This is a genomic window from Micromonospora tarapacensis (assembly GCF_019697375.1).
Classification (GTDB): Bacteria; Actinomycetota; Actinomycetes; order Mycobacteriales; family Micromonosporaceae; genus Micromonospora; species Micromonospora tarapacensis.
In genome coordinates, this window is sequence record NZ_JAHCDI010000003.1 from 912,395 (window position 1) to 967,969 (window position 55,575).

Here is a 55,575-nt window from a genome sequence, read left to right on the forward strand (position 1 = left end):
GTCCCGGCGGGCAGCCGGGGCGCGCGTCGGCGACGGCGCTGCCCGGCCGTGCCGGAGCCCTTCCAGCCACCCTTCCGGGCGAGGTCCGATTGAACACCCGCGACTGGCCGATCCGCTCGAAGCTGACCGCGTTGGTCGTCGTGCCGGTGACCGCGCTACTGGCACTGTGGATATTCGCGACCACGCTCACCTTCGGGCCGGCGCTCGACCTGCTCGCCGCCCGGACCCTCCTCTACGACCTGGGCAGACCGGGCGAGACGGTGGTGGCCGAGCTGCAACGGGAGCGGCGGCTGTCGGTGGTGTTCCTCGCCTCGCCCCGCACGGAGTGCGGCCAGCCGCCGAGCAACTGCGTGCTGCCGGCGCTGGTGGACCAGCGGGCCCGTACCGACACGGCAATCGCCGAGCTGCGCCGCCGGGTGGCCGGCGACAAGCTGCGTGACGCCGCCGGCGAACTGCTCGAACTCCGGCTGGACCGGTTGATGGGCGAGTTGGACGCGCTGCCCGCGGGACGCGGCTTCATCGACCGCCGGGACCTGGACCGCCCCGGCGTGATCGGTTTCTACAGTGGAACGATCTCGGCCGCGTTCCGGACGTTCTCCGCCCTGGCGAACCTCCCGGATCACGACCTCAACCGGGAGGCGCTGGCCCTGACGGACCTCGGTCGGTCGCGGGAGTTGCTGGGGCAGACCGACGCGCTGCTGGCCGGTGCGCTGACCGCCGGCGGGTTCGCCGACGGCGAGCACACCCTGCTCGTACAGGGCATCGGCAACCAGCGGTTCCTGGCCGAGGCCGCAGTGGCAGACCTGCCCGAGGCGGACCGGGCCGCGTACCAGCGACTGACCGAGCAGGATGCGTTCGGGCGGCTGCGGGCGATGCAGGACGATCTCGTCGCGGCCAGCGGCTCGGCCCGGCCCGGGATCGACGCGCAGGCGTGGCAGACCAGCTACGACACGGTGCAGCGGTCGCTGCGGGACTTCGAGCTGACCCAGGCCGACGCGCTGGCCGACCGGTCCGTGCCGATGGCGGTACGCACCCTGGCCCGGCTGGCCGCTGCCGGGCTGCTCGGCCTGATCGCCGTCGTGCTCTCCCTGGTGGTGGCGGTGCGGGTCGGCCGGTCCCTGGCCCAGCGGCTGACCCTGGTTCGCGGCACGTTGAAGGACGCCGAACAGCGGCTCCCGGACGTGGTGGCCCGGCTGCGCAGGGGTGAGCAGGTGGACGTGGCCCGGGAGGCGTCGGTGGCCGACCGGGGTGCCGACGAGATCGGCCAGGTCGCGCAGGCGTTCACGGAGGTGCAGAAGGTCGCGATCCGCTCGGCCATGGTCGAGGTGAGTCTGCGCCGCGGGCTCAACGACGTCTTCCTCAACATCGCGCGGCGCAGTCAGGGCCTGGTGCACCGGCAACTCGCCGTGCTCGACCGGATGGAGCGCGACGCCGAGGATCCGGACCACCTGGCCGAGCTCTTCCGCGTCGACCACCTGGCCACCCGGCTGCGCCGGCACGCGGAGGATCTGGTCATCCTCGCCGGCGCCGCGCCCGGCCGCGGCTGGCGCAACCCGGTCGCCATGGTGGACCTGATCCGCGGGGCGATCTCCGAGGTCGAGTCGTACGACCGGGTCGACATCACCACCGTGCAACCCGCCGGCACGGTGGGCCGGGTGGTCGGTGACGTCATCCACCTGCTCGCCGAGTTGATCGAGAACGCCACGACATTCTCCCCGCCCGGGTCGCGGGTGGAGATCGTGGGTGAGCACGTCGCCAACGGGTACGCCCTGTCCATCTGCGATCAGGGCCTCGGCATGACCGCGGCGGCCATCGAGGAGGCCAACCGCAAGCTGGCCCGGTCGCCGGAGTTCGACCCCGTCGAGACCGTCCGGCTCGGGCTCTTCGTGGTGGCGCGGCTCGCCGCCCGGCATGATGTGCGGGTCCGGCTGCGCCCGTCGGAAGGCGCCGGCCTCACCGCGGTGGTGCTGATCCCCACCGAGTTGATCACCGAGGAACCGTCGTCGCTGCCCGGCCCGGCAGCGCCGGCGACCGACGACCGGGCCGCCTCCCCGGAACAACGGCGATTGGCCCGGGCGACGCGACTGACCGCGATCCCCGGCCGCGCGCCCGCTCAGGGCCGCGCCCGGAACCGGCGCCGCCCGGCCGCCCACGGCTGGCGGCGTCCTCCGACGCCCCGGCATCCGACCGACGCCCGGCCGCGCCGACCGATGGCTCGACCGTCGGTCCGGCCGAGGCCGACGGTCTGCCCCGCCGGATCCGCCGGCGTGACCGGACCGGTTCGTCGGCCACGGCTGGTTCGTCCGCCGCCGGGCCGGCCGTCGACCCGGCCGGCGCGGGGGTGCCCGCTGCCGGGGTGTCGGCCGGCCCGGCTCCGGCACCGCGTGCCGCGGCGGCCGGAGCCGGCGGCGATCGCGTCGCGGTGGAGGCGCCGACGGTCCAACTGCCGGCGGTGGCAGCCCGGTCCGCGCGGACGGCGATCGACGGCCCCACGGTGCGGCAACCGGTGGTGGTGTCCGGGACGCCGGCCCGGCCGCCCCGCGATCCGGCGTCGCGCAGCCCTGAGGAGGCGCGTCGGGTCATGTCGGCCCTGCAGGCGGGTACCGCCCGGGGTCGGTCGGCCGCAGCCCGCACAGAGGCCCCCACCGGGCCCGGCTCGCCAGCCGTGGATCCGACCGGACGGGTCGGGTCCGCTCCGGTACGCCAGGACCGGAGCACCGGGCAGGCAGAGCCCTCGCCGGGTGCCGAGCCGGTGACTGTGGAACCCCCCACCGCGACTGAGAGGGATGCCTGATGCAATCCACGAGGCAGCGCGCAGATCTCGACTGGTTGCTCGACGATCTGTTGGAGCGGGTGCCGACCGCCCGGCAGGCGGTGGTGCTGTCGGCGGACGGACTCCTGCTGGGCTCCTCCGCCGGAATGGACCGGGCCGACGCCGAGCACCTCTGCGCCCTGGCCTCCGGCCTGTCCAGCCTGGCGCGGGGCGCCAGCCGGCAGCTCACCGGCGGGCCGGTCCGGCAGACCGTGGTGGAGATGGAGTCGGCGTACCTCTTCGTGACGGCGGCGGGGCAGGGCGCGTGCCTGGCGGTCGCCAGCGATGCCGACGCGGACATCGGCCTGGTGGCGTACGAGATGGCGATGTTGGTGACCCGGGTGGGTGAGAACCTCGGGGTGCCGGCCCGGGCGTCGGTGGGTGCCGCCGATGCGGAGTGACCTGCCGGGGCACCAACACGAGTGGCTCGATGACGAGGCCGGGCCGGTGGTGCGACCGTACACGCTCACCGGGGGACGGGTCCGGCACAGCGCGGACGGATTCGACCTGGTCGCGTACGTGTTCGCGAAGCCGGACCCGGATCTCGCCGCCTATCCGGAGCTGCACCCGGAGCACCGGCTGCTGGTGGAACTGGCCGGCCGGGGCACCCCGGTCGTGGAACTCGCCGCCGACCTGGATCTGGCCGTCGGGGTGGTCCGGGTGCTACTTGATGATCTGCTGTCCCGGGGACTGGTCGACATACACCAGCCGCCGCGTGCCACGTACCTGCCCGACAACGACATCCTCAAGGCGGTGGTCGATGGACTCCGTGCGTTATGACGGCGAGCGGCGGGGCCTTCGGGTGCCGATCGCGCTGAAGATCCTCGTCGCCGGCGGCTTCGGCGCCGGCAAGACGACGCTGGTGAGCGCGTTGAGTGAGGTCCGGCCGTTGCAGACCGAGGAGATCCTGACCGGGGCCGGCATCGACACCGACGACATCTCCGGGGTGGAGACCAAGTCGACGACCACGGTGGCGATGGACTTCGGTCGGATCACCATCAACGATGACCTGCAGCTCTACCTCTTCGGCACGCCGGGACAGGACCGGTTCTGGTTCCTCTGGGACGAGTTGGCCTTCGGGGCGCTCGGCGCGGTGGTGCTCGCCGACACCCGCCGGCTGGCCGACAGCTTCCCGTCGATCGACTACTTCGAGCAGCGCGGGATTCCGTTCGTGGTCGGGGTGAACTGTTTCGACGACTCCCGGCGGTTCAGTCTTCAGGCCGTGCGTCGGGCCCTGGACCTCGACCCCGACGTGCCGATGGTGCTCTGTGACGCCCGCGACCGGCAGTCCGGGAAGACCGTGCTGATCTCCCTGGTCGAGCACGTCGCCCGGCAGCGGGGCGAGCCGGTGCCGGCGGCCTGAACCGGCGGGCGACGCTGGTGCGTCGCGGATCGGAGGCCTAACCCGCCGACGTCAGGGGAAGGGTTCCGGTGGACCGACGGAGGAGTCAGCGAAGGGCGGTGTCCGGTGGCAGGTCGAGGTGAGTTCGTTCACATCGGCGGGTACACCCCGCAGAGCGGGGGACGGGCCAGCGGGATCGTCGCCGCCCGGCGTGATCCACGCACCGGCGAACTGAGTTCGCCGGGCACGGTGGCGGTCACCGCGTCTCCGTCCTTCCTCGCCCGCCATCCGATGCTGCCGGTGCTGTACGCGGTCAACGAGCTGCCCGACGGTCAGCTCAGCGCCTGGCGGGTCGGTGCCGACGGCGACCTGTCCGCGGTCGGCTCGTGGGCGACCGGCGGGGCCGAGCCGTGTCACCTGGCGGTCGCGCCGGACGGCGGGCACCTCTTCGTGGCCAACTACGGCGGCGGCAGCGTGACGGTGTTCCCGCTCGACCCACAGGGGTCGCCCGGCGAGCGCACCGACCTGGTGGAACACCAGGGGCGCGGGGCCGACCCCGAGCGTCAGGAGCGGGCGCACGCGCACATGGTCTCGCCGGGCACCGGCCGGGCGCCGTTGTTCGCGGTCGACCTGGGCACCGACTCGATCTACCGGTACGACCTGGACGCCGCCTCGGGGCGCCTGGTGCCCCGGGCTCCCCGGGTGCGGACGGCACCCGGCGTGGGGCCCCGGCATCTGGCCCGGCACCCGGACGGGCGACGTTGCTACGTCTCCGGCGAGTTGGACGGTTCGGTCCTGGCGTACCAGCTGACCGACGACGGCGCCCTGCACCAGCGGGGGCGGGTCGACGCCAGCGACCGGGCCGGGCACGTCCAGCCGTCCGAGGTCGCCGTCGGGCCGGACGGTCGGTTCCTCTACGTCTCGAACCGGGGCGTGGGTACCGTGACGGTCTTCGCTCTCGGTGCGGGCCTGCCGGAACTGGTCGAGGAGGTGGAGACCGGCGGCGAGTGGCCCCGTCACTTCGCGATCGCCGGGGAGCACCTCTACGTGGCCGACGAACGGGCGGACATGGTGCGCACCTTCCGCGTCGATCGGGAGACCGGTGTGCCGGTGGCGGTCGGCGAGCCATTGACGGTTGCGAGTCCTACTTGCGTTCTGCCCTGATCGTGGGCCTCAGGTATGGATCTATCCACATTGCGCCGCTGATTCATCACTCAAAGTAACTGAATCGTGGTGAACTGTTTCTCCTCTGTAACTTTCGTCCGAACGGCCATGGCAGTCCATCGGTCGGGTACGCAAGATGGTCTGCGTGTCATCAGGCCGCCATCGCATGCGTTCAAGTATTCACGGTGCCGCCGCCGCAGCCGCGGTCGGCGTGCTCGTCGTCACCGCTGGTGGGTGGGTGGGCTATCGCCAACTTGCCGGCCAGGACTGCTCGGGCAAGATCGAGCTGTCCGTCGCGGTGGCGACCGAGCTCGCCCCGGCGGTCGACCAGGCTGCTTCGGACTGGGAGGCCAAAGGCGCCGCCGTCGACGGCACCTGCATCGACGTGACCGTCGCGGCCTCCGACCCGGTCGAGGTGGCCGCGGTGGTGGCGGCCAAACACGGCGCCACCCTCGCCGGGGTGGGGCAGGCGAGCGGCACGGCGGTGAGTCCGGACGTCTGGATCCCGGACTCCTCGACCTGGTTGCTCCGGCTCAAGACCGGTGGCGCGGCGGCCTTCGAACCCGGTAACGGCGCGTCCGTGGCGAGCAGCCCGGTGGTGGTCGCCATGCCCGAGCCGATCGCCACCCGACTGGGTTGGCCGCAGAAGGAACTCGGCTGGACCGAGTTGCTGACCCGGGTGAACAGCGACCGGCCGCTGAAGACGGGCATCGTGGAGCCGACCCGTGACGCCGCCGGCCTGTCCGGCCTGCTGTCGCTGATGACCGCCGCAGCGTCCGCCGGCGGCGAGACCGCCGAGCAGGACCGCATCGGCGCGCTCCGCGCGCTGGCCTCGGGCTCCTCGGCGCTGCGCCAGGATCTGCTGGCCAAGTTCCCGACGGCCACGGACGCCACCACTCTGGCGAGCGCGCTCAGCGCGGCGGCGCTCTCCGAAGAGGACGTCATCGAGTACAACGCCAAGCAGCCGCCGGTGCCCCTGGCCGCGCTCTACCTGAAGCCGTCGCCGTTGCCGCTGGACTACCCCTACGCGGTGCTGCCCGGCGTCGAGCCGGCCAAGGCGTCCGCCGCGCGGGTGCTGTTCGAGGTGCTCACCACGGCATCGTTCCAGGACAAGCTGGCCGCGCAGTCGCTGCGCGGGCCGGACGGCAACTGGGGCGCCGGCTTCAACGCGCCGCAGGGTGCGCCGAGCCCGGCCGGCGGCGACGCCTCCGCCGCGCCCCCGCCGCAGGGCGGCATCGCCGCCGGCGGGCTGGCGCCCGACGCGGTGGAGCGGGCCGTGTCGAGCTGGTCCATCGCCACCCTCTCCGGCCGGATGCTGAGCATCATCGACGTCTCCGGTTCGATGAAGAACGCCGTCCCGACCGCCAACGGGGCGACCCGGCAGCAGGTCACCACGGAAGCCGCCCGACGCGGGCTGAACCTGTTCGACGACTCGTGGTCGATCGGCCTGTGGGTCTTCTCGACCAACCTGGTGGGCTCGCGCGACTACCGCGAGGTGGTTCCCATCGGTCCGCTCTCGCGCCAACGCAGCGAACTGGAGCGGGGCCTGGACCAGGTCGTCTCGTCAAGCGGCGACACCGGCCTGTACGACACCCTGCTGGCCGCCTACAAGGACGTCCAGCAGAACTGGGAGCCGGGCAAGGTCAACTCGATCGTGCTCTTCACCGACGGCAAGAACGAGGACGCCGACGGCATCTCGCAGCGGCAGCTGATCGCCGAGCTGGAGCGGATCAAGGACCCGGAGCAGCCGATCCAGGTGATCATCATCGGTATCGGCACCGAGGTCAGCAAGTCGGAGCTGGACACGATCGCGCAGAGCGCCGGCGGCGGTGCCTTCGTCGCCGCCGACCCCACCAAAATCGGTGATATTTTCCTCCGGGCCATCGCGCTGCGCAAGGCACCCGCCTGAGCAGAGACTCAGGAAAGGGGGCGGTGGCACCGGAGAAACCGGTACCACCGGCCCCTTTCCGGTCGCTCCGCCGCCGAAACTGACGGCAATACGTCCGAAGCAATCGGTCGTCGTGGTTGCCAGGGCAGGATGTCGTTCGTGCACCGGCAGATCCGGCCTCCGACCGGGCCGGGCAACCTGCGCCGTCGGCGAGCGAAGGGGAGGGCCGGGTGACCTCGGCGACGCTGTTGACCCCAGCCAGACCGTCATCGCGACCGGAGCACCTCTCGACATCAAGGCGGTCGGTACGCACCGACCAGCGGGCCTACGTGCGGGCCCTGGTCGTGCTGGACGCCGCCGTCCTGACCGTGGCAGTGCTCGCCGGATACGCTGCCCGATTCGGTGATTCCGTGCCCCGCGAGCCGGTGCCGTACGTCCTGGTCGCCCCCGGGCTCGTGCTGGCGTGGCTCGTCTCGCTGAAGGTGCTGCGCTGCTACGACGACCGGGTGATCGGCTACGGCGCGGACGAGTACCGGCGGGTGAGCATGGCCAGCCTCCGGCTGGCCGGCGCCACCGCCATCGCGGGTTACGTCGCCGACGTCGGTGTCTCCCGGGGCTTCCTGGCGATCTCCTTCGCCGTCGGCACGGTCGGTCTTGAGGTGGCCCGCTTCGCCGCTCGAAAGCGTCTGCACCGGGCCCGTTCGCAGGGAGTGGGCTGGTCGCGGCGGGTGCTGGTGGTCGGCGACACCGCCCACGTGCTGGAGCTGGTGCACACCCTGCGACGCGAGCCGTACGCCGGCTACCAGGTCGTCGGTGCCTGCATCCCGGACGCCCTGCTGGCTCCGGTCGCCCAGCGACTCGACGACGTCCCGGTGGTCGGTTCGTTCCGTGGTATTCCCGAGGCCGCCGCGGCGATCGGCGCAGACACGGTCGCCGTCACGGCCTGCGGTGAACTCACCGCCACCCGGCTGCGCCGACTCGGCTGGCAGTTGGAGGGCACCGGCATCGACCTGGTGCTGGCCCCGGCACTGACCGACGTCGCGGGCCCACGCATCCATACCCGTCCGGTTGCCGGCCTGCCACTGATCCACGTGGAGGCCCCCGAGTTCCGCGGTGCCCGCAAGCTGGTGAAGGGGCTCGTCGACCGGTCGGCGTCGCTGGTCGCGCTCGGCCTGCTGCTGCCGCTGCTGGCGGTCATCGCGCTGGCCGTCAAGCTGAACAGCCGCGGTCCCGTGCTGTTCCGGCAGACCAGGGTCGGGCAGGGCGGCCGGGAGTTCGGGGTCTTCAAGTTCCGCACCATGGTCCTCAACGCGGACGCGCTGCTGGCGGAGTTGGCCACCCGCAACGAGACCGACGGCCTGATGTTCAAGATGCGGGACGACCCGCGGGTGACCCGCGTCGGCCGGCTGTTGCGCAAGTGGTCGCTGGACGAGTTGCCGCAACTGGTCAACGTCCTGCTGGGGCAGATGAGCCTGGTCGGCCCCCGGCCACCGTTGCCCGCCGAGGTCGCCCGCTACGACGGGGACGTCGCCCGCCGGCTGCTGGTCAAGCCGGGCATGACCGGGCTCTGGCAGGTCAGCGGCCGGTCGGATCTGAGCTGGGAGGACGGCATCCGGCTCGATCTCTACTATGTGGAGAACTGGTCGCTGGCGGCCGACCTGACGATCCTGTGGAAGACCTTCGGCGCGGTGGTCAACAGCCGCGGCGCGTACTGACCCCACCGTCTCACGGCTGCGGGCCGAACCAGTCCAGGCAGACCACGACGGCGTCGTCGGTGAGGTCGCTGGCGACGAAGGCCCGCAGGTCGCCGAGGAGGGAACGGACCGCGTCCAGCGGCGTCATCGGCGTCGTCCGGCGCAACATCCGGTCGAGTGCTGTCTCGCCGTACCGTACGTTGCGTCCGGTGGCGTCGACCACCCCGTCGCTGATCATGAACAGCCGGTCGCCGCGCTGGAGCTGGATGTGCTGCTCCCGGTAGTTGGTCGCTTCGAACATGCCGAGTGGAAACTGCGCCTCCAGCGGCTGCACGCTGACCTCGCCGGCGCGCAGCAGCACGAGCTGGCGTCGACGGCGGTGAGCAGGCCGGTGCGCAGGTCGAGTTCGAGCAGCAGGGTGGCGAGTGCTGCTCGCCCCGGTGCAGGTCGTAGATCGCCTGGTCGGCCAGCGCGGCCTGGTCGGCCAGCGGGATGCCGGCCCGGCGGGCGTTGCGCAACGCGCCGGTGGCAAGGGTGGTGAGCATCGAGGCGACGACCCCCTCACCCATGCCGTTGATCGTCGCGAGCCAGACCCGCTCGCCGTCGTCGGACCAGTCGAAGCTGTCACCGCGCACCGCGTACGCCGGTTCCAGCTGGCCGGCGAGGCTGAAGGACGGGCGGAGACGGCTGCGCCCCGGCAGCAACTCCCACTGCATCTCGGCCGCCAGGGTCAGCCGCCGGCTGCGCCGGGCCACGCGGTACACGTCGGTGCCGGCGTCGACGGCGGTCAGTTCGTGCGCCAGCGCGGTGGCGATGTCGGCCAACTCGGCCAGGTGCCGCTCGTCGGCGACCGGCCCGACCCGGAGCACACCACGCTGTTCCCCGCGCATGCTCACCGGCAGGTATCCGGTGCCGTCGGCGTACCTCGGGCTCTGATGGTCGAAGCACCGCCAGGCGGGATGTCCGGGCGCCGTCACCTCGTCCCCGCCGGTGAGTGTGATCAGTGCCGCCAGCCGGTAGTCGACCTGGAGAAGCTCGGTGTCGGTGATGCCGTACTCCCGCTCCAGCAGCGCCGCGATGCGCGTGACGAGGAGATCCACGGGGGCGTCGGTGCAGGCGGCGCGGGCCAGGTCGACCGGTTCGCTCATGGTCTCTCCTTGATCACGAGCCCATTCACCCACAGAATCGGAGTACGCTCGGGCCCACCATGGCGGAACTGCATGGTCCATCGGGACCCGAGATGAGTATGGCGGCCGAGCTGGACGCCGCGGCAGGCGCCCTCCTGACCGTGTGGGACGGCGCGCGGGAGCGGACGGCCAACCGCATCTCCACCGCCCAGCTCCGTGCGGTCATGCTCGTCGAACGGCAGGACGGGATCAACCTGCGCCGGCTCGCCGCCGGTCTGGACATGCTGCTCTCTTCGGCCAGCCGGCTCTGCGACCGGCTGGTCGCCGCCGGGATGCTGGAGCGGGAGCCGGGTCGCGCCGACCGGCGGGAGATCTCGCTGCACCTGACCGCAGAGGCCCGGCGGCTGCTGGCCGAGCTGCGTGAGGATCGTCGCCAGCACCTGGCGGAGATCCTCTCCGACATGAGTCCCGAGGCTCGCGAGGCGCTGCTGCGAGGGCTGCGGGAGTTCGACGAGGCGGCCCGGGCGCGGGTCGTCCAGCCGGTGTCGCCGCTGGTGCCCGAGCCCGGGGAAGCACACGCGAAGCGGCTGCCCGAGGCCCGGGGCGGAGTCGACCCGTCGTCGCGGGGCTGGCCGGCAGGGGAGGCCGCCTCCGTGTTCCGGACGGCCTGACCTGTCGCCTGGGCAGGTGAGCCGGGGCCTCGTCCGCACTCCGCGGATCACGGGGTGGTTGCCTTCGGGTAAGGGCACCGAGGCGTCGCCGGGCGCTGCCGCCGAGCCGTCGGCGGCGGGCGCTGCCGCCGTGCCGGCCTCCGCCTCGGCTCCACCGAGGACCTCGGCCCAGGCCCGGAGCTGGCCTAGAGCCGGGCCAGCCAGCCGGCCGGACGCGCGATGATCCGACGCACCACCGAACCGGCCGCGCCGACCGCGGCGGCGGTGGCGCCGAGGAGGCCGGTCGGACGGTGACCGGTGACCAGGCCGCGGTGAGCACCCGGCGCTCGATCTCGGCGAGCACCGGTGGCCGCAGCCACGGGGTGAGCGGGGCGTAGCCACCGCCGAGCACCACGGTGTCGAGGTCCAGCAGGTTGACCACGCTGGCCACGGTGACCCCGATCGCGGTTCCCGCCTCGGCGAGGGCGTGCAGCACGGCTGGTTGCCCGGCCTCGGCGAGTTGGGCCAGCCGGGTCGGGGCCGTGTCCGCGGGCAGGTCGGCGCCGACCAGGCCGGCGGCGGACAGGATCGCCTCCTGCCCGGCGTAGAGCTCCAGGCAGCCACGGCCGCCGCAACGGCAGGGCGGTCCGTCCGGCCGGACCGGGATGTGTCCGATCTCGCCGCTCCAGCCGCGGGCACCCCGGAACAACGCACCGTCGAGGACGATTCCGGCGCCGATGCCGACCTCGCCGGAGATGTGCAGGAAACTGCCCGGGCCGCCCCCGGCGTGCAACTCGCCGAGGGCGGCGAGGTTGGCCTCGTTGTCCACCACCAGGGCCGGCACGCCGACGACCGTCTCGGTCAGCGGGGGATGGCCGGCCAGCAGTTCCGGCACCGGCACGTTCCGCCAGCCCAGGTTCGGCGCGAGGCGTACCCGGCCGGCGCTGTCGACCAGCCCCGGCACGCCGAGCGCCGCACCGGCCAGGGTCAGGCCCTGTGCCTCGGCGTCGGCGCGGGCTCGGGCGGCGAGCTGGGCGAGCCGGCCCAGCGCGTCGGCGGGCGAGACAGGGCGCAGGTCGGCCCGGCGTATCGTGTGGTGGCGAACCTCACCGGCGAGATCGACGACGCACGCGGCCAGGTAGTCGACGTTGATCTCCAGACCGAGCCCGGCCGGGCCGTCGTCGGCGAGCACGAGGCCGCGGGCCGGGCGGCCGGCGCCGGCGCGCGGGGTCGGCTCGGCCTCGGTGACCAGCCGGCCGGCGACCAGATCCTCCACCACGGCCGAGACGGTGGCCCGGGTCAGGCCGGTTTCGGCGGCCAGCGCGGCCCGTGACGGCGGGCGGCGGGCGGCGGCGATCCGGCCGAGCACGAGGGCGAGGTTCAGTTCGCGCAGGCTGCCCTGCCGCACCGCACCGACGGGCGCTGCTGGTCGGGTCACCCCTTGACACTGCCACATCGTGGTCATTTAATTCAACCACTGAACAAATAGCGGACGACACCACCGGAGGTCTGCCATGGCACCCCGTCCCACTCCTGCCGACAAGTTCTCCTTCGGGCTCTGGACGGTCGGCTGGCAGGGCCGCGATCCGTTCGGCCACGCCACCCGAGAAGCGTTGGACCCGGTGGAGTCGGTGCACCGGCTCGCCGAGCTCGGCGCGTACGGCGTCACCTTCCACGACGACGACCTCGTCCCGTTCGGCGCGGACACCGCCTCGCGGGACGCCCAGATCGCCCGGTTCCGCAAGGCGCTCGACGAGACCGGTCTGGTGGTGCCGATGGTCACCACCGACCTCTTCCAGCAGCCGGTCTTCAAGGACGGCGGATTCACCAGCAACGACCGCAGCGTCCGCCGCTACGCGCTGCGCAAGGTGCTGCGCAACATCGACCTCGCCGCCGAGCTGGGTGCCCGTACCTTCGTCATGTGGGGCGGCCGGGAGGGCGGCGAGTACGACGTGGCCAAGGACGTCCAGGCCGCGCTGGAGCGCTACCGTGAGGCCGTCGACCTGCTCTGCCAGTACGTCGTCGACCGCGGTTACGACCTGCGCTTCGCCCTGGAGCCGAAGCCCAACGAGCCGCGCGGCGACATCCTGCTGCCCACCGTCGGCCACGCCATCGCGTTCATCTCCACCCTGGCCCACCCGGACCGGGTCGGGGTCAACCCGGAGGTCGGCCACGAGCAGATGGCCGGGCTGAACTTCGTCCACGGCATCGCCCAGGCGCTCTGGCAGGGCAAGCTGTTCCACATCGACCTCAACGGCCAGCGGGGCATCAAGTTCGACCAGGACCTGGTCTTCGGCCACGGCGACCTGCTCAACGCGTTCGCCCTGGTCGACCTGCTGGAACACGGCGGTCCGGCCGGCGGTCCGGCGTACGACGGGCCGCGGCACTTCGACTACAAGCCGTCCCGCACCGAGGACATCGACGGGGTCTGGGCCTCGGCCGCGGCGAACATGAGCACCTACCTGCTGCTCAAGGAGCGGGCCGCGGCGTTCCGGGCGGACCCGGAGGTGGCCGAGGCGCTCGCCGCGAGCAAGGTCGACGAACTGGCCGTACCGACCCTGGGCGACGGCGAGGGCTACGCCGAACTGCTCGCCGACACCGCCGCCTTCGAGGAGTTCGACGTCGAGGCGACCGCCGCCCGTGGCTTCGGCTTCGTCCGGCTGAACCAACTCGCCGTCGAGCACGTGCTCGGCGCGCGCTGAGGCGGTCGACATGCCGCTCGTCGCCGGGGTGGACTCCTCCACCCAGTCCTGCAAGGTGGTCGTCCGGGACGCGACGACCGGCGCCCTGGTCCGGCAGGGCCGGGCGCCGCACCCGGACGGCACCGAGGTCGACCCGTCGGCCTGGTGGTCCGCCCTCCAGACGGCGGTCGACGCCGCGGGCGGCCTGGCCGATGTCGCCGCCGTCTCGGTGGCGGGCCAGCAGCACGGCATGGTCTGCCTGGACGAGGCGGGCCAGGTGGTCCGGCCCGCGCTGCTGTGGAACGACACCCGGTCCGCCGGGTCCGCCGCCGAGCTGGTCGAGGAGGCCGGCGGTGGGCAGGCTGGGCGCCAGTTCTGGGCCGACGCCGTGGGTAGCGTGCCGGTGGCCAGCTTCACCGTCACCAAGCTGCGCTGGCTGGCCCGGCACGAGCCGGCGAACGCCGACCGGGTGGCGGCGGTCTGCCTGCCGCACGACTGGCTGACCTGGCGGTTGGCCGGCGCACCCGGGCTGGACGCGCTGCGCACCGACCGCAGCGACGCCAGTGGCACCGGCTACTGGTCCCCGGCCACCGGCGAGTACCGCCCCGACCTGCTGGAGCGGGCGCTGGGCCGGACGGTGCGGGTGCCGACCGTGCTGGGTGCCGCCGGGACCGCCGGCGAGCTGCCGGGCGGGGCACTGCTCGGGCCCGGTGCCGGAGACAACGCCGCCGCCGGGCTCGGAGTGGGTGCCGGCCCCGGCGACGTCGTCGTGTCGATCGGCACCTCGGGCACCGTGTTCAGCGTCGCCGACGCTCCGGCGGCCGACCCGAGCGGGATCGTGGCCGGCTTCGCGGACGCCACCGGCCGCTTCCTGCCGCTGGTCTGCACGCTCAACGCCGCCCGGGTGCTCGACGCCGCGGCCGGCATGCTGCGGGTGGGGCTCGACGAACTCGCCGGGCTGGCGCTGTCCGCGCCACCCGGCGCGGACGGGCTGGTCCTCGTGCCCTACCTGGAGGGTGAACGCACCCCGAACCGGCCGCTGGCCACCGGCGCGGTGCACGGGCTGACGCTGCGCACCTCGACCCCGGCACACCTGGCCCGGGCGGCCGTGGAGGAATGCTCTGCGCGCTCGCCGACGGGCTCGACGCGCTCGCCGCGCAGGGCGCGACGGTACGACGGGTGATCCTGGTCGGCGGCGGGGCCCGCTCGGCGGCGGTACGCCGGATCGCCGCGCAGGTCTTCGGCTGCCCGGTGGTCGTCCCGCCGCCCGGCGAGTACGTCGCCGACGGCGCCGCCCGGCAGGCCGCCTGGCTGGCCCTGGGCGGGGCGGCGCCGCCGTCGTGGACGCCGTCCGGCACCGAGGAGTACGCGGCCGAGCCGGTCCCGGCCATCCGGGAGCGCTACGCGCAGGCCCGGGAGCGCCACCTGGACCGCCCGGCACAGGGTTGAGCGGGCCCGATCCCGGATCGAGTGGCCTCGCTGTCGCGGGGTACCACTCGGTCCGGGATCGAGCACGATGTCGTGCCGCGCGTCTCGCGACCACCGAAGGAAGGGCGTTGGCCGACGCGCGCGACCCCGGTCGGCACCTGACCCGGTGACCGGGCCGTTGTCCGACCCTGGTTGGCTGCCCGCATGACCTTGAGCACGGGCCGGCCCACCCGGGTGTGGGGCGGGGGCGCGGCGCACCGGCTCTACAGCGTCGTGATCTTCGTGCTGCTCGCCTCGCTGGACAACGTGGCGATCGGCCTGGTGCCGCCGCTGTACGGCTCGATCGCCGATGCGTTCGAGGTGCCACGGCGGCTGCTCGGCCTGGTCACCGCGGCCAGCTTCCTGGTCAGCGCGGTCGCGGCGGTCGGCTGGGCGTACTTCGGCGACCGCACCAACCGCAAGCCGCTGCTCATGATCGGCACGCTGCTCTGGGCGGCCGGCACGGGGGGCAGTGCGCTCGCCGGGAACTATCCCACCTTCCTCGCCGCGCAGTTGCTCGCCGCGGTCGGCCTCGGCGCGGTCGGATCGGTCGGCTATTCGGTCGTCACCGACCTGATCTCGCCGCGCCGCCGGGGTCTGGTGATGAGCCTCTGGGGGCTCTCCCAGGGCGTCGGCACGGTGGCCGGCACGCTGACCGGCGGGCTGCTCGGTGCGGTCGACTGGCGCCGGCCGTTCCTGCTGCTCACCGTCGTCGGGCTGGCCGCCACGGCGGCGTACCTGTTCACGTACGACATCCGGCGGGGACAGAGCGAGCCGGAACTGGCCGGAGCGCTCGCCACCGGCGCGGATTACGACTACCGGATCAGCCGCACCGACCTGCCGGTGATCCTGGGCCGGCGGACCAACCGGTGGCTCATCCTCCAGGGCCTCACCGCGCAGGCCGCGTTCGGCTCGCTGACCTGGCTGCCGTACCTGTTCGACGAGCGGGCTCGGGACCAGGGCTACTCGGCGGCCACCGCGATCGTGGTGGGCAGCGTCTTCGCCACCCTGTTCCAGCTCGGCGGGGTGTTCTCCATCGTCGGCGGGCTGATCGGCGACGCGCTGCAACGGCGTACGCCCTCCGGGCGGGCGCTGGTCGCGGCGGTCGGCATCCTCGCCGCGGTCCCGTTCTACCTGGTGTTGTTCTTCGTGCCGATCCGCATCGACGTGCCCGACGGCGCCGGCACCGGCGCGATCGTCGGGGCGGTGCTGGGCAGCGTGGTCACCGAGCCGACGGTCGGGCTGAGCCTGCTCGCCGCCCTGCTCGCGTTGGCGTTGACCTCGGCGAACTCGCCGAACTGGTTCGCGCTGATCGCCGACGTGAACCCGCCGGAGAACCGGGGCACCGTCTACAGCCTGGGCAACCTGGTCAACGGGGTGGGCCGGGCGGCCGGCAACGGCCTGGTCGGGGTGGCCTTCCACGGGTTGCGGGCGGCCTTCCCGCCGCCGTTGAACCTTGCCGTCGGGCTGGCCGCGTTCCAGCTCTTCTTCATCCCCACCGGCATCATGTACTGGCTGGCCGCCCGCACCTCGCCCAAGGACATCACCGACGTGAACCAGCTGCTGCACACCCGCGCCGAAAACCTGGACGAGAGGACAGGCCCCTCTTTGACGCCTGGTGGATAGCAGGGCCCCCGGTCAACGCGGCGCCTCGTCGCGCCGGAGCGACGGTTCCGGATCGAGGTTTCCGGCGGGTCAGAACGGGACCTGCTGGGTGAGGAGCCCCGTCCCGGCGTCGCGGCCGGACAGGATCCGGCAGAACTCGACGGCGTCGAGCGAGATCTCCTCGCCGCCGTCACCGGCGGTGTACCGGCCGCCAGCGGGGCCGTCCAGACGAAGCCGGAACGGCTGGCCGTGCCGGCGGGCCCATTCTGCGGTGACGTCCGCGACGATGCGTCCGTCGTGGTCGGCGGTGAGGATCAGTGGTTGCCCGCTCGCCCGGGCGATGTCCACTCGGTGCATCCAGGCGTCACGGGTGAGGATGACGTCGAAGAGGTGGCCCAGTCGCGACGGCTCGGTCGTGCCGTCGAATTCCAGCTTGATCGGCAGCCGGCGCAGGGGCGCGGGCAGGCGGCGACGGGATCGGGCACCGCGGGGTGCCATGGTGGCGAGCCGCTCGACCAGTTGCGTCGGGGTGAGATGGGCACGGTCGGATACCTGCACCTCGGTCATGCCGTCGATGACCGGCCGACCGCGGGCGGCCTTACGCGCGCCGAGTTGCACGTGCACGAACTCCCGGGCCGACGAGGTGAACTCCCACATGCCGAGCACATGCGCGGCCACGTCGCGGACCGGCCAGGTCGGGCAGTCGGTGGGCCGGTCCCAGTCGGCGGGGCCCAGCGCACGGACGCAGTCGACGAAGCGCTGGTTCTCCTCCGCGGCGAGGATTGCGGCCTCCTGGCGGCGTAGCGGCGGCACCTGGTCGATCACCACGGTCGAGGCTGCCATCACGGCTGTTTCCCTTCGGTGCGACGCGTCACATGGGCGTAGTACATCTCCGCGGCCTGATCGGTGAGCCGTGCCCAGCGGTCACCGCCGGGATCGTTGGAGATCTGCTGGTCGGTCAGACCGGTGCTGATCGCGGTGAGCAGGTCGAGGTCGGCCGGGTCGGTGACGCCGATCCGGTGCAGCCGGTCCCGCAGCTCGGCCAGGATCTGCACGGCGAGGGCGTACGACTCCGGGGTGGGCTCGAAGCCGGGGATCGTGCGTTGGAACAACAGTTCGTAGCGGGCGGGGTTCTCGGTGCAGAAGCGCATGAAGAACCGCATCCCGATCTTCAGGTCGGGCACCGGTTCGCCGGTGAGCTCCAACTTCTCGGCCCGCGCCAGGTACTCCCGGCACCCCTGGGCGAACATCGCGTCGTAGATGGCGTGCTTGGAGTCGAAGTACGAGTACAGCGACGGAGCCTGCATGCCGACGGTCCAGGCGACATCACGCAAAGTGATGTTGGAGAGTCCCTCGGCGCTGGCCACCTGCCATGCCGCCTCGATGATCTCCGTGATCATCACCGAACGGCGTTCGAGCTTCCTATCGATGTTCGCTTTCCCTAACATGGTTAGGATCGTCGGGCATGGTGAGACGGGATGTCAAGAGCTCATCGACTCGTGACACCCAGCGCCGGTCGCTCCTACCCCTGGACCCAGACCGTCACGTCGGTGGGGACCCGGCCGGACTCGTCGAGCGGAGCGCTGCTGAGCAGCAGCTCACCGGCGGGCACGTCGACGGCGGCGGCGCCGAAGTTGGTCAGGACGACCAGCTCGCCGTTGCGGAAGGCCAGCACCTCGTCGCCGGAGGAGAGCCACTCCAGCGTCCCCCGGCCCAGCCCGTACGTGCGGCGCAGCCGCAGCGCGACCCGGTACATCTCGTACGTCGAGCCGGGCACCCCGCGCTGGCGGTCGAGCGCGTACTCGGCCCAGACCGGCGGCTGCGGCAGCCAACTCGCGTCGGTCGGCCCGAAGCCGTACGACGGCGCGTCGGCCTCCCACGGGATCGGCACCCGGCAGCCGTCCCGGCCACGCTGGGTGTGCCCGCTGCGTTCCCAGGTCGGATCCTGGCGGGCCTCGTCGGGCATGGTGGTGTGCTCCGGCAGCCCGAGTTCCTCGCCCTGGTAGAGGTACGCCGAGCCGGGCAGGGCGAGCATCAGCAGGGTGGCCGCCCGGGCCCGCCGCAGGCCGGTCGCCGCGTCCGGCTGCTCGTCACCGAGGCCGATGCCGTTGGGCCGGGGAGTGCCGACCGGCAGACCGAGCCGGGAGGCGTGCCGCACCACGTCGTGGTTGGAGAGCACCCAGGTGGTGGGTGCGCCGACCGTGTCGGTGGCCGCCAGCGAGCGCGTGATCACCGCGTACTGGGCGGGGGCCGTCCAGGAGGCGAGCAGGTACTCGAAGTTGAACGCCTGGTGCATCTCGTCGGGGCGGACGTACCGGACCAGCCGTTCGGCCGGCTCCACCCACGCCTCGGCGACCAGGATCCGCTCACCGGGGTAACCGTCCAGCAGCCGCCGCCACTCCCGGTAGATCTCGTGTACGCCGTCCTGGTCCCACATGGGCGGGCGGGGCTTGTCCGCCTCCTGCCCGGACAGGATCTCCTGCGGTTCCTGCCAGTCGGCCAGGTCGGCCTGCTTGATCAGGCCATGCGCCACGTCGACCCGGAAGCCGTCCACGCCACGGTCCAGCCAGAACCGCAGCACGTCCAGGAACTCCGCGCGCACCTCGGGGTTGTCCCAGTTCAGGTCGGGCTGGGCGGAGTCGAACAGGTGCAGGTACCACTGGCCGTCGGCGACCCGGGTCCAGGCCGGGCCGCCGAAGACGCTCCGCCAGTCGTTGGGCGGTTCGGCACCGTCCGGCCCGCGGCCCTCGCGGAAGACGTAGCGCTGCCGCTCGGCACCGCCCGGTCCGGCGGACAGGGCGGCCTGGAACCAGGCGTGTGCCGAGGAGGTGTGGTTGGGCACCAGGTCGACGATCACCCGAATCCCGCGGGCGTGGGCCTGCGCGATGAGGTCGTCGGCGTCGGCGAGCCTGCCGAACAGCGGCTCGACACCCCGGTAGTCGGCCACGTCGTACCCGGCGTCGGCCTGCGGCGACGGGTAGAAGGGGGAGAGCCAGACGGCGTCGACGCCCAGCTCCGCCAGGTGGCCGAGGCGAGCGGTGATGCCGGGCAGGTCGCCGATGCCGTCACCACCGGAGTCGGCGAACGAGCGCGGGTAGATCTGGTAGATCACGGCCTCCGTCCACCAGCCGGTGGCCGGGTTGGCGGGCGGGGCCTGGTGGGTCGTGTTGTCGTTCAGGGCGTACTCCCATGGTCGAACCGTGCGGGCCGGCGGTCCCGGCGACGGTGATGCCTGCCGTTCAGTGTGCCCGCGCGGGTGCGGTCGATTCACGCACGACCAGCCGAGTGGGCAGGATCACCGCCGAATCGGGTGTGATCAGGCCGGCGGCGGCGGTCCGGCTACAGAGCGGGTCGAGCAGCATCTTCGCCGCCAACTGGCCCTGCTCCGCCGCCGGCTGGGCGATGGTGCTCAGGCCGAGCACGCCGGAAAGGGCGTGGTCGTCGATGCCGATCACGCTGACATCCTGTGGGACTCGCAGGCCGGCGTCGCGTAGCGCGGTCAGCGCCCCCATCGCCATCTCGTCGCAGGCCGCGAAGATGGCCGTCGGCGGATCGCCCCGGCGCAGCAGCTCCTCGGTGGCCCGGGTGCCGCCGGCGATGTCGAAGCGGGACTCGGCGTCGAGCTCCGGATCCGGGTGCAGCCCCGCCGCGCGCAGCGCCTCGTGGTAGCCGCGGCGGCGGTCCAGGTGCGCGGTGAAGGCGAGCTCGTCGTCGGGATCACCGGAGATGTGCGCGATCCGGCGGTGCCCGAGATCCAGGAGGTGCCGGGTCGCGGTCCGCGCCGCGGCCACGTCGTCGATGCGTACGCAGGGCCAGCCGGGCACGCTCGTGCCGGAGCTGATGGTCACCCCGGGCAGCTCCAGCGCGGCGAGGGCGGTCAGGTCGGTCCCCCGCAGCGGTGTGGCGACCAGCATGATCGCGTCCACCCGCTTGTGCAGGCTGGCGGCGGTCAGCAGGCGCTGCCGGTTGTGTTCTCGCCCGCCGAGGTTGTGCAGCAGCAGGTCGTAGCCGGCCTGGTGGAAGAAGTCCTCGACCGCCTCGACGACCACTCCGAAGAACCAGCGGGTGATCCGTGGAACCACCACCGCCACGGTGCCGGTCCGGCCGCCGGCCAGCCGCGAGGCGCTCGGCGAGACGGCGTACTGCAACTGCTCGGCCGCGGCCAGCACTCGCCGGCGGGTCGCCGCGGAAACCGTCGGCAGTCCGCGCAGTGCCCGGGAGACGGTGGCCGTGGAGACTCCGGCCAGCCGGGCGACGTCGTCGATCCTCGTCACGGTGGAAACCCCGCTCAGGTCCCGCCGTGGTGCCGCCGCGGGCGGCGGCACCACGGGCGGATCAGCCCTTGACGCTGCCGGCGAGCAGCCCTCGGACGAAGTAGCGCTGCAACGACAGGAACACGATCAGCGGTACGACGATCGAGACGAACGCTCCGGCGGTCAGCCGTTGCCACTCGTTGCCCCGGGTGCCGGCCAGTTCGGCCAGCCGGACGGTGAGTGGTGCGGTGACATCGCTGCCACCGGCGAAGATGAGTGCGACCAGCAGGTCGTTCCAGACCCAGAGGAACTGGAAGATGCCGAACGCGGCCAGGGCGGGTGCGATCAGCGGCAGGACGATGGTGCGGAAGATCTTGGGGTGGGTGGCACCGTCGACCCGGGCCGCCTCCATCAGGTCCTTGGGCAGTTGCGAAACGAAGTTGTGCAGCAGGTACACGGCGAACGGGAGGGCGAAGCAGGTGTGCGCGAACCACACCTGGGCGAAGTTCTGCGCGCCGTCGAGGTTCCAGGCGGGCATCAGGGTGACGCCGCCCAGGCTGACCCCGCGCGAGAAGAAGCTCAGCAGCGGCACCAGGGCCATCTGCAGCGGCACGATCTGCAGCGCGAAGATGCCGATGTACACCCAGTCCCGACCGCGGAAGTTGATCCATGCCAGCGCGTACGCGGCCAGGGCCGCGAACGCGAGCGGGAACAGCACCGCCGGCAGGGTGATCACCAGGGAGTTGACGAAGTAGCCGGCGAGCTGCCCGGATGACGACGACTGCCCGAACAGCACATCCTGATAGTTGTCGAGGGTGAACTGGGGATCCCGGAAGAACGTCCACCAGCCGGAGGTCTTGATCTGGTTCTCCGGCCGGAAGGAGCTGACGAGCAGACCGAAGGTCGGGATGGTCCAGACGACCGCGATGATGATGGCGATGAGGCTCGCGGCACGGGTGTTGAGCCGCTTGCGTACCCGGGACGCCCGGGTCGACTGCTCGCTGGTGGCCTGGCTGCCGGCGGCGACCGGGGGAGTGGTCGTGGTCATCTCAGGCCTCCCGTCGCTGCTGGCGGATGTTGCGGATCTGGAAGATCACGATCGGTACCACCAGGACGAAGAGGAAGACCGCCAGGGCGGAGCCCTGACCGTTCTGGCCGTACCGGAACGCCTGGTTGTACATCTCGTTGGCGATCACGCTGGTGTCGTAGTTGCCGTTCGTCGTGGTGCGGACGATGTCGAAGACCTTCAGCGTGGCGATCGAGATGGTGACCACCACCACGATCAGCGCGGGCCGGATGCTCGGCAGGGTGATCTGCCGGAACATCTGCCAGGGGCTGACCCCGTCGAGGCGGGCGGCCTCGATGATGTCGGCCGGGATGGCCTTGATCGCCGCGGAGAGCACCACCATGGCGAAGCCGGCCTGGATCCACACCATGATCACGAGCAGCAGCAGCGTGTTCAGCGGTGAGTCGAGCAGCCACTGCCGAGGCTCGCCGCCGAGGCTGACCATGATCTGGTTCAGCAGGCCGATCTGTTCCTGCTCCTGGCTGCGGAAGGCGTACACGAACTTCCAGATGATGCTGGCGCCGACGAACGAGATCGCCATCGGCATGAAGATCAGCGACTTGGCCACCGCCTCCAGCCGCACCTTGTCGACCAGCACGGCGTAGAGCAGACCCATGCAGCTCGCCGCCAGCGGCACCAGGGTGACCCAGACCAGGGTGTTGAGCAGCACCCGCACGATCGCGTCGTCGGCGAACATCCAGCGGTAGTTGTCCAGGCCCACGAAGTTCTGGCTGCTGCCGTCCATGAAGGACAGCAGGGTGGTCCGGAGCGCCGGGACGACCAGACCGATCATCAGCAACAGCACGGTCGGCAGCAGGAAGAACAGCGCGAACAGCCCTTCCCGGGGCTTGGCCCGCCGACGCGGCGGCGCCCCGCTGGCGGACGCGGCGACGAATCGCGCCTCGCGGCGCCGGGCGAAGAAGGCCGGTACCGCGTCGAGCAGCATGAGCAGACCGCCGACCACCACCGCGAAGGCGATCAGCCCCCACAGCAGCATCATGAGTTTCGGCGTCTGGTCGGCGAAGTCGAAGTTCATCAACCCTCCCAGGGGTTCTCGGCAGAGCCGGTGGGCCGGTCCGCGATCGCGGACCGGCCCACCGCTGGGCTCACTTCCAGCTGCTCTCGATGCCCTGGAGTACGGAGGCGGTGTCGCCGCCGTTGATCCACTCGACCATGCCCTTCCAGAAGGTCCCGGCGCCGACGGCGGCGGGCATCAGGTCGGAACCGTCGAACCGGAAGACCGAGCTGTCGTCCTGGAGGATCTCCACCGACAGCTTGTCGATCGGGTTGGCGACGTTGGCCAGGTCGACCTTGTTGTTCGCCGACACCCAGTCGCCGATCTTCGCCCGGCTGTTGGCGTGCTCGCCCGATGCGAGGTAGGTCTGCACCGCCTGCACCTCGGGACGGTCGTTGAAGGCCGCCACGAACTCGCCGCCGCCCAGCACCGGCTTGCCCTTGGCCGGGTCGATGGCCGGGAAGTAGAACGCGAAGACGTCGCCGTCCTCGGCCACCCGGGTGCCCTCCGGCCACTGGTTGGCGTAGAACGAGGCCTGGCGGTGCAGCGCGCAATTGCCGGCCGTGATCGGCACGCCGGCCTCCTGGAAGGAGGTGGTGGCGATGCTGCGCACGCCGCCGAAGCCGCCGTTGACGTACTTGTCGTTCTTCAGGATGGTGCCGGCGCGGTTCAGCGCCTCGGCGACCCGCGGGTCGTTGAACGGGATCTCGTGCGTGGTCCACTGGTCGTAGACCTCGGGGGTCTGCGTCCGCAGCATCACGTCCTCGATCCAGTCCGTGGCCGGCCAGCCGGTGGCCTCACCGGACTCGATGCCGGCGCACCACGGCTTGACGCCGCTGTCGGCGATCGTGTCGCTGAGCTTGATCATGTCGTCCCAGGTGGTCGGGACGGTCCAGCCCTTCTCCTGGAACATCTTCGGCGAGTACCAGACGAACGACTTCACGTTCGACCCGAGCGGCGCGCCGTAGAAGGTGCCGTTGACGGTGCTGTACTTCAGCCAGTCGGCCGGGTAGTTCGCCTCGGCCATCGCCTTGGTCTCGGCGCTGGCCGCCTTCACCTGGTCGCGCTCGGCGAACCGTTGCAGCAGGCCGGGCTGAGGGATGAAAGCCAGGTCGGGGGCGTTGCCACCGTCGACCCGTACGGGGAGCTGGGCCTCGAACTCGCCACTTCCCTCGTGGTTGACCGTGATGCCGGTGCAATCCTCGAACTGCTTCCAGGACTGGGCCAGGCGGTCGGCCTCGATGTCCCGGATCGACGAGTAGATGGTTACCGTCTTGCCGTCGTGGCCCTGGTACGTCTCGTACGGGGCGCACTCGGCGGAATCGGCGTCGCTGGTGCCGCCGTTGCTGCTGCTTCCGGTGCCGCAGGCGGTGGCGCTGAGCGCCAGTCCGATCGCGCCAGCGATCGCGAGGGCCTGGCGTGGCCTGGCAAAGATCGCCATGCCGTCCTCCTTCCTAGCCGGCGCCGGCCGGGATCGCGTCCGGTTGACCTGGCGCCGGTCCGATGGGCGTTGTCACATGTAAGCGCTTGCATCGGGGTGCGGTCCACCCTTGGACGGACACGACCGAGTAACAATCCGGAAACCTGGCGACGCGGATTGGGCGCGCTCCCAGCGGCCCTATCCACCCTCACCGATAAGTGAAGAATCTTTTTCGTTCGAACCGGGCCGACAGAAGATTTCCGGCATCGGAGCGGTTCGATGGGCAAACTTGGCCGGATCGATCGGTGATGCGGCTCAGCCGTTCAGCCGCCAGACCGAGTAGTCGAGCGACGCGGCGAAGGTGACCCAGGCCCAGTAGGGCAGCAGCAGCGCCGCCGCCGCACGGCTGGCGCAGACCGGGCCGAGCAGCCAGGACGGCGGCGACCAGGCGGGCCGGTCGAGGCTCGCGTACTCGTCGGCGGCGAGGACCGCCGCCGCGAACACGGCCCCCACCCGCCACTGACGTGCGCCGTCCCGGCGCCCGGTCGCTGCCGTCGTCGTCCGCATGGCGGGAGGTTCTCCGGCCGGCGGGGGCGGCAAACCTGTCATCGCGAACCCTCGGGAGTCCCGACCCGCCGCAGACGGCACGCCGGGATCGCCGCGTCCGGTGGCTCCTGTCGGGAGGACGGAGTTCCGGTCACGACGACCCCGGCGGGTCCGTCACGCGACGCCCTGCGCCGCGATGTCAATTGAAGATGCTGACACCACCCGGGCCGACGAGCAGCCCGACGACGATGAGGACGATGCCCCAGAGGATCTGCCGGCGGAACAGCGCGAGGATGCCGGCAACCACCAGTACGACTGCGAGAATCCAGAGAATCAGCTCCATGTTTGCTGAATACCCCCGACGCCGACCCCGGAAACCTCCCCCTGATCAAGGTGGTCACCCAGGTGGAAGACGCTGTACGCCTGCTTGATCACCGGGTGGGCGACGTTGCGGACGCGTACCCCGCCCGGCGTGGTGCCCCGCTCTGAGCCGTGGTGTGCGTGCCCGTGCAGGGCCAGCGCGGTCGGCGCCGAGTCGATCGCCTGTCCCAACTGGTAGCAGCCCAGGAACGGGTAGATCTCCAACGGCTCGCCGGCCAGGGTGTCCGGCACGGGCGAGTAGTGGCTCAGCGCCACCAGCACGTCACACTCCAGCGAGCGCAGCGCCTCGCCCAACCGGTCGGCGCTCTCGGTGGTGGTGCGGACGAACGCCTTCATCTCCGGCTCGCCGAAGTCGCTGGCGCACCGGCCGGCGAAGCCGCCGCCGAAGCCCTTCACGCCGGCGACACCGAGCCGGCCGCCGGGGCAGTCCAGCACCACACCGTCGCCTTCCAGCACGGTGATGCCCGCCTCCGCCAACGTGCCTACCACCTGTGGCACCTGGTCGCACTGGTGGTCGTGGTTGCCCAGCACGGCGATCACGGGGACCCCCAGCCCGCCGAACTCCCGGGCCACGCAGCGGGCCTCGGCCTCGGTGCCGTGCCGGGTCAGGTCACCGGCGAGCAGCAGCACGTCGGCGCTGGCGGGCAACTCCTCCAGGGCCGGCCGGAAGCGGCCGACCACGTCCTCGTCCAGATGCACGTCGCCCACGGCGGCGATCCGGATAGCCATCGAACCTCCTCAGGGCAGTTGCTCGATCTCCGTGGGCGCCTGCGCGCGGATCACCCCGATGTCGCTGGTGATCGGCACGTCCGGGAAGCGCTCGGCCACCCGGCGCAGGATCTCGTCCCGCCGGTGCGCGCTCTCCACCTCGCCGTACAGCACGAGGGCACGTTCGGTGCGGACCACGGTGATCCCCTGTTCGGCGACGGTCGGATCCTCGGCGAGCAGCCGGTGGATCTCCGCCTCGACGTACTCGTCAGGTGGCCCGGCGCCGGAGCCGCGGTGCACGGTCACGGTCTCTCCCTCCCGTCGGCCGTGCCGGGGTCCGGCACGACGTCCAGCCTGTCCAACAGCACCAGGAACGACTCGGCGTACGGCGAGTGCTGCGTCTCCTTGCGTACCCGTTCCCAGTCGATCTGCTCGCGCAGCGACCGGGCCAGCGGCAGCCCGCGCGCGAAGTCGCAGTAGTGCTGGGAGAAGCTCAGCAGCTTGTGCACCATCAGCTGGGTGGCCGACAGCACCGGCATGTTAATGGCGTCCACCGGACGCATCACCGTGTCGGCGAAGGTCTCCTCGGTCACCGGAGTCTCGATCGGGCGGTGGATCAGGTCCACCATCCGGCCGCCGTCGTAGACCTTGACCAGCCAGTCCTCCGGTGGCCGCTCGGCGGTGAAGCCGGTCTGGACCAGCGCCTCCAGCGCTGCCTCGACGTCCGGCTCCCGGATGAGGAAGTCGACGTCGTGCTCGCTGGAGTGCCCGCCGTGCGCATACACGGCGAAGCTGCCGCCGAGGGCGAACGGGATCTCCGACTGTTTGAGCACGGCGGCGACCTTCTTGAGGGTGTGCAGGAGAGTCTCGTCGTCGCGCTCGGCCATCTCGCCTCTCCCGTCGACTGGTCGGATGACACCGGTGGGATCCCCGGTCGGTACCCGGCAATCCGGTCGTCCACACCTGCGGCGCTCGTGGAAGGGTGCGAACAGGGATCAAAGGCATGGATGACGCAGAAGCTCGGGCGTGGGTCGGATAACCTGTGGAGGGTGGCCAGATCGACGGGAGTCCCCGGATCAACGGGAGGCAGGTGCGGCAGCGCCCGGCTACGCACCGTGGCCCTGATCGGCATCGACGGCTCGGGCAAGACCACTCAGGCGTACCGGCTCGCCGAGGCACTCGGCGCGGCCGGATATCCCGCCACCTATCACCGCAACGCGGGCGGCCGGCGATGGCTCGGTCGAGCCGCGCTCCGCCTCGGCCGGCCGGACGCCCAGCGGCTCCTCGGTCGCGACGGAATGCTCCTGGTGGAATCCGCCCTGCGCTGGCTGGCCATCGCGATGGCGCTGCTCGGCAGCCTGTTCACCGGCCGGGTGGCCGTGATGGACAGGTACGCCGCCTGCCAGTACGCCAGCCTCCGGGCGCACGGCGGGCACCGCTGGGAGCGCCTCGTCCGGGCCGCCTACCGGCTGTTCCCCCGACCGCAGGTGACGTTCCTGCTCAGCGTGGAGCCGGGCGAGGCATACCGGCGGATCGAGCGGCGCGGCACCGACCACGAGAGCCTGGACTATCTGACCGCCGCCGATCTCGCGTACCGCACGTTGCCGGAGCGCCCGACGTTCGTGCCGGTGGACGCCGGTGGGCGGCCCGAGGACGTCGCTCGCGAGATCCAGCGGCACCTGGCCGCCTGGCTGGCGGCCGGCGGTGAGCCGGCGCGGGCCGAGGCGCGGACGCCGGGACGGCCGTCCGGCCTGATCCCCCTTCAGGCCCGGCCGTAGACCGGTACGGCCGCGCCGCTGGTCGGCGCCGACTCGTCCGACGCGAGGAAGCGGATCACCGAGGCGATCTCCGCGGGGTCGACCCAGCGCGTCTGGTCCGCGCCGGGCATCGCGTCCCGGTTGGTCGGCGTGTCGATGACGCTGGGCAGGACCGTGTTGCAGCGGACCCCGGCCGTCCGGTACTCCACCGCGACGGCGGAGGCGAAGCCGAGCACGGCGGCCTTCGCGGTCACGTAGCCGGCGACACCCGGGAACGGCGCGACGGCCGCCCGGGCCGCGACGCAGACCACCGCGCCGCCGCCGGCGCCGACCAGGTGGGGCAGTGCGGCGCGGGTGACCAGATGGGTGGGGCGGAGGTTGACGGTAAGCATCCGCTCGAATTCCTCGATCGGGGTCTCGTGCACCAGCCCGGTGCTGGCGTAGCCGCCGACGAGGTTGACCACGGCGCGCAGTGGCGCCTCGGGATCGCCGGCCGCCACCTCGGCCGCCCGGGCGGCGTCCTGTGCGTCGGTCAGGTCCGCGACGAGCCGGACCGGCTCGTTGGCGTCCGGCCGGGGGTCGGGGCCGGCGGTCGGCGTTGTGGGGCGACCACCCGCCAGCCCGCCTCGACGAACGCGGCGGTGACCGCCGCGCCGAGCCCGCCCGTGCCTCCGGTGACCAGCACACTCCGATCCGCCATGGACTGAGGCTAGTGCGGTGTCCCGGAACGTGGCCAGTGCCGCCGTCCGGTCGGTCGGGCGGCCGGCCCCGCCCGACCGGTCGGACCCGGCCCGGCGGGGAGGCGGGCGCCTGGGGCGGGGTGGCAGGCTGGACCCACGGGTAGGCGCGGTCTGGTTGACGCCCCCGAACTGGTGAAAGTAAGTTTCAGCTGTGGCGAATAGGCCGAAGATTTCCGCAGGTCACGAGCGGAGTGGGCTGATCGTCCACATCAGCGGCCTGCTCCCGGCGCTGTCCCCGGCCGAGCAGCGGGTCGCCCGGCTGGTGGTCGCCGACCCCGCCGACGCCGCCCGGCGGACCATCACCGACCTCGCCACCGCCGCCGAGACGTCCGAGGCGACCGTGATCCGGTTCTGCCGGTCGGTCGGCCTGGACGGCTACCCGCAGCTGCGGATCCGGCTCGCGGCCGAGGCGGCCCGGCGGGTCGAACCCCCGGACGCACGAATGGTCGGCGGGGACATCCCGCCCGGCGCCGACCTGGCACAGATCATCGCGACCATCGCCTTCAACGACGCGCGGGCGGTGGAGGAGACGGCGGAACAGCTCGACCCGGCGATCTGCGAGCGGGTGGTGGACGCGATCGTCGGTGCCGGTCGGATCGACATCTACGGTGCCGGCGCGAGCGGCGTGGTGGCCGCCGACTTCCAGCACAAGCTGCACCGGATCGGCCGCACCGCCTTCTACTCCGCCGACCTGCACACCGCGCTGACCTCGGCGGCCCTGCTCGGCCGGGGCGACATCGCCATCGGCATCTCGCACACCGGCACCACCTCGGACGTGGTCGAGGTGCTGGCACAGGCCCGGGCCCGGGGAGCCACCACGGTGGTGCTGACCAACTTCCCGCGCTCGCCGGTCACCGACGTCGCCGACCACGTGCTTACCACCGCCGCGCGGGAGACCACCTACCGATCCGGTGCGACGGCCAGTCGGCTCGCCCAGCTGACCGTGGTCGACTGCCTGTTCGTCGGGGTGGCCGTGCGCAACCGCCCCCGGGCCCGCAAGGCGCTGCGGGCGACGGCCGAGGCGGTCCGCTCCCACCGGCTCGGCTCCGGCCGGAGGCGCGCCTGACCAGCCGGTGCCGTGCTGCCCCGCGGTGGATGCCTCGTCCGGGTGGAACCGTTCCGGAGGCGGTGCCGGTCGACGGGGATGAAGGCGGGCACGGCGTGAAGCTCGTGCCGAACGGTTCTCGGCGGCGGTCACGGCGCGCCTGGTGCGGGGGGCGGGCATAGGACCGGGGCACGGATTGTTCATCTGGGCGTGGGGTAATACCACCGGCGTGGATGAACCAATCCGTCCGTGCGCGCGTATCCGGCAGTGACCGGGATCGCAGCACGGTGGTGACCCGGGTCGCTGTGCCTGTCGGCCGAGCAGTGTTGCCTTGGACCGGTACGGTCGGCGATCCGTCCGTCTCGTCGGTCGCCTGTCGGGACGGTCAGGGCAGAGTCCTGACAGCAAACATGGACCGTGCTCTCAGCTGATTATCAGGCATTCGTGACACTTTCGACCCACGACATGGAATCCCCGACACGTCTCATCTGTTGTGTAGATGTCAGCACCGGTGGGCACAGCGGAGGTTACGGGGGAGGGCTGATGGGCGTGGGGATGGCAAGGAACCGGGGAACCGGCGCGAGCGAGGGGACCGTGGGCAACGTGGACAAGAACATTGGTATGCGAACCGACGAGGTCGCCGAGGAGCGCGACCTGGTCGGAGTCTACCTGCACGAGATCTCCCGGACGCCGCTGCTGGACGCCGCCACGGAGGTCGATCTCTCCAAGGCCATTGAGGCTGGCCTCTACGCCGAGCACCTGCTCGACGAGGACCAGGTGCCCGACGGCGTCACCCGGGAGGAACTGGCCCGAGTGGTCGCCGACGGCGAGCGGGCCAAGGATCTGTTCATCCGGGCCAACCTCCGACTGGTCGTGTCGATCGCCCGACGTTACGTCCGCTCCGGGATGCCCATGCTGGACCTGATCCAGGAGGGCAACACGGGCCTGGTCCGGGCGGTCGAGAAGTTCGACTACGAGCGGGGCTTCAAGTTCTCGACCTACGCGACCTGGTGGATCCGCCAGGCGATCAGCCGGGCGATCGCCCAGCAGGAGCGCACCGTGCGACTGCCGGTGCACCTCGTCGAGGACGTCAACCGGATGCGAAACGTGGCCCGGCAGTTGACCCGTGAGCTGGGCGGTGATCCGGAGCCGGAGCAGATCGCCAGGGCCCTGGGCGTGACCGTCGAGCGGGTCAACGAGCTGGTTCGCTGGTCGCAGGACACCGTCTCGCTGGACACGCCGGTCGGCGACGACGGCGACACCAACCTCGGCGACCTGGTCGCGGACAGCGACGCCCCGTCGCCGGAGGAGATCGTCCTCACCGGGCTGGAACGGCAGCGGATCGAGGGGCTGCTCAATCACCTGGACGACCGTTCGGCCGGGATCATGCGGGCCCGCTACGGGCTGGAGGACGGTCGGGAGCACTCGCTGACCGAGGTGGCTTCGCGGTTCTCGCTGTCCCGTGAGCGGATCCGGCAGCTGGAGATCCAGGCGCTCGGCCGGCTGCGCGAGCTGGCCCGTGCGGAGGGCCTGCAGGCTGCCTGATCTGGTAACAGTGACGGCGAACGGCCGGCGTCCGATAGGGGGACGCCGGCCGTTCGCCGTTCCCGCGCGGTAACGGCGGGGACTTGCGGGGTCGTCTCAGCGCACCCTGCCGTAGCCGTACGGCGGCATCAGATCCACGTCGCGCTTTTCCACGTTGCGGCCGAAAGTCGGTGAGTGGATGACCTGCCCACCGCCCACGTAGATCGCCACGTGCCCGAGGCTGCGGTAGAAGACGAGGTCTCCGGGGCGCAGCTCACTCCGGCTGATGTGCGCCACCACGCCCCACTGCATCCGGGTGTTGTGCGGCAGCGACCTGCCCGCCGACCGCCACGCGGCCGAGGTCAGCCCGGAGCAGTCGTAGCCACCCGGCCCGTCCTGACCCCAGGCGTACGGCTTGCCCAGCGCCCCATAGGCGTACCTGACGGCGGCGCCCGCCTGACCGGCGACCGCGGGCGCTTCGGCAGCGCTGTCCGCCCGGTCGGTCGGGCGCTCGGCGGCCCGGCCGTACGCCTGCCGGCGCAACTCGTAGAGCCGGGCCAGGTCACGCTCGATCCGTCGCTTCGCCGCGGTCAGTTCCCGGGACTGCGCCGCCTGTTGACTGAGCGTGACGTCCAGCCGGGTCTTCTGGTCGAGCAGTCGCCGCTGGTCGGCGGCGTAGCTGGCGATGGTGGCCTGCTGCTGCCGGGTCAGGTGGTCCAGCGTGCCGAGCCGGTCGAGCACGGAGGCGGAGTCGCCGCCGTGCAGCAGCGCGTCGACGGTGCCGAGGTTGCCGGTCTTGTACGCGGTCACCGCCAACTCGCCGACGTCCGCCCGGCTCTGCTCGGCCTGCTGCTCCAAGGGCCCGAGCCGTTCCTGTAGCCGCTTGACGGCGGTCCGGTTCTCCTTGATCTTCTCTCGCAGCTCGTTGTGGGCCTCCACCACGCGTTCCAGCTCGGTGGAGGACTTCTCGATCCGCCGGGTCAGCTCGGCGGGGGAGGGTTCGGCCCGGGCCACCGTTGCCGGCATGACCAGCACCAACGAGAAGGCGGTGACCGTCAGGGCGCGCAGCGTGTGCGTCAGGGACGACAAGAGCTCGAATGCTCCTCTCCCGGGGCCGGCGCGGGCTGCTGATGCTCCGCGACGGCATCGGCCCAGTGCCGTCCGGGTGGACGGCGGCCGACCGGGCCGACCTGCCCAACCTAGTACGGGACGGGAGTCGTCCGCAGAGAAAGTCGGGACCAATGGTGGTGGTGGGGCCGGCCGTTCGACGTGCAAGTCGCAGTTGACTACCTATGTAGGCAGATGCCGGACTGGTCGCTCCCGGCATATGACGTCGGATGCCACACCGCTATAACCGATAAGACGGACTTGGAATGCTCTTTCCGGCGGGAGGTACCCCGGTCGGGCGCCCGTGACCACGGGAAACGGTCGGCTCGGCTGGCGGGCGCAGCACACAATGAAGCGCGCAGCCGGGATTCCCGTCGACCGGCATCGATGCAGAGGCCGACGGAACCCGACCCGGCGCTGGCAGCCGTGGGAGGAGGGGCCGTGAACGGTGATGGCGCGACGACGCGACCGCCGCGGACGCCACGCGGCGCCGGCAGGGAGCCGAGGCTGCTCTACGCCCGACCCGGAATCATCGTCACGGTCGACCGGTTCACGGTCGGCCGCGCCAGCTGGCGGGTCGCCGAGCTGACCCACCTGCACAGCACGCGGGGACCGCACGACCGGGTGGCGACCCGGGCGGTGCTGGTCTCCGCTGTGATGATCGGCGGTGTCGGCCTGCTGCTCGGCTTCAGCGGAGGATTGCAACGGCTCACCGCCGGGGCGTACCTCCTGCTCGGCGCCGTGTTCCTGGTGCCGGTGCTGCTCGCGGCGGCCGGCGACCGGTGGCGCCCGCCGGCATACGAACTGTGGGGCCGTTGTGCGGGAGTGGACGAGCTGCTGTTCAGCAGCGACGACGAGCAGCAGTTCGGCCAGGTGAGCCGGGCGCTGCGCCGGGCGCGGGAGTCGAACGGCTACGGTGGCTGGGAGGACCCGATGGCCACCGCGGATCCGTGGCGACCTCGACGCTGAACCAGGCCGGCTAGCCGGCAACCGGCTCCGGTGCCTGCTCCCGCTCCCGCTGCTCGGCCGTGACCATCGCACTCACCCGGCGCTCGGCCCAGAAGGAGACGAACGGCACGGTGCCGGCCAGCATCACCAGGATCATCCGCTTGAGCGGCCAGTCGGCCCGGCGGGACAGGTCGAACGCGGCGACCAGGAAGACCATGTAGAGGAAGCCGTGTGCCTGGCCCACGGTCTCCACCACGACCGGGTTGTCGAAGCCGTACTTGAGCGGCATGCCGATCACGACCAGCAGGATCAGCACCACGCCGACGACCCAGGCGATCACTCGGTAGCGGGTGAGGGCAGCGCGCACTTCTCGTCCGTCCTTCCGGAGCCGGCTCAGCCGGGATAGTCGCCGGGCTTCGCGCCCGGGTTGGCGTTCAACCATGACAGGTAGCGGTTGTAGGCGGCCAGATCGGCATCGTCGGCGTCACCGGCGCTGGATCGGATGGCCCGCACCGGGCGGCGGATCCCGGTTCGCGGCCGCCCCACCCCGGCGGCATCGGCCGGCTCGGCCGCCGCGGCGGCTCCCGCCGCGACGGGATCCGTGCCGTCGGCGGCCGGCGTCCCGGTGCCGCCCCGGCCCGCGGCCCGGGCCGGCGATCCACCGCCCAGGGCATGACGCACCTCGCGCCACCAGACGAAGACCACGAACCCCGCGAAGATCGGCCACTCGACGGCGTAGCCCCAGCTGATGGCGTTACCCGCGGTGGCGCGGCTGACCTGCCACCAGCCCAACCCGAGGAACGTGGTCACCAGCACGACCATGGCCACGTGGCGGGCGATCCACGCCGGGGTCCAGAGCCGCTTCATGGCAAAAGGGTACCGGGGACCGGTGGCGATCTCCGACGCGACGTCGTAGTGGCCGGTGGTTTGGCCGTACCCGCGGTGGGCAACCGTACAGACGCCAGCCCACGACGGACGAGGGGGCGAGATGACGGCATCGGGACGACAGGACGGATTTCCCGCCGGCGGCACGGAGGTGAGCCCCGAACAGCGGATTCCCGAGTGGGGCGACGACCGGGTGGCGGCACCGGCGTTCGACGCCGACCTGCCCGGCATCGACCCGGCCGAGCTGGCCGAGGAGGACCTCATCCGCGAGATGCAGAGCCTGCACCGCACCCGGCTGGACACGCTCCGCCACGCGACGGACTCGGCGCTCGCCAACCATCTGCGGCGAACCGCCGAACTGGAGACCGAGTACCTGGCCCGGCACCCGGGGCGAGAGGTGGACCCGAGCCGGCTGCGGGACCTGTGATGGCATCCGCGGAGCGCGGCGTGTCCGCACCTCCCGAGGTCGCCTTCAACACCGCGACCGACCCCGACCGGATCTCCGCCTGGCTGCCCGAGCCGCTGCTGTCGGCTGATCCGTCCCGCGACGGTGACGCCGAGCGGCTGCGGGCTCGCTGGGACGCGCGGCGCACCGACTGGTCCGCCGAGCTGTGCGTGGAGCCGGCAGATGCCGGTGGCTCCTGGCTTCGGCTGGAACTCGGCGGCGGTGGCGCGGAGGCTGACCGGTTGGCCGGTGAGGCGCTGACCAACCTCGTCCGCGAGGTGGCCGACAACCTGCAGGCCGGCTGACCCGGCCGAGACCGCCGCCCCCTCGCGGGGGCGGCGGATCGTTACTTGACCCGAAGGAGGCCGGGTGAGCGATCTGAAGCAGAAGGTGGCGCGGCTGCGGCAGGCGTACGCGCCCCACGAACATCGTCCGCTCGGTGGCTACCTGGCGGCCATGGGCACCTATGCCGGGGTCGCCGGCGCGATCGCGGGTCTGGTCAAGGTGACCGGACGCACCGTGCCGGATCGACCCGCCACCTCGGATGTGGTGCTGCTGGCCATCGCCACCCACAAGCTCAGCCGGCTGCTGTCCAAGGACGCGGTGACCAGTCCGCTGCGCGCCCCCTTCACCCGCTACGACCGGCCGATCGGCAGCGGCGAGGTGATGGAGCAGGTACGCGACTCGGGCAGCTCCACCCGGCACGCCATCGGCGAGTTGCTCAGCTGCCCGTTCTGCCTGGCGGTCTGGGTGGCGACCGGGCTCACCGGCGGCCTGGTGCTCGCGCCCCGGCTGACCCGCCTGGTGGCCACCGCGCTGACCGCGGTGGCCGCCTCCGACTTCCTCCAGATGGGTTACGCGGTCGCCCAGCAGGCCGCCGAGGGCGACGAGGAGGACTGACGCGATGCAGCGCCGGCCGGGCCCTGGTGCACGGGTCCGGCCGGCGTCGGGTGGGTGGCCGCCGATCAGCGTTGCATGCCGGACCAGCCGCGTGGGGACTCGGGCTCCCGCTCGTCCTCGTCCGCGCCGGTGACGATGTCCCGGTCGACGGCGGTGCGGTCGTGCTCGTTGGCGAAGTCGGGTTCGGGCAGGGTGTCCGTGCCCTCGGGCGGCTGGCCGAGGGCGGACGTCCGTTCGCGCTGGTGCTTCTCGGGCTGGGACATGCGCTCCCCTTCTCGTCGCCGGTGCGGCCGGCGCACCGGCCGTGGTCGGCGGGCCGGCTCAACCGACCGATCCACCCAGCAGGTCGGTCACCTCGTCGACCGCGTACTCGCCCTGCGGCAACGCGTTCAGCCGGGCGAGCAACTGCGCCGGCAGTTCCGCGGCGACCGCGCGGCGGTAGATGTCCACCTGGCTGATCCGCTCCTGACCGTGGTAGAGGTCGTCGAGCAGCTCGTCGAGTGGCCGGGTGTCCACCTCCTCGGTCTCCACCTCGTCGGGTACGGCGGCGGCCGTGCCGGGCAGGTCGGTGACGGGCGGATCGAGCGCGGCGGTGTCGACCACGGGAACGTCGGCCAGGATGGCCTCGGGCAGCCGCGCCTCAGTCGTGGGTGCCGTGGGCGCCTCGGTCACGGGTACGTCGTCGGTCACCCGCGACGGCTACCCGCGCCCGTACCGGTGAAACACCGGTCCACCCCGACCCACCCGCTGATCACGAAATTGACGGCCGCTCCGAGGCACTCGCCAACTTCATGATCAACAGGGGGTGGGCGTGGGCGGTGAAGCGTGCGGAGGGTGGTCAGGCCGGCGTCGGCAGGGAGCGCGGCCGGGGGTGGGTGGCGCGGCGGGTGCGGACGGCGGCGGCCAACTCGGCGAGAACCTCGTCGGTGGTGTCCCAGCCGATGCAGGCGTCGGTGACCGACTGGCCGTAGGTCAGCTCGCGGGTCGGGTCGAGGTCCTGCCGGCCGGGCACGAGGAAGCTCTCCAACATGATCCCGACGATGCCCCGCTGGCCGGCGGCGATCTGCCCGGCCACGTCGGCGGCCACCGTGGGCTGGTTGCGGTGGTCCTTGCCGCTGTTGGCGTGGCTGGCGTCCACCACCAGTCGCTCCGGCAGGGCGGCGGCCCGCAGCAGCTCCAGCGCGCCCGCCACCGACTCCGCGTCGTAGTTCGGCCGGCCGCCGCCGCCACGCAGCACCAGGTGCCCGTCCGCGTTGCCCCGGGTGTGCATGATCGCCGGAATGCCGGAGACGTCGATGCCGGGGAAGACGTGCGGCACGCCGGCCGCCCGGATGGCGTCGACCGCCGTGGCGATGCTGCCGTCGGGTCGGTTCTTCATGCCGATCGGCATGGACAGGCCGGAGGCGAGCTGGCGGTGCACCTGGCTCTCCACGGTGCGTGCCCCGATCGCCCCCCAGGCGACCGTGTCCGCGATGTACTGCGGGGTGATGGGGTCGAGGAACTCGCAGCCCACCGGCAGGCCCAGGCGCAGTACGTCGAGCAGCAGCGCCCGGGCCCGGCGCAGGCCGGTGTTGACGTCGCCGGAGCCGTCCAACCCGGGGTCGTTGATCAGGCCCTTCCAACCCACCGTGGAGCGCGGCTTCTCGAAGTACACCCGCATCACCACCAGCAGGTCCTCGGCCACCCGCTCGGCCGCCTCGCGGAGCCGGTGTGCGTAGTCCAGGGCAGCGGCCGGGTCGTGGACCGAGCACGGCCCCACCACGACCAGCAGCCGGTCGTCGGCCCGGTCGAGCACCCGGCCGACCGCCCGCCGGCCGGCCAGCACGGCCGAGGTGAGGCCGTCGTCCAGGGGCAGCTCGTGGTGCAGCAGGGCCGGGGTGGTCAGCGGCACGACACGGTCGATCCGCTGGTCGATGACCCGGTGGTTCTCCGGGGTGGTCACGGTGGGCGTCCTTCCGCCGACCGCACCCGGGGCCGGTGCCCGGGTCGAGCCGGCTGCTCGTACGCGAAAGGGCAGGAACGAAAGCTCCTGCCCGGCCGGCTCGAAAACGGTGACGTCAGATCAGGGTGAGGTCACCGGCCTGCGAGCCGGCTGCCTAAACCATCGATACGAGCGCGTCACGGCGGTAAGCGTACCCGACGTGCGAAGGTGCTCACCCCCTCGTCGGCAAAGGCTCGCTTCGTGTTCACCCTCATCGATGATTCCGTCAGTAGGCGGCATCACCTACGAGGTGCGCGGCCCGTTCCGCTGAGGTGCGCCGAGGTGAGAGGAAGGGCCCGTGCGCAGGCCGCGACTCGGCGCGAGGAAGGACCCCTCCTCTCCCGCGTACCGAAGATCCTGCGTGCCGAGGACGGGGGCGGGGTATGAGGAGCGGCATGAGTGACGAGCGGAGCGACCAAAAGCGGGTCCAGTCCCGCGCCCACCTGCTGCCGGAGGAGGCGGCCGCCGGCAGCGACGACGCGCCGGCACAGGCGGACGCGATCCTCGCCGAGTCAGACGCCCGGGAAGCCGACCGGAACGCCGCCCCGGACACCGTGCTGGAGCGGCGTACCTCGGACCAGACCGTGAACCCCATCGAACCGCCGGACTGAGCGCCGGCCCGGCGCCCTCGGCGGACCGTCGATGCCGACCGCCCGGAGGGTGCCGCGTCGGGTGGCGGGCGACGCGTCGGCGCCGGCTCGCCGGTGGGGCGTCCCGAGAGCCGGTGGGGCGTCCCGAGACCTGCCGAGGCGGGAGATCGGATAGCGTCGGTGCCATGCCCGACAGTGGTTACCCCTGGCCCATCTCGACGACCCGACTGGACAACGGCCTGCGCGTGGTGATCAGCGAGGACCGCACCGCTCCGGCGGTCGCGGTCAACCTCTGGTACGACGTCGGCTCCCGGCACGAGCCGGCCGGTCAGACCGGGTTCGCGCACCTCTTCGAGCACCTGATGTTCGAGGGCTCGGTGCACGTGGCGAAGACCGAGCACATGAAGCTGGTGCAGGGGGCGGGCGGCTCGCTCAACGCCACCACCAACCCGGACCGCACGAACTACTTCGAGACGGTCCCGGCCGAGCATCTGGAGTTGGCGCTCTGGCTGGAGGCCGACCGGATGGGTGGGCTGGTGCCGGCGCTCACCCAGGAGACGCTGGACAACCAGCGGGACGTGGTCAAGAACGAGCGGCGGCAGCGCTACGAGAACGTGCCGTACGGCGACGCCTGGCTGCGGCTGCTGCCCCTGCTCTATCCGCCGGGCCACCCCTACCATCACGCCACCATCGGCTCGATGGCCGACCTGAACGCCGCCGACCTGGCCACCTTCCAGGCGTTCCACCGGACCTACTACGCGCCGAACAACGCGGTCCTCACCGTGGTCGGCGACACCAGCGCCGACGAGGTCGTCGCCCTGGCCGGGAAGTACTTCGGCGCGATCCCGCCCCGGCCGGAGATCCCTCCGGCGCCGGACGGTCGGGTCGTGCCGGCCGCGGGTGTGCCCGCCGAGGAGACGGTGGTCACCGACGTGCCGGCCCCCCGGGTGTACGTCGCGCACCGCACCCACCCGTTCGGCAGCCCCGAGTACGACGTGGTGACCGTGCTGGCCACGGTGCTGGGTAGCGGCCGGGGCAGCCGGCTCTACCAGCGCCTCGCCGACGGCGAGCGGATCGCCCAGCCCGACCTGGTCGGGGCGTACGGGGTGGATCTGGCGCACGCCCCGGCGCCACTCATCGCCACCGCCACCGCGCGGCCCGGGGTCAGCGGTGAGCGGCTGGCCGCCGGGCTCGCCGAGGTGGTCGACGAGTTGGCCACCGTGCCGGTCACCGCCGCCGAGCTGGACCGCGCGAAGGCGCTGCTGACCACCGCGTGGTGGCGACAGATGTCCACGGTGGACGGACGGGCGGACGCGCTGGGCCGGTACGCCACGCAGTTCGGCGACCCGGCCAGCGTCGCCGAGCGGCTGCCGGCCTGGCTCGCGGTGACCGCCGAGCAGATCGCCGAGGTGGCGGCCGAGGTGCTCGCCGCCGACGACCGGGTGACCCTGACCTACCGTCCCGAGGAGAAGCCGTGAGCGCGAGGAGTGAGCGGCGCGGCCCGGCGGGGCGCTGGGCCCTGGCACCCGTGAGCCCCGCAGTCGCGAACGAAAGGATTGCTCAGTGACGTTGATCGCCGACCGTCCCGGGCCGGGCGAGGCCCGCCCGTACCGCTTCCCGCAGGTGGTCCGCCGCTCGGTGGCCGGCGGTCAGGTCGTCGCCGCGCACCTGCCCGGCCAGAATCTCGCCGTCGCGCTGCTGCTGCTGGACGCGGGGGCGGGCCGGGAACCCGTGGGCCGGGAGGGGCTCGGCGGGGTGCTGGCAAAGGCTCTCGAGGAGGGCACCACGCAGCGCGACGCCACCGCGTACGCGCTGGCCATCGAGGCACTCGGCACCGAGTTGGTGACCGGGCTGGACTGGGACACCTTCCAGGTGAGCGTGCAGGTGCCGGTGGAGCGGCTGGGCGCGGCGGTGGAACTGCTCGCCGAGGCGGTGCGTACGCCGAGGTTGGACCCGGACGACGTCCGGCGGGTCCGCGACGACGAGGCGACCGCGTTGCGGATGGACTGGGCCAATCCCGGCCCGCGCGCCGACGCGGCGTTGCGTGCCGACCTGTTCGGTGCCGCCAACCGGTGGGGCCGACCGATGTACGGCGACCCCGACTCGGTGGCCGGCCTGGACGTGGAGGACGTCAACGTCTTCCACTCGGAGTGGTTCCTCCGCCCGGGAACCCTCGTGGTCGCCGGTGACCTGGACCGGCTCGACCTGGACGCGCTCGCCGCGACGGCATTCACCGGCACCGGCGGCGGCCCGGTGGACCGGGGCGCGCCGATCGAGGTGCCGGCGCGAGCCGGGCGCCGGATCATCCTGGTCGACCGGCCCGGCTCGGTGCAGTCCACGCTGCGGCTCGGGCATCCCGCGCCGCATCGGGCGCACCCGGACCACGTACCGATCGCCCTGGCCGGCACGCTGCTCGGGGGGGCGTTCACCTCCCGGCTGAACCACCTCATCCGCGAGGTGCGCGGCTACACGTACGGCATCCGGGGCGATTTCGGGTCGTCCCGCCGGCTCGGCCGGTTCGCGGTCAGTTCCGGCGTGCAGACCGCCGTCACCGCACCGGCGCTGGTGGAGGTGGTCGGGGAGATCGCGCGTACCCAGGCCGGTGGGGTGACCGAGGACGAGTTGGCCGTGGCCCGGTCCTGGCGGGCGGGGCAGCTCTCGGTCGAGTTGCAGAGCCCCCGGGCGATCGCCGGCGCGTTGAGCACGCTGGTGGTGCACGACCTGCCGGACGACTATCACGCCCGGCTGCGCGAGGCACTGCTCGCCGCCGACGTGGCCCAGGTCTCGGCGGCCGCCGCCGCCCACCTGCGGCCGGAGTCGCTGACCCTGGTGGTGGAGGGTGACGCCGCACTGATCAGGGACGAGCTGGTCGCCACCGGCCTCGGTGAGCTGGTCGACCACCCCGCGGCGGGCTGACCTAACCGGCGTGCGCGGGGCCGGTCTCCGGCCCCGCCGCCCGCTGCGCCGAGTCGGACCGGACCGGTGCAGCGCGGCTGCCCCTACCGGGTGGGCGGTGGCGGTGAGTGTGACGTCGGTCGCGGTCGCGGCAGTTTCGGCAGAGATGTTGCGGTCGGGGCGGGCCGGGCGACGCTGTTCTTCCGGAGATCTGACCGATCGGGAGGTGGCTGTCCGGGGCGGGCCGGCCCGGCCCGGCCGCCGGCGACCCCGGGCGGTGGGAAAGCGCTCCCGGTCGACGCGCCGGGCTGGGTAGCCTCGCGGCATGAGGATCGGCATTGTGGGAGCCACCGGCCAGGTCGGTGGCGTGATGCGGCAGGTGCTGGCGGAGCGGGAGTTCCCGGCGGAACAGGTCAGGTTCTTCGCCTCGGCGCGGTCGGCCGGCCGGACAATTGCCTGGCGCGGCGAGGAGATCACCGTCGAGGACGCGGCCACCGCCGACTACTCGGGGCTGGACATCGTGATCTTCTCCGCGGGCAAGGGCTCCGCGAAGGAGTTGGCGCCACGGGTCGCCGCCGCCGGTGCCGTGGTCATCGACAACTCCTCGGCGTTCCGGATGGACCCGCACGTGCCGCTGGTCGTCGCCGAGGTCAACTCGCACGCCGCCGCCGCCCGGCCCAAGGGCATCATCGCCAACCCGAACTGCACCACCATGGCCGCGATGCCGGTGCTGCGCCCGCTGCACGCCGAGGCGGAGCTGGTCAGCCTGGTCGTCTCGACGTACCAGGCGGTCTCCGGTGCCGGGCTGGCCGGCGTCGCCGAGCTGGACGAACAGATCCGCAAGGTGGCCGAGACGGCGACCGGGCTGACCTTCGACGGCGCCGCGGCGGATTTCCCCGCCCCGCGCTCGTTCGCCCGGCCCATCGCGTTCAACGTGCTCCCGCTGGCCGGCTCGGTCGTCGACGACGGTTCGGGGGAGACCGACGAGGAGCAGAAGCTCCGCAACGAGAGCCGCAAGATCCTGGAGATTCCTGGCCTGAAGGTCTCCGGGACCTGCGTCCGGGTGCCGGTCTTCACCGGGCACTCGCTTCAGATCAACGCCCGGTTCGCCCGGCCGATCAGCCCGCGGCGGGCGCACGAACTGCTCGCCGGTGCCCCCGGTGTGGCGCTCTCCGAGGTGCCGACGCCGCTGCTTGCGGCCGGTCAGGATCCGACGTTCGTGGGCCGGATCCGCGCCGACGAGACCGTCGAGCACGGCCTCGCGTTGTTCTGCTCCAACGACAATCTGCGCAAGGGCGCCGCGCTCAACGCCGTGCAGATCGCCGAGCTGGTCGCGGCCGAGGGCTGAGGCGTGTCCCTGTCGACGACGTGGAGGATGCCGTGACCGACGACCAGAACCGGCAGGCGCTGGACGACCTGATCGCGAGCCGTTCGTTGGGGGTGCTGGCGACCATGAAGCGGGACGGGCGGCCGCAGCTGTCCAACGTGGTCTACGCGTTCGACCGGGAGGCGGGGGTGATCCGGGTGTCGGTGACCGACGGCCGGGCGAAGACCGCGAACCTGCGCCGCGACCCGCGCGCCAGCTTCCACGTCAGCAGCGACGACGGCTGGGCGTACGCGGTGGCCGAGGTGCGGGCCGAGCTGAGCCCGGTCGCGGTGGAGCCGGGGGACGACACCGTCGCCGAACTCGTCGGGCTCTACCGGGCGGTGCAGGGCGAGCACCCGGACTGGGACGACTACCGGCGGGCCATGGTCGGCGAGCGGCGGCTGGTGCTGCGGCTGCACGTGGAACGCCGCTACGGCGTCGCACCGCGCGGCTGACCGCCCCACGTTACTGGTCGGTGCGGCCGGGTAGACCCATGGTTGCCCCACACCCAGAGGGAGGCACCATGACAACGGTCGGAGAGTTCATGACCACCCGATTGGTGACCATGGACGGCAACGCCACACTGGTCGCGGCGGCCCAGGAGATGCGTGACTCCGCGATCGGCGATGTGGTGGTGACCGACGGCGACAGCGTGGTCGGTATCGTCACGGACCGGGACATCACGGTTCGCGGCGTCGCGGAGCAGATGGACCCGGACACCACCCGGCTGAACCAGATCACCAGCAAGGACGTGGTGACGGTGAGTCAGTACGATGACGCCGTCGCCGCCGCCGACCTGATGCGGACGTACGCCGTGCGGCGGCTGCCCGTGATCGAGGACGGCCGGCTGATCGGCCTGGTGTCGATGGGCGACCTGGCCGTCGAGCGGGAGCCCCAGTCGGTGCTCGCCGACATCAGCGCCGACGACCCCAACAACTGATCCACCCGCCGATCGAAGCCGGCTCCCCGGTGCGGGGAGCCGGCTTCGCGTCGCCGGCGTCGCCCGGCGACTCACCCCATCCGGGCGAGGTTGACGTCCCGGCCGGCGGGGACCCGAACCCGGGACACGAGTGACCGGGAGGAGGGTGGCGATGGCGGACACGACCACACGTTTCTTCGAGGACCTCGACCACCGGGGGTACGAGCCCCTGCTGGCGAAGACCTCCGGAGCCCTGCGCTTCGATCTGCACGAGGGGCCGCAGACCACGCACTGGCTGGTGCGGATCGACCGCGGGGAGGTCAGGGTCAGCCAGGAGGACATGGAGGCGGACACGGTGGTCGGCACCAGCCCGGAACTGTTCGAGGACCTGGTCACCGGCCGGGAGAACGGGCTGGCGGCGCTGCTGCGGGGGGACATGACGGTGACCGGCGACCCCCGCCTGGTGGTGCAGGTGGAACGGATCTTCCCCGGGCCGCCGTACGCCCAGGGGCCGCACCGCTACCGGAAGGGGGTGCAGTGATGGCGCCGAGCCACACCGTGCGGATCCTCGACGGCAACACCTTCGTCGTCTGCGAGCCCACCGGGGACATCGAGGCGACGCCGACGGAGCCGACCGGATTGTTCTCCATCGACACCCGCTTCCTGTCCAAGTGGGTGCTCACGGTCGACGGCGAGCGGCTGAACGCCCTCTCCTACGACGACCTCCAGTACTACGAGTCGCGCTTCTTCCTGGTGCCCGGCCTGGCCACGCACTACGTCGACGCGAAACTCTCGATCATCCGGGAGCGGGCGGTCGGTGAGAGTTTCCGGGAGAGCGTCACCATCCTCAACCACGACGAGAAGGCGGTCGAGCTGGAGATCCGGATGGACGCCGCCTGCGACTTCGCCGACCTGTTCGAGGTGAAGGACGAGATCCTGAACAAGAAGGGCGAGATCTATTCCGAGGTCGAGCCGGAGCGGCTGCGCCTCGGCTACCGGCGCGGCAACTTCAAGCGGGAGACGATCATCTCATCGTCCGCGCCGGCCCGGTTCGACCGCAGCGGCTTCGCGTACACCGTCCACCTGGAGCCGAACGAGCAGTGGGACACCGTCATCGACGTGCAGACCCTGGCGCTCGGTCCGGGCGGGCGGGACCTGCGGATGGGGGTGCAGGTGCACGCCACCGAGCGGCTCGCGCTCCAGCACGACCTGGAGGAGTGGATCCGCAAGGCACCGAAGGTGAACAGCGAGCACGGTGAGGTCGGCGCGACGTACCGAAAGTGCATCGTCGACCTGGCCGCGTTGCGCTTCTCGCCGCTGTCGCTCGGCGGCCAGATCCTCCCGGCCGCCGGCCTGCCCTGGTTCATGACCATGTTCGGCCGGGACAGCATCCTGACCTGCCTGCAGACGTTGCCGTTCACGCCCGAACTGAGCGCGACCACCCTGCGAATCCTGGCCGCCCTGCAGGGCACCCGGTTCGACGACTTCCGGGAGGAGGATCCGGGCCGGATTCTGCACGAGATGCGCTACGGCGAGAGCGCCGCGTTCGAGGAGCAGCCGCACTCGCCCTACTACGGCGCGGTGGACTCCACGCCGCTGTTCGTGGTGCTGCTCGACGAGTACGAGCAGTGGAGCGGTGACGGCGCGCTGGTCAGGGAGTTGGAGCAGGAGTGCCGCCGGGCGTTCGACTGGATCGACGACCACGCCGATCTGGTCGGCAACGGCTACATCTGGTACGAGCGGCGCAACACCGACACCGGCCTGGAGAACCAGTGCTGGAAGGACTCCTGGGACTCCATCTCCTACCGCGACGGCACGCTGCCGCCGTTTCCGCGGGCCACCTGCGAGGTGCAGGGGTACGCGTACGACGCGAAGATGCGCGGGGCGCGGTTGGCCCGCGAGTTCTGGGGCGACCCGGCGTTCGCCGATCAGTTGGAGCGGGAGGCCGCGGCGCTCAAGGAACGGTTCAACCGGGACTGGTGGGTCGCCGACGGCGGCTACTACGCGCTCGCGCTGGACCCGGACGGGCGGCAGTGCGACGTGCTCAGCTCCAACATCGGCCACCTGCTGTGGAGCGGGATCGTCGACGACGACCGGGCCGCGCAGATCGCGGAGCACCTGGTCGGGCCGCGGCTGTTCACCGGCTGGGGGGTTCGCACGCTGGCCGAGGGCGAGATCCGTTACAACCCCATCGGGTACCACAACGGCACCGTCTGGCCCTTCGACACCTCCTTCTGCGCCTGGGGACTGCGCCGGTACGGCTTCGCCGAGGAGGCGGCCACCATCGCCAGCGGGATCCTGGACGCTGCCCGGTACTTCGACGGGCGGCTGCCGGAGGCATTCGGCGGCTATCCGCGCGAGCAGACGAAGTTCCCGGTGGAGTACCCGACGGCGTGCAGCCCGCAGGCGTGGTCGACGGGTGCGCCGCTGCTGCTGCTGCGCACCATGCTCGGTCTCGAACCGCACGACGGGCACCTGGCGGTCGAGCCACGGCTGCCGGTGGGCATGGGGCGGATCGAGGTGCTGGACATCCCGGGCCGCTGGGGTCGGGTGGACGCCTTCGCCCGTGGCCGCCTCGACCTGCACGACCTGGCCGACTGATCGGGGCGGCGGCGACCCTACCGATGCGTAACCTACTCAGGGTAAAGTTGTCGGATGCCGGAACTCGTGTACCCACCCGTGATCGCCGCCGCCAAGACGATGTTCCGGGTCCTCGACCTCAAGCTGACCGTCGACGGCGACCACCACGTGCCCCGCACCGGTGGGGCGGTGCTGGCCAGCAACCATGTCAGTTACCTCGACTTCATCTTCTGCGGGCTGGGCGCGCTCGAGTCCAGGCGACTCGTCCGGTTCATGGCGAAGGATTCGGTGTTCCGGCACCGGGTGTCGGGTCCACTCATGCGCGGGATGCGGCACATTCCGGTGGACCGGCGCGCGGGCGCCGACTCGTACGCCGCCGCGGTGGGTGCGCTGCGGGCCGGCGAGGTGGTCGGAGTCTTCCCCGAGGCCACCATCAGCCGCTCCTTCACGGTCAAGGAACTCAAGAGCGGCGCCATCCGGATGGCTCGCGAGGCGGCGGTGCCGGTGCTGCCCGTCGCGCTCTGGGGAACCCAGCGCCTGTGGACGAAGGGCCGGCCGCGTACGCTCACCCGCCGGCACACCCCGATCACCATTCTGATCGGCGAGCCGATGGATTCGGTCGCCTATCCGGACACCCACGCGATGAGTGCCGACCTGCGCACCCGGTTGCACGCGCTGGTCGAGCGGGCCCAGCGGGAGTACCCGGACCAGCCCGCGACACCGGAGGACCGCTGGTGGCTGCCGGCTCACCTCGGCGGCAGTGCGCCGACCCCGGAGCAGGCTGCGCTGCTCGACGCCGGTGACCGCCGCGCCCCGACGAGCTGATCCGCGCCCGCACCGGACCCGGACGGGCAGCCCTGCCGGTGTGCCGCCGCCGGATTCCGGCCCGCCCGCCCGGATCCGGCGGTGCGGGTACGACCGCCGGCCTAACGCTGCCCGGACGCCGCGCCGTACGGCTGCGGATCGGCCTGTCGCGGCCGGTAGTAGTCGTCCCGGGAATGGAACTCGACGGGCAGGGAGCCGGGTAGCAGCACCCGCGTCGTACCGGCCAGCGGAGCTGTCCGGGTCAGCCGGGCCAGCGCGTCCCGCTCGGGCGGGGACAGGTCCACCAGCTCGGGCCGGAGCAGCCGGAACGTGGCCACGGCGTGGCGGACCAGCCGGGCGAGCTCGCCGACCAGAGGGCCCGCACCGACCAGGGCGAGCGCCGGCTGCTGGATGGTGCGCAGCGCGTCACAGACCACCAGCAGCCGGGCCGGGCCGTCCTCGCCGGCCGGCAGCAGCTCCAGCCGGGACGGCCACTGCCAGCGGATCTGTCCGCTGACGAGCCCCGGCATCGGGGTCACCTGGCGATGCCCGGCCCGGACGAGGGCGAGCCGCCCGGCGCCGCCGACGTGCACCAGCCGGCGATCGGTGACGGTGAGCGTGACCTGGGACGGCAGCGCCCAGCTGCGCCGGGCCTCGGTCGGGCCGAGCAGGTAACCCGCCACGTCCACCCGGTGGCGGCCGAGCACCCGCTCGTCACCGTCCGGCACCAGTTCGTGCCGGCGGTCCAGCACCGGGCCCGGGTCGTCGCCGGCCGCGTCGAAGCGATGCGGGGAGATGAAGAACGGGGACGCATCATCGTGCATCGTCAGGGACCTCCGGTGCAGACGGCATCTGCGGACGAGCCTCGCCGAGCCCGACGCGCCTGTCATGACGCCCGTTAGGGGGTCGGCCAATCGGCGGACGCCTGTGACCGGTAGATGCCAATTTCCTCCGGGCGGACGAGCCCGTCCTCGATCGCGCGGGCGAGCAACGCCGCCTTCGTGGCGGCCGGCCTGCCCGCCCGGGTGTACTTGATCCTCGCCCGGTCGACGTACTGCTTGACCGTGTGCTCGCTGATCCGCATCCGTCGGGCCACCGACGCCTTCGACATCGACTGGAACCACAGCAGCAGGGCCTCGCGTTCCTTGTCGGACAGCACCGGCCGATCCGGCCGCGGATCACCGACCATGGCCCCCGCCAGCGCCGGTGCGACGTACGGCCGGTCGCTCGCCGCGTCCAGCACGGTCGCCACGCAGTGCTCCCGACCCTCGTTCTTGGCGAGGAAGGCCACCGCACCGGCGTCCAACGCGGACAGCATCGTCTGCGGGTCGGAATGCTCCGAGTAGACCACCACGCGACGACCGGCGGCACTCAGCTCGGCCAGCTTGTCGAGCACCAGCCGGCCGTGCAGCCGCAGGTCGAGCAGGACGACGTCGGCGTCCGGCGCGGCCCGCAACACCTCGTCGGGATCGTCACCGGTGGCCAGCACGATCAGCCGCGGCTCGGTGGCCAGCCAGGCGCGCACCCCGTCGATGACCACGGGGTGGTCGTCCACGATCGCCACGCCGACGGGCCGCCCCGGCGTCACCGGCGCCAGCGCGTCTGCGTCCATCTGATCTTCCCGTCCCGTTCGTAGAGATGCTCGACCTGCCCGTCGCTGACCTCGGGCGGCTGCCCGGCCGGGTCGGGGCCCGCCCGATCGGGTGTGACGAGGCTGACCACCACCTCGTCCGGGCTGGAGACCACGGTCAGCCGGGCCCAGTCGTGCGTGTCGGCGAGGGTGGCGCTGAGTGGATCGGCCAGGCTCCGGCGGATCCGCACCGGCAGCGGTGGCGGTGTCCCGATGGTGACCAGGTCGATGGGGAAGCCGTTGCGTTCGGCCAGGTCGGCCGCGGCCCGCAGCTCGTGCAGCAGGGGATGCGGCACGTCGTCGGACTCGGCGATCAGCCTGCGTAACCGCGCGGCGGCGCGGACACAGCGGCGCTGCACCTCCGGGTCGGCCGGATCCGCCCGCCCCTGGGCCAGCTCGGTGAGCACGTCGCTGGCGGCGCGGCTGACGAATGCCAGCCGCTCCCGCCGGTCGTGCCGGGCACGCTCGGCGGCCTCCCGTTCGGCCACCACGGCGTTCGTGGCCGCCGCGGTGGCCGCCCGGTCACGGGACAGCGTGGCGAGCGCCGTGGCACCGGCGAAGACCGCCACCGGCAGGGACGACGTGCCGTACAGGGCCATCGCGGAGCGGGCCAGGTCGGCGGCACCGGTCGCGCCGTACAGCGCGACGGCGGTCAGCGCGGTGGCCGCGTGGGCAGCCAGCAGGGCGAGCAGCCACCGCACCGGTCGGCCCCAGAGCACCACCAGGAAGAACCAGGCGAGCGTGCCCCACACCCAGTTCGCGGGGCTGAACAGCTGGGCCCGACCCACCGCGGCGAACACGGCGACGTCGACCAGCAGCAGGAGTGCGGCCAGCGGCGGTGCCGGCAGCGCGCTGTCGCGCAGCAGCCGGATCCCGGCGACCACCCCGAGCGCCGCGACCAGCAGCCAGCCGCCGAGCACCACCTGGGGCACGGCCAGCGTCGATCGGGCGGCGAGCACCGCGGGCAGCCCGATCGCCAGATGCCAGACCAGCGCGATGGTGACGGCCACGACCCGGGCACCCCGATCGGAGGTGCGGGCCACCGCCGCAGCCGCCCCGCCCGCGTCGGCCGGTGCGTCCACCGCGGTGTTGTTCCGGGGAGCCGGTAACCGGCCCGGCCGCGTCCGGTGCGGCAGGAACGTCGTACCCGGCTCAGCCGACATCCGACCACTCCAGCCGGATCCGGGTCCCCTGGCCGGGCGCGGAGTCGATGTCGGCCCGGCCGCCGACCGTCGTCATCCGGCCACGTACCGACTCGCGCAGGCCGTACCGGTGGGCCGGGATCGTGGCCGGGTCGAAGCCGGGACCGTCGTCGGCCACCTCGACCGTGACGGTGCCGGCGAACTGCCGCAGCCGAAGGGTGGCCCGGCGCCGGCGGCGTGCCGGGCGACGTTTGACAGCGCGGCGTGCGCACTCTCGGCGACCGCCTCCGCGACCGGCGCCGGCACCGTGCACGGCGGCAGGTCCGCGGTGAGGGCCAGGCCGGGCAGCCGGGTGCGCACCTCCCGCAACCGTTCGTCCAGCCGGGCCGTCGCGTCGTGCGGCACCGACCGGGCCTCGGCCAGGGTGGCGAGGGTACGCAGGTCGGCGGCGCACCGCTCGCGTAGCGCACCGGTCGGGCCGACCATCGCGCCCTGCCCGACCATGGTGAGCGTGGCCAGGACGGTGTCGTGCAGGTCACGGTTCTGCTGCCGCTCCGCCTCCCGCGCGGTACGGGCGACCAGGGCGTGCCGCGCGGCCCGCTGGCCGGCGACGAAGGCGGTGTCGGCGCGGGTGATGCGTCGACGCATCACCCCGGTCATCATCGCCGTGCAGGCGGTCTGTGCCAGCAGGGTCGCCGCGTGGGCGCTCGCCTCGGCGGGGTTGCCGGCCGTGTGCGCGCCCGTGGCGTAGGCGGCGGTGACCAGCAGCCCCGCCGGAATCGACCAGCGGGCCGATGCCGTCGCCTGGGCGTTGATCACGGTGGTGCTGGCCAGCACGGCGATCCAGCTCGCCTCGCCGGGCAGCACCTCCGGCGCGACGAGGACCGGGATCGCCAGACAGGCGGCGATGGTCAGTGCTACGTCCCCGGCGACGAGCGGCGCGTCGATGCCGCGGCGCCAGGCGCGTAGCGCGTACCAGACCGACCAGGCGGTCAGCGCCGCCACGGCCGGCACCAGCAATCCCGGGCGCACCGGCGGGGTTCGCACGGCGAGCGCCACCACGCCACCGGCGATGCCGCAGGAGAGCCGAAGCAATGCCGGCAGCCGGGTGAAGATGAACGCGAGCGCGCCGGCGGCCGGACGTTCCACCGGGGCGGGTGACGTGGAGGGGCTGGGCAGGGCCGGCATTCGGGAAGGCGTCCTTTACGACAAACGACCCGATCCGGGTCCGCGCTGCGGAGATCGACGCCGGAGAATAACACGGGATCACCGCCATGATTACTGCCGGTGTCGGGCGCGCTGGCGTCGTGTCAGGCTTCGGCCCCTCGCGCTCTGGTCCCTCGCGCTCTGGTCCTTCGCGCTCTGGTCCCTCGCGACGCCGCCGCGTCCGGCTACTCGGCCGGATCGAGGCGGAAGGTCGGGTGGTCGGCTGGATCGGGCAGTTCGTCGAGAAGCCGGCGTACCGGCCCGGCGCCCCAGCGGTGCCGGTAGGCGGCGAGGGTCCTCTCGCGCGGGTCGCCGGAGATCTCCACCGCCCGGTACCGGGCGTGCCGGCCGCGGTGTCGCACGGTGCAGTGACCGGCGGCCCGCAGGTTACGCACCCACTCGGTCCGGCCGCGTACCGAGACGAGGTACCGCTGCCCGTCCAGTTCGAGGATGTTCACCGGCACGCGCTGCCGGGTGCCGGTGATCCGGCGTGGCACGTCGAGCGTGCTGGCCGCGCCCAGCCATCGCATCAGGGGGTTGGCCACCCGGACGACGAACCATCCTGGCCGCCGATAGGCCGGAACCCGCTGTCCCCGCCCGGCGTCCGCGTTCTCTGTCATGCCTCGATTCCAGCAGTCAGCGGCAACCCCGTGCCCCGCCGGGAACGGGCCTGGCGTATTATATTGATAAATATCGATCTTGTGGAGGGATCATGAAGATCCGAACTGCGGTCGGCACCGTACTCGCCGCCGGGCTGGTCGCCGGGAGCATCGGCGTCGGCGGTCTCGCCGGCGCGGTCCCGAAGGCCGAACGTCCGCCGGGTTCGCCCGGTGGCGGGCAACCCGGGCTGCTCGCCGTCGGCGACTTCGACTTCTCCCGGCCCGACACGGTCGCCACCGGGCTCCAGGTGCCGTGGGGGATGGACTTCCTGCCCGACGGCAGCGCCCTGGTCGCCCAGCGGCCAACCGGGCAGGTGGTGCGGGTCCGCCCAGGTCAGCAGCCCGAGCCCGTCGTCACCATCTCCGGCGTGACCCCGGTCAGCGAGGGCGGCCTGCTCGGCCTGGCCGTCTCGCCGAGCTATGCCCAGGACGGCTGGGTCTACGTCTACTTCACCACCGCGACCGACAACCGCATCGCCCGCTTCCGGCTCGCCGCGCCGCAGACCCAGCAGCCGATCCTCACCGGGCTGAGCCGAGCGGCGATCCACAACGGAGGGCGGATCGCCTTCGGGCCGGACGGCATGCTCTACGTCGGAGTGGGCGACGCCGGACAGACCGCCACGGCACAGAACCCGCAGAGCCGCAACGGCAAGATCCTGCGCATCCGGCCGGACGGCACCGTCCCGCCGGACAACCCGACCGCCGGGTCACCTGTCTACAGCCTCGGCCACCGCCACGTGCAGGGACTGGCCTGGGACGCCCAGGGTCGACTCTATGCCACCGAGTTCGGTCAGAACACCTGGGACGAGATCAACCTGATCGTCGCCGGTGGCAACTACGGCTGGCCGACGGTGGAGGGGCGAGCCGGCGACCCCCGTTTCCGTGACCCTCTGATCACCTGGACCCCGGCGGAGGCCTCACCAAGTGGCGCGACCATCGCCGGCAATCGGCTCTTCGTGGCCAACCTGCGCGGCAACCGACTGTGGAACGTGCCGCTGAACGGGTCCGGGGGAGTGGGCACCCCCACCGCGGAACTCGTCGGCAGCTACGGGCGGCTACGCACCGTCGAGTACGGCCCGGACGGCTGGCTCTGGGTCACCACCAGCAACCGCGACGGCCGGGGCACCCCGGCGGCCAACGACGACCGCATCCTGCGCTTCCCGCCCCGCGACGGCGCCACGCCCACGCCCACGCCGACGCCCACGCCGACGCCCACGCCCACGCCGACACCCACGCCGACCACCCCGCCACCGACCCCGACACCGACGGGTCCGGCGGCCTGTTCGGTCGCCTGGACGCCCAACCAGTGGAACACCGGGTTCACCGCCGACGTCCGCGTCACCAACCGCGGAGCTGCCCTGACCAGTTGGACACTGACCTGGTCGTTCAGCGGTAACCAGCAGGTCACCAACGCATGGAACACGCAGCTCACCCAGTCCGGCAGGAATGTCACCGCGCGCAACGCCCCCTGGAACGGCGGCCTGCCGAGCAACGGCACGGTGAGCCTCGGCTTCCAGGCCACGTACTCCGGCACCAACGACCGCCCGACCGACTTCCAGCTCAACGGCGCCTCCTGTCAGTCGGGCTGACCCCGCCCAGATCTTGAACAGTTCCCGTCATCGGGTCATCGGGTGACGGGAACTATCCAAGATCGACGGTGGTGACGAGTGATTGGCGGTGACGATGCGAGACTGGGGCGAGGCGGTGCGGGACAGCGACTTCCTGTGGGGCCACCACCGCCGGCCCGGCGGACCGGCGCCCGCCGGGCCGCTACTCGGAGAAGACGACCTGCATGCTGCTGCCGACGCCCTCAGCACCGCTGACAATGAAGGTGAGGGTGAGGCGATCGCCGCGCAGCGGCGGGGACGGGCGGAAGTGCCACTCGCAGAGCAGTTCGCGCCCGGTACCGCCGGAACTACCCGAGTCATAGCGAAACTCGGTGCCGTACTCGTCGGCCAGGCGCACCTCCAGCGCCCGATGCAGCGCGTCGGCCGGCGACACCGGTAGTAGATCCCTGCCGAGTTCTGGCGCCCAACTCTCCATCGCCTCGTGGTAGCTGGCCAGGGCCGACCGCATCCGGTCGTCCAGGTCGCCGACCAGCCGGACCGACACCTGCTCCGCGTTCCACAGCTCCACCGTCAGCAGGTGAATGCCCGTCCCGTCGACCGTGGCGACCCGCGTAGCGGACGCGAAGACACGAGGGTGACTGCCCATGCCGCGACAGTACCGGCTGGTCGGACCGGGCCCGCGTGTGCCCGAGCCGAGGCCGGGTGATCCGGGGGCCGCAGGGGTATCCAGCCTGGACGGCTGCATACCCCTGCGGATTCGCGCTCATGACGCTTGGCGGTGCCGGGCTCGTTGCTCGCCGGATCACCGATCCTGGCCGGCTCTCCATCAAACCCGGGGCTTGACACGATTCGGACCGTCGCTGGTTCTCCACAGGCGGGCGGGGTGGGTAGGGTGCGCATGGGTCGCCTCCATGGGGCGATCAAGGCCCCGGTCAAGCGCTCGCAACGCTGGCCGGGGCCGTTGATCGCTGGACAAATCAGCAAACTGCAGTTGGCCTACGTAAGCAAGAGATTGCGCACGGCTACTAGGCCAAATATGCATCGCGAATCGGACGCCTCGTTTGGCGAGTGAGATCGTCTGCCATGTGGCCAACCGACTAGCGGACGTTGTGCGCGCGTTTCACATGGCGCAGGCCACCGCTGCTGCCTCTGCCCAGCGCGCAGCCGAGGATCGGGAGAAGGTCACCGAGGCCCGGGACAAGCTCGCCGACGCCATTGTGGAGGCGTCCCGAGACGGCATGCGCCAGATCGACATCGTGCGGGTAACCGGTTACACCCGCGAGCGGGTCCGCCAAGTCCTCCGCGCCCACGGCGTCACCCCGGATTAGCCCCGCGCACGGCTGACCACGCCTGACGCGGTTGTACCCGGGTTGTACCTGGCCATATCGAAGATCAGCCCTGGTCAGCGTTTCCGCTGGTCATACGTGGTGCACCTGATCGGAGGTCTTTCGAACCCGGACTATGAAGCGCGGCGGCTACTGGACGCCGCACCATCGTGGGCCGCCAACTAGGCTCCGGACTCCTCGGACTCATCGCCCGCAAGAGCGTCCATGGCGTCAAGGAGTGCATCGGCAGGCTCGGCCGGAAGGAAGCGGTCGCTGAGTGCATCCAGCAGGTCAATCGCGGAACGCAGCATTGAATCGAACGCGGCTTGGTGACCGTCCTCCTCGACCCGGAAGTGCCGGGCAGCCTTCTCGTATGTCGCGCCCTTGACATGGGCGGGCCCGCTGCGAAGCGCTTGCAGATTGCGCAGGAATTCCAGCCGCATGCCTGCGGGGTGAAAGCCCTCGGTCGCGAGGAACTTCTCAAACTTGGCGATCCCTTTGTCGCCATCGGCTACCTCAGTACGTTGCGCTAGCTCGGCTTCGTTGAGTCTCTCGATCAGAACCTTGGCAAGCGCCATAGTCTGGTTGTCAAAGTCGGCCTGATTCCCGTCGCTCGGTATGTGCAACGTCCCCAAATAATGTGCGTCGGCAGCCTTGAGAGGCTTATACAGATTCCAATCGAAAGCTTCTGACCATCGCGTTCGGAACCGCTCATAGCGCAGCTTAAATAGCAGATCGGACGCCTCGGGGTTCAGCCATTGCCCTAGAATGCTGCGGCCGAAGTAGGTGTCGCTCATCTGGCCATCCGGCGGAATGTTGAAGCTGCGCCAGTACATCTGCTCCTTGTGCGGCATGTGCCCGAGGTCGCCGAGGAATACCGTTACATACTGCGCATGGTTGTTGTCGATCCGGACACTCCAGAGTCCGCCGCAAGTGATATGACTGTCTTCCACGGAGTAGCGGCGAGCATCGCCGTAGTACTTACCAAGAACATCTCGCTTGAAGAAGACAGGCGTCAAGAATTGAGGCGCGGAAGGGTTCTTGCCAAAGAAGTTAGCAAGCTTGTCTTCATTGCAAGTAAAGAGGACTTCGTCGCCGTCCTCGTCGAGCCCGATAATGAAGTCTTCGTACTTCCGATTCGTCGTCCAGGGTGTAGCCCTGCGCCGTTTGGGCGTCCCACGGATGACCTTCTTGCCACGGAGACGACCGAAGCTCTTGTACGAGTTGGACATCCAATCTTCGCAAGAATCCACAAAGTAGCGATAGATGCAGTCGTCGGCTCGAGCGCTCTGCTCAATCCGTTCGATGCCGATTTCGGCCAGGCTCCTTGGCGAGTAGCGATCGAATTCGAAGAAGAGCAGCATGCACATGTCTCGCGCGGTCAGGTACTCCTTAACGTAACTGAGCCGCGCCTGCACGCGCTTGCCATCAATGCGCACGACCGGAATATCGTCGCCAGCCTCGTCTATGGCGATCAAGTTTCCCGCCTTCTTGTCCTCGTAGAGGTTGTGGAAGTGGCGAAACTCCTCGGATATCTCAAAGTATGAGTTGTGCATCCCGGCAAACTCGCGACAGTAGACGAACGGCTCAACTGGCTCGTCACCTAGGCGGAGGTACCGATAGGTGTCATCGCCGTATTCTACAAAGGTGACGCCAGTTGAACCTATCCTGAGATCCCAGTCGAGCTCGGCCAAGGAAACCGAGAGGTGGTCAGGAGAGACGAGTGCACAGAACCGCGCG

Annotated in this window: 56 protein-coding genes and 3 pseudogenes (1 of these 59 running past the window's edge); 30 read left to right on the forward strand and 29 right to left on the reverse strand. The window is 71.7% G+C overall.

Going from position 1 to position 55,575, the window contains the following annotated elements; genetic code table 11:
* Window positions 1-89: 89 nt before the first annotated feature.
* The 7 genes from KIF24_RS05135 (at window position 90) to KIF24_RS05165 (ending at window position 8,921) form a co-directional block, all read left to right on the forward strand.
* Entirely contained in the window at window positions 90-2,756 is a 2,667-nt protein-coding gene (locus KIF24_RS05135; protein ID WP_230414875.1) for an ATP-binding protein, read from the forward strand.
* A gap of 37 nt (window positions 2,757-2,793) precedes the next feature.
* Entirely contained in the window at window positions 2,794-3,213 is a 420-nt protein-coding gene (locus tag KIF24_RS05140; protein ID WP_221082966.1) for a roadblock/LC7 domain-containing protein, read from the forward strand.
* Window positions 3,203-3,592 (forward strand): DUF742 domain-containing protein, encoded by a 390-nt coding sequence (locus KIF24_RS05145; protein ID WP_221082967.1) that lies wholly within the window; start codon window positions 3,203-3,205, stop codon window positions 3,590-3,592. Before KIF24_RS05140 ends, KIF24_RS05145 begins: the two co-directional genes overlap by 11 nt.
* Window positions 3,573-4,175, forward strand: a complete 603-nt coding sequence (locus KIF24_RS05150; RefSeq protein WP_221082968.1) for a GTP-binding protein — start codon at window positions 3,573-3,575, stop codon at window positions 4,173-4,175. The genes KIF24_RS05145 and KIF24_RS05150 overlap by 20 nt, the downstream gene beginning before the upstream one ends.
* Before the next feature lie 105 nt (window positions 4,176-4,280).
* On the forward strand, window positions 4,281-5,318 hold the full coding sequence (locus tag KIF24_RS05155; RefSeq protein ID WP_221082969.1) for a lactonase family protein: 1,038 nt from the start codon (window positions 4,281-4,283) through the stop codon (window positions 5,316-5,318).
* Between the two features lie 145 nt (window positions 5,319-5,463).
* Window positions 5,464-7,227: a substrate-binding domain-containing protein gene (locus tag KIF24_RS05160; protein WP_221082970.1), complete on the forward strand. Its 1,764-nt coding sequence runs from the start codon at window positions 5,464-5,466 to the stop codon at window positions 7,225-7,227.
* 209 nt (window positions 7,228-7,436) lie between these two features.
* Window positions 7,437-8,921: a sugar transferase gene (locus KIF24_RS05165; protein ID WP_221082971.1), complete on the forward strand. Its 1,485-nt coding sequence runs from the start codon at window positions 7,437-7,439 to the stop codon at window positions 8,919-8,921.
* A 10-nt stretch (window positions 8,922-8,931) separates the two neighbouring features.
* Here KIF24_RS05165 and KIF24_RS32205 read toward each other — a convergent pair whose 3' ends face one another.
* The gene (locus KIF24_RS32205; RefSeq protein ID WP_230415237.1) at window positions 8,932-9,201 is read right to left on the reverse strand and encodes a SpoIIE family protein phosphatase; all 270 of its coding nucleotides are present in this window, start codon (window positions 9,199-9,201) and stop codon (window positions 8,932-8,934) included.
* Window positions 9,202-9,467: 266 nt separating this feature from the next.
* Here KIF24_RS32205 and KIF24_RS32210 point away from each other — a divergent pair, with 266 nt between their 5' ends.
* Window positions 9,468-9,836: a hypothetical protein gene (locus tag KIF24_RS32210; RefSeq protein ID WP_230414879.1), complete on the forward strand. Its 369-nt coding sequence runs from the start codon at window positions 9,468-9,470 to the stop codon at window positions 9,834-9,836.
* A 304-nt stretch (window positions 9,837-10,140) separates the two neighbouring features.
* Complete coding sequence (locus KIF24_RS05175; RefSeq protein WP_230414880.1) at window positions 10,141-10,698, forward strand: MarR family winged helix-turn-helix transcriptional regulator; 558 nt, start codon at window positions 10,141-10,143, stop codon at window positions 10,696-10,698.
* Between the two features lie 185 nt (window positions 10,699-10,883).
* Here KIF24_RS05175 and KIF24_RS05180 read toward each other — a convergent pair.
* Window positions 10,884-12,142: pseudogene (locus KIF24_RS05180) on the reverse strand (ROK family protein).
* 49 nt (window positions 12,143-12,191) lie between these two features.
* Here KIF24_RS05180 and xylA point away from each other — a divergent pair.
* From xylA to KIF24_RS05195, 3 genes and pseudogenes are all read left to right on the forward strand, one after another.
* Complete coding sequence (xylA, locus tag KIF24_RS05185) at window positions 12,192-13,379, forward strand: xylose isomerase (RefSeq protein WP_221082972.1); 1,188 nt, start codon at window positions 12,192-12,194, stop codon at window positions 13,377-13,379.
* Window positions 13,380-13,389: 10 nt separating this feature from the next.
* Window positions 13,390-14,807, forward strand: a pseudogene (gene xylB / locus KIF24_RS05190) (xylulokinase).
* A 183-nt stretch (window positions 14,808-14,990) separates the two neighbouring features.
* Window positions 14,991-16,451 (forward strand): MFS transporter, encoded by a 1,461-nt coding sequence (locus tag KIF24_RS05195; protein ID WP_221082973.1) that lies wholly within the window; start codon window positions 14,991-14,993, stop codon window positions 16,449-16,451.
* 69 nt (window positions 16,452-16,520) lie between these two features.
* On the opposite strand, the gene KIF24_RS05200 is transcribed toward KIF24_RS05195, so the two are convergent.
* The 12 genes from KIF24_RS05200 to KIF24_RS05255 form a co-directional block, all read right to left on the reverse strand.
* Window positions 16,521-17,273 carry a maleylpyruvate isomerase family mycothiol-dependent enzyme gene (locus tag KIF24_RS05200; protein ID WP_221082974.1) on the reverse strand — a complete coding sequence of 251 codons (753 nt, stop codon included), beginning with the start codon at window positions 17,271-17,273 and terminating at the stop codon, window positions 16,521-16,523.
* Entirely contained in the window at window positions 17,273-17,830 is a 558-nt protein-coding gene (locus tag KIF24_RS05205; protein ID WP_221082975.1) for a TetR/AcrR family transcriptional regulator, read from the reverse strand. The genes KIF24_RS05200 and KIF24_RS05205 overlap by 1 nt, the downstream gene beginning before the upstream one ends.
* 122 nt (window positions 17,831-17,952) lie before the next feature.
* The gene (locus KIF24_RS05210; protein WP_221083187.1) at window positions 17,953-19,608 is read right to left on the reverse strand and encodes a glycoside hydrolase family 13 protein; all 1,656 of its coding nucleotides are present in this window, start codon (window positions 19,606-19,608) and stop codon (window positions 17,953-17,955) included.
* A 61-nt stretch (window positions 19,609-19,669) separates the two neighbouring features.
* Window positions 19,670-20,704, reverse strand: coding sequence for a LacI family DNA-binding transcriptional regulator (locus KIF24_RS05215; RefSeq protein ID WP_221082976.1), 1,035 nt, complete (start codon window positions 20,702-20,704; stop codon window positions 19,670-19,672).
* Between the two features lie 61 nt (window positions 20,705-20,765).
* The gene (locus tag KIF24_RS05220) at window positions 20,766-21,731 is read right to left on the reverse strand and encodes a carbohydrate ABC transporter permease (protein WP_221082977.1); all 966 of its coding nucleotides are present in this window, start codon (window positions 21,729-21,731) and stop codon (window positions 20,766-20,768) included.
* Window position 21,732: 1 nt separating this feature from the next.
* Window positions 21,733-22,785 (reverse strand): carbohydrate ABC transporter permease, encoded by a 1,053-nt coding sequence (locus KIF24_RS05225; protein WP_221082978.1) that lies wholly within the window; start codon window positions 22,783-22,785, stop codon window positions 21,733-21,735.
* 70 nt (window positions 22,786-22,855) lie between these two features.
* Window positions 22,856-24,205, reverse strand: coding sequence for an ABC transporter substrate-binding protein (locus KIF24_RS05230; RefSeq protein WP_221082979.1), 1,350 nt, complete (start codon window positions 24,203-24,205; stop codon window positions 22,856-22,858).
* A gap of 294 nt (window positions 24,206-24,499) precedes the next feature.
* Entirely contained in the window at window positions 24,500-24,751 is a 252-nt protein-coding gene (locus tag KIF24_RS05235; protein WP_221082980.1) for a tryptophan-rich sensory protein, read from the reverse strand.
* 178 nt (window positions 24,752-24,929) lie between these two features.
* Window positions 24,930-25,073: a GPGG-motif small membrane protein gene (locus KIF24_RS05240; protein WP_007464364.1), complete on the reverse strand. Its 144-nt coding sequence runs from the start codon at window positions 25,071-25,073 to the stop codon at window positions 24,930-24,932.
* Window positions 25,064-25,840 carry a metallophosphoesterase family protein gene (locus KIF24_RS05245; protein WP_221082981.1) on the reverse strand — a complete coding sequence of 259 codons (777 nt, stop codon included), beginning with the start codon at window positions 25,838-25,840 and terminating at the stop codon, window positions 25,064-25,066. Before KIF24_RS05245 ends, KIF24_RS05240 begins: the two co-directional genes overlap by 10 nt.
* A gap of 9 nt (window positions 25,841-25,849) precedes the next feature.
* Window positions 25,850-26,125, reverse strand: a complete 276-nt coding sequence (locus KIF24_RS05250) for a BON domain-containing protein (protein WP_407939877.1) — start codon at window positions 26,123-26,125, stop codon at window positions 25,850-25,852.
* On the reverse strand, window positions 26,122-26,706 hold the full coding sequence (locus KIF24_RS05255) for a nucleotidyltransferase (RefSeq protein ID WP_221082982.1): 585 nt from the start codon (window positions 26,704-26,706) through the stop codon (window positions 26,122-26,124). The genes KIF24_RS05250 and KIF24_RS05255 overlap by 4 nt, the downstream gene beginning before the upstream one ends.
* 153 nt (window positions 26,707-26,859) lie before the next feature.
* Here KIF24_RS05255 and KIF24_RS05260 point away from each other — a divergent pair, with 153 nt between their 5' ends.
* Window positions 26,860-27,597 (forward strand): dTMP kinase, encoded by a 738-nt coding sequence (locus KIF24_RS05260; RefSeq protein ID WP_407939892.1) that lies wholly within the window; start codon window positions 26,860-26,862, stop codon window positions 27,595-27,597.
* On the opposite strand, the gene KIF24_RS05265 is transcribed toward KIF24_RS05260, so the two are convergent.
* The gene (locus KIF24_RS05265) at window positions 27,582-28,076 is read right to left on the reverse strand and encodes an SDR family oxidoreductase (RefSeq protein ID WP_331461009.1); all 495 of its coding nucleotides are present in this window, start codon (window positions 28,074-28,076) and stop codon (window positions 27,582-27,584) included. The genes KIF24_RS05260 and KIF24_RS05265 overlap by 16 nt on opposite strands.
* Before the next feature lie 32 nt (window positions 28,077-28,108).
* On the reverse strand, window positions 28,109-28,276 hold the full coding sequence (locus KIF24_RS32215) for an NAD-dependent epimerase/dehydratase family protein (protein WP_230414883.1): 168 nt from the start codon (window positions 28,274-28,276) through the stop codon (window positions 28,109-28,111).
* Window positions 28,277-28,467: 191 nt separating this feature from the next.
* Between KIF24_RS32215 and KIF24_RS05270 the strand changes: the two genes are divergently transcribed.
* Window positions 28,468-29,382, forward strand: coding sequence for a MurR/RpiR family transcriptional regulator (locus tag KIF24_RS05270; protein ID WP_221082984.1), 915 nt, complete (start codon window positions 28,468-28,470; stop codon window positions 29,380-29,382).
* 534 nt (window positions 29,383-29,916) lie between these two features.
* The gene (locus KIF24_RS05275) at window positions 29,917-30,906 is read left to right on the forward strand and encodes a sigma-70 family RNA polymerase sigma factor (RefSeq protein WP_221083189.1); all 990 of its coding nucleotides are present in this window, start codon (window positions 29,917-29,919) and stop codon (window positions 30,904-30,906) included.
* A gap of 96 nt (window positions 30,907-31,002) precedes the next feature.
* Here KIF24_RS05275 and KIF24_RS05280 read toward each other — a convergent pair whose 3' ends face one another.
* The gene (locus KIF24_RS05280; protein WP_407939878.1) at window positions 31,003-31,974 is read right to left on the reverse strand and encodes a C40 family peptidase; all 972 of its coding nucleotides are present in this window, start codon (window positions 31,972-31,974) and stop codon (window positions 31,003-31,005) included.
* 459 nt (window positions 31,975-32,433) lie between these two features.
* On the opposite strand from KIF24_RS05280, the gene KIF24_RS05285 reads away from it, so the two are divergent.
* Window positions 32,434-32,961 carry a DUF6232 family protein gene (locus KIF24_RS05285; protein ID WP_331461010.1) on the forward strand — a complete coding sequence of 176 codons (528 nt, stop codon included), beginning with the start codon at window positions 32,434-32,436 and terminating at the stop codon, window positions 32,959-32,961.
* 10 nt (window positions 32,962-32,971) lie between these two features.
* Here the strand turns inward: KIF24_RS05285 and KIF24_RS05290 are convergent, their stop codons facing one another.
* Window positions 32,972-33,307 (reverse strand): DUF3817 domain-containing protein, encoded by a 336-nt coding sequence (locus tag KIF24_RS05290; protein WP_221082986.1) that lies wholly within the window; start codon window positions 33,305-33,307, stop codon window positions 32,972-32,974.
* 26 nt (window positions 33,308-33,333) lie between these two features.
* On the reverse strand, window positions 33,334-33,807 hold the full coding sequence (locus KIF24_RS05295) for a hypothetical protein (protein WP_221082987.1): 474 nt from the start codon (window positions 33,805-33,807) through the stop codon (window positions 33,334-33,336).
* A gap of 121 nt (window positions 33,808-33,928) precedes the next feature.
* On the opposite strand from KIF24_RS05295, the gene KIF24_RS05300 reads away from it, so the two are divergent.
* The 3 genes from KIF24_RS05300 (at window position 33,929) to KIF24_RS05310 (ending at window position 35,170) form a co-directional block, all read left to right on the forward strand.
* On the forward strand, window positions 33,929-34,252 hold the full coding sequence (locus KIF24_RS05300; RefSeq protein ID WP_221082988.1) for a DUF6158 family protein: 324 nt from the start codon (window positions 33,929-33,931) through the stop codon (window positions 34,250-34,252).
* Window positions 34,252-34,575, forward strand: coding sequence for a hypothetical protein (locus tag KIF24_RS05305; RefSeq protein WP_221082989.1), 324 nt, complete (start codon window positions 34,252-34,254; stop codon window positions 34,573-34,575). The genes KIF24_RS05300 and KIF24_RS05305 overlap by 1 nt, the downstream gene beginning before the upstream one ends.
* Window positions 34,576-34,639: 64 nt before the next feature.
* Window positions 34,640-35,170: a DUF1360 domain-containing protein gene (locus tag KIF24_RS05310; protein ID WP_221082990.1), complete on the forward strand. Its 531-nt coding sequence runs from the start codon at window positions 34,640-34,642 to the stop codon at window positions 35,168-35,170.
* A gap of 65 nt (window positions 35,171-35,235) precedes the next feature.
* Here KIF24_RS05310 and KIF24_RS05315 read toward each other — a convergent pair whose 3' ends face one another.
* The 3 genes from KIF24_RS05315 to KIF24_RS05325 all read right to left on the reverse strand — a co-directional run bounded on the left by KIF24_RS05315 (window position 35,236) and on the right by KIF24_RS05325 (window position 37,112).
* Entirely contained in the window at window positions 35,236-35,433 is a 198-nt protein-coding gene (locus KIF24_RS05315) for a hypothetical protein (protein WP_221082991.1), read from the reverse strand.
* A 58-nt stretch (window positions 35,434-35,491) separates the two neighbouring features.
* A complete protein-coding gene (locus tag KIF24_RS05320; RefSeq protein ID WP_221083191.1) occupies window positions 35,492-35,734 on the reverse strand; it encodes a hypothetical protein in 243 nt (80 codons plus the stop codon).
* Between the two features lie 274 nt (window positions 35,735-36,008).
* On the reverse strand, window positions 36,009-37,112 hold the full coding sequence (locus KIF24_RS05325) for a 3-deoxy-7-phosphoheptulonate synthase (RefSeq protein WP_221082992.1): 1,104 nt from the start codon (window positions 37,110-37,112) through the stop codon (window positions 36,009-36,011).
* Window positions 37,113-37,546: 434 nt separating this feature from the next.
* Between KIF24_RS05325 and KIF24_RS05330 the strand changes: the two genes are divergently transcribed.
* From KIF24_RS05330 to KIF24_RS05370, 9 genes are all read left to right on the forward strand, one after another.
* Window positions 37,547-37,762 carry a hypothetical protein gene (locus KIF24_RS05330; RefSeq protein WP_221082993.1) on the forward strand — a complete coding sequence of 72 codons (216 nt, stop codon included), beginning with the start codon at window positions 37,547-37,549 and terminating at the stop codon, window positions 37,760-37,762.
* Between the two features lie 164 nt (window positions 37,763-37,926).
* On the forward strand, window positions 37,927-39,219 hold the full coding sequence (locus tag KIF24_RS05335) for a M16 family metallopeptidase (RefSeq protein WP_221082994.1): 1,293 nt from the start codon (window positions 37,927-37,929) through the stop codon (window positions 39,217-39,219).
* Between the two features lie 85 nt (window positions 39,220-39,304).
* Window positions 39,305-40,657 carry a M16 family metallopeptidase gene (locus KIF24_RS05340; protein ID WP_221082995.1) on the forward strand — a complete coding sequence of 451 codons (1,353 nt, stop codon included), beginning with the start codon at window positions 39,305-39,307 and terminating at the stop codon, window positions 40,655-40,657.
* 304 nt (window positions 40,658-40,961) lie between these two features.
* A complete protein-coding gene (locus tag KIF24_RS05345; RefSeq protein ID WP_221082996.1) occupies window positions 40,962-41,984 on the forward strand; it encodes an aspartate-semialdehyde dehydrogenase in 1,023 nt (340 codons plus the stop codon).
* 32 nt (window positions 41,985-42,016) lie between these two features.
* Entirely contained in the window at window positions 42,017-42,457 is a 441-nt protein-coding gene (locus KIF24_RS05350) for a PPOX class F420-dependent oxidoreductase (protein WP_221082997.1), read from the forward strand.
* Between the two features lie 68 nt (window positions 42,458-42,525).
* The gene (locus KIF24_RS05355; RefSeq protein WP_221082998.1) at window positions 42,526-42,942 is read left to right on the forward strand and encodes a CBS domain-containing protein; all 417 of its coding nucleotides are present in this window, start codon (window positions 42,526-42,528) and stop codon (window positions 42,940-42,942) included.
* 151 nt (window positions 42,943-43,093) lie between these two features.
* Window positions 43,094-43,462, forward strand: a complete 369-nt coding sequence (locus tag KIF24_RS05360; RefSeq protein ID WP_221082999.1) for an SCP2 sterol-binding domain-containing protein — start codon at window positions 43,094-43,096, stop codon at window positions 43,460-43,462.
* A complete protein-coding gene (locus tag KIF24_RS05365; RefSeq protein WP_221083000.1) occupies window positions 43,462-45,522 on the forward strand; it encodes an amylo-alpha-1,6-glucosidase in 2,061 nt (686 codons plus the stop codon). Before KIF24_RS05360 ends, KIF24_RS05365 begins: the two co-directional genes overlap by 1 nt.
* A 54-nt stretch (window positions 45,523-45,576) precedes the next feature.
* Window positions 45,577-46,326 (forward strand): lysophospholipid acyltransferase family protein, encoded by a 750-nt coding sequence (locus KIF24_RS05370; RefSeq protein WP_221083001.1) that lies wholly within the window; start codon window positions 45,577-45,579, stop codon window positions 46,324-46,326.
* Between the two features lie 101 nt (window positions 46,327-46,427).
* On the opposite strand, the gene KIF24_RS05375 is transcribed toward KIF24_RS05370, so the two are convergent.
* From KIF24_RS05375 to KIF24_RS05395, 5 genes and pseudogenes are all read right to left on the reverse strand, one after another.
* Window positions 46,428-47,129: a hypothetical protein gene (locus KIF24_RS05375; protein WP_221083002.1), complete on the reverse strand. Its 702-nt coding sequence runs from the start codon at window positions 47,127-47,129 to the stop codon at window positions 46,428-46,430.
* A 74-nt stretch (window positions 47,130-47,203) separates the two neighbouring features.
* Complete coding sequence (locus KIF24_RS05380; RefSeq protein ID WP_221083003.1) at window positions 47,204-47,917, reverse strand: response regulator transcription factor; 714 nt, start codon at window positions 47,915-47,917, stop codon at window positions 47,204-47,206.
* Window positions 47,890-49,098, reverse strand: a complete 1,209-nt coding sequence (locus KIF24_RS05385; protein WP_221083004.1) for a hypothetical protein — start codon at window positions 49,096-49,098, stop codon at window positions 47,890-47,892. The genes KIF24_RS05380 and KIF24_RS05385 overlap by 28 nt, the downstream gene beginning before the upstream one ends.
* Window positions 49,088-50,265 (reverse strand): annotated as a pseudogene (locus tag KIF24_RS05390) (sensor histidine kinase). Before KIF24_RS05390 ends, KIF24_RS05385 begins: the two are co-directional and overlap by 11 nt.
* A gap of 203 nt (window positions 50,266-50,468) precedes the next feature.
* Complete coding sequence (locus KIF24_RS05395; protein ID WP_221083005.1) at window positions 50,469-50,903, reverse strand: nitroreductase/quinone reductase family protein; 435 nt, start codon at window positions 50,901-50,903, stop codon at window positions 50,469-50,471.
* 92 nt (window positions 50,904-50,995) lie between these two features.
* Here KIF24_RS05395 and KIF24_RS05400 point away from each other — a divergent pair, with 92 nt between their 5' ends.
* Window positions 50,996-52,531, forward strand: a complete 1,536-nt coding sequence (locus tag KIF24_RS05400) for a PQQ-dependent sugar dehydrogenase (RefSeq protein ID WP_221083006.1) — start codon at window positions 50,996-50,998, stop codon at window positions 52,529-52,531.
* Between the two features lie 181 nt (window positions 52,532-52,712).
* On the opposite strand, the gene KIF24_RS05405 is transcribed toward KIF24_RS05400, so the two are convergent.
* A complete protein-coding gene (locus KIF24_RS05405) occupies window positions 52,713-53,156 on the reverse strand; it encodes a hypothetical protein (RefSeq protein ID WP_221083007.1) in 444 nt (147 codons plus the stop codon).
* A gap of 415 nt (window positions 53,157-53,571) precedes the next feature.
* Between KIF24_RS05405 and KIF24_RS05410 the strand changes: the two genes are divergently transcribed.
* A complete protein-coding gene (locus KIF24_RS05410) occupies window positions 53,572-53,838 on the forward strand; it encodes a hypothetical protein (RefSeq protein ID WP_221083008.1) in 267 nt (88 codons plus the stop codon).
* A 179-nt stretch (window positions 53,839-54,017) separates the two neighbouring features.
* Here KIF24_RS05410 and KIF24_RS05415 read toward each other — a convergent pair whose 3' ends face one another.
* Window positions 54,018-55,575, reverse strand: the 3' portion of a protein-coding gene (locus tag KIF24_RS05415) for a hypothetical protein (RefSeq protein ID WP_221083009.1). Its footprint extends 158 nt past the window's final position; the window shows 1,558 of its 1,716 coding nt (coding positions 159-1,716); its start codon lies beyond the right edge, outside the window — the gene reads right to left on this strand; its stop codon occupies window positions 54,018-54,020.

Bases quoted from the DNA above. Each gene is read 5' to 3' on its own strand.
- KIF24_RS05140 (WP_221082966.1), top strand. From the start codon at position 2,794: ATGCAATCCACGAGGCAGCGCGCAGATCTCGACTGGTTGCTCGACGAT.
- KIF24_RS05145 (WP_221082967.1), top strand. From the start codon at position 3,203: ATGCGGAGTGACCTGCCGGGGCACCAACACGAGTGGCTCGATGACGAG.
- KIF24_RS05150 (WP_221082968.1), top strand. From the start codon at position 3,573: ATGGACTCCGTGCGTTATGACGGCGAGCGGCGGGGCCTTCGGGTGCCG.
- KIF24_RS32205 (WP_230415237.1), bottom strand. From the start codon at position 9,201: ATGTTCGAAGCGACCAACTACCGGGAGCAGCACATCCAGCTCCAGCGC.
- KIF24_RS32210 (WP_230414879.1), top strand. From the start codon at position 9,468: ATGCCGTTGATCGTCGCGAGCCAGACCCGCTCGCCGTCGTCGGACCAG.
- KIF24_RS05175 (WP_230414880.1), top strand. From the start codon at position 10,141: ATGAGTATGGCGGCCGAGCTGGACGCCGCGGCAGGCGCCCTCCTGACC.
- xylA (WP_221082972.1), top strand. From the start codon at position 12,192: ATGGCACCCCGTCCCACTCCTGCCGACAAGTTCTCCTTCGGGCTCTGG.
- KIF24_RS05195 (WP_221082973.1), top strand. From the start codon at position 14,991: ATGACCTTGAGCACGGGCCGGCCCACCCGGGTGTGGGGCGGGGGCGCG.
- KIF24_RS05200 (WP_221082974.1), bottom strand. From the start codon at position 17,273: ATGGCAGCCTCGACCGTGGTGATCGACCAGGTGCCGCCGCTACGCCGC.
- KIF24_RS05205 (WP_221082975.1), bottom strand. From the start codon at position 17,830: ATGATCACGGAGATCATCGAGGCGGCATGGCAGGTGGCCAGCGCCGAG.
- KIF24_RS05220 (WP_221082977.1), bottom strand. From the start codon at position 21,731: ATGACCACGACCACTCCCCCGGTCGCCGCCGGCAGCCAGGCCACCAGC.
- KIF24_RS05225 (WP_221082978.1), bottom strand. From the start codon at position 22,785: ATGAACTTCGACTTCGCCGACCAGACGCCGAAACTCATGATGCTGCTG.
- KIF24_RS05230 (WP_221082979.1), bottom strand. From the start codon at position 24,205: ATGGCGATCTTTGCCAGGCCACGCCAGGCCCTCGCGATCGCTGGCGCG.
- KIF24_RS05235 (WP_221082980.1), bottom strand. From the start codon at position 24,751: ATGCGGACGACGACGGCAGCGACCGGGCGCCGGGACGGCGCACGTCAG.
- KIF24_RS05240 (WP_007464364.1), bottom strand. From the start codon at position 25,073: ATGGAGCTGATTCTCTGGATTCTCGCAGTCGTACTGGTGGTTGCCGGC.
- KIF24_RS05245 (WP_221082981.1), bottom strand. From the start codon at position 25,840: ATGGCTATCCGGATCGCCGCCGTGGGCGACGTGCATCTGGACGAGGAC.
- KIF24_RS05255 (WP_221082982.1), bottom strand. From the start codon at position 26,706: ATGGCCGAGCGCGACGACGAGACTCTCCTGCACACCCTCAAGAAGGTC.
- KIF24_RS32215 (WP_230414883.1), bottom strand. From the start codon at position 28,276: ATGGCGGATCGGAGTGTGCTGGTCACCGGAGGCACGGGCGGGCTCGGC.
- KIF24_RS05275 (WP_221083189.1), top strand. From the start codon at position 29,917: ATGGCAAGGAACCGGGGAACCGGCGCGAGCGAGGGGACCGTGGGCAAC.
- KIF24_RS05295 (WP_221082987.1), bottom strand. From the start codon at position 33,807: ATGAAGCGGCTCTGGACCCCGGCGTGGATCGCCCGCCACGTGGCCATG.
- KIF24_RS05300 (WP_221082988.1), top strand. From the start codon at position 33,929: ATGACGGCATCGGGACGACAGGACGGATTTCCCGCCGGCGGCACGGAG.
- KIF24_RS05305 (WP_221082989.1), top strand. From the start codon at position 34,252: ATGGCATCCGCGGAGCGCGGCGTGTCCGCACCTCCCGAGGTCGCCTTC.
- KIF24_RS05315 (WP_221082991.1), bottom strand. From the start codon at position 35,433: ATGTCCCAGCCCGAGAAGCACCAGCGCGAACGGACGTCCGCCCTCGGC.
- KIF24_RS05330 (WP_221082993.1), top strand. From the start codon at position 37,547: ATGAGTGACGAGCGGAGCGACCAAAAGCGGGTCCAGTCCCGCGCCCAC.
- KIF24_RS05335 (WP_221082994.1), top strand. From the start codon at position 37,927: ATGCCCGACAGTGGTTACCCCTGGCCCATCTCGACGACCCGACTGGAC.
- KIF24_RS05345 (WP_221082996.1), top strand. From the start codon at position 40,962: ATGAGGATCGGCATTGTGGGAGCCACCGGCCAGGTCGGTGGCGTGATG.
- KIF24_RS05355 (WP_221082998.1), top strand. From the start codon at position 42,526: ATGACAACGGTCGGAGAGTTCATGACCACCCGATTGGTGACCATGGAC.
- KIF24_RS05360 (WP_221082999.1), top strand. From the start codon at position 43,094: ATGGCGGACACGACCACACGTTTCTTCGAGGACCTCGACCACCGGGGG.
- KIF24_RS05365 (WP_221083000.1), top strand. From the start codon at position 43,462: ATGGCGCCGAGCCACACCGTGCGGATCCTCGACGGCAACACCTTCGTC.
- KIF24_RS05370 (WP_221083001.1), top strand. From the start codon at position 45,577: ATGCCGGAACTCGTGTACCCACCCGTGATCGCCGCCGCCAAGACGATG.
- KIF24_RS05375 (WP_221083002.1), bottom strand. From the start codon at position 47,129: ATGCACGATGATGCGTCCCCGTTCTTCATCTCCCCGCATCGCTTCGAC.
- KIF24_RS05380 (WP_221083003.1), bottom strand. From the start codon at position 47,917: ATGGACGCAGACGCGCTGGCGCCGGTGACGCCGGGGCGGCCCGTCGGC.
- KIF24_RS05385 (WP_221083004.1), bottom strand. From the start codon at position 49,098: ATGTCGGCTGAGCCGGGTACGACGTTCCTGCCGCACCGGACGCGGCCG.
- KIF24_RS05395 (WP_221083005.1), bottom strand. From the start codon at position 50,903: ATGACAGAGAACGCGGACGCCGGGCGGGGACAGCGGGTTCCGGCCTAT.
- KIF24_RS05400 (WP_221083006.1), top strand. From the start codon at position 50,996: ATGAAGATCCGAACTGCGGTCGGCACCGTACTCGCCGCCGGGCTGGTC.
- KIF24_RS05405 (WP_221083007.1), bottom strand. From the start codon at position 53,156: ATGGGCAGTCACCCTCGTGTCTTCGCGTCCGCTACGCGGGTCGCCACG.